This is a genomic window from Bradyrhizobium sp. JR4.1, from assembly GCF_040548605.1.
Taxonomy (GTDB): Bacteria; Pseudomonadota; Alphaproteobacteria; order Rhizobiales; family Xanthobacteraceae; genus Bradyrhizobium; species Bradyrhizobium canariense.
The window spans coordinates 1-57,671 of sequence record NZ_JBEPRY010000023.1; the positions used below are offsets into that span (position 1 = coordinate 1).

The following is a 57,671-nucleotide window of genomic DNA, read 5'->3' on the forward strand; positions in this document are numbered from 1 at the left end:
AACCGCCGCTGCCTGAACGGGTCAGATGCCGCCCTCGATACGAAGGCCATCCGTCAAAAACGCGGGTGTCACGTGCGGAGAAAATCGCGCTTACGATCTATCAGGCCTGGCGGGTGATCAGCCTCGCCCACCGGCCGCGTGTGCTCGAAATCGGTGCCGGCCTCGGGCGTACCGCATTCTACCTGTTCGGCGTGGCGGAATATGTCGCGATCGATATTCCGCTATCGAACGTGGCGCAAGCGCACTTTCTCAGTAGGACTATTGGCGAAGATGTGGTCCGCATCCTTCACCAACTCGTAGGCGACTTCGATGTCGCGCTGAATGTGGACGCGTTGACCGAGATGGCGCGGCCGACCGCGACCGAATACTTGCGTTTCGTCGAGGCCCGATACCGCATCTTTCTCTCGATCAATCATGAGGCCAACCTGTTCACGGGGCGCGATCTGTATGCCGATAACAAGTCGGTCACCGTCGAGCGCCATCCCTCTTGGATGCGGCGCGGCTACGTCGAAGAAGTAATCCGATTTCGTCCAGCCGAAGGAAGCTCGGGTGAAAAAAGGCCGGCGTAGCGGAAGCAATACGAATCCGCTGAGGTGCTGACTCACGACGGGCATTCCCAAATCAGAGGGCCGATTATGTACATGGCAACTGGAGTGAGTTGCCATGGTGCGGCGATGCAGCGAGGCCGAACTTTGGACCAGCCGGAACTAGAGTTTTGCGTCTCTGATCACGCTGGTGTGGGTGCGCCAACGTGGTTTTGCAGCAAAGTCGGCGGCCGATTGCCAATCGCCCCATGGGGGCGTTCTTCGTTTTAGTATCTGCGCCAATCCTCCACTTTGTGCTTGGCGTCCGCAAGGAACAGGAGCCAGTGGTCGTTGAGGCATTCGGCCCGGAAGCGGCCGTTGAAGGCTTGCATTGTCGGTGGCGTGCCCGGTCGGGAGAAGTCCAACGTGATGCCGCACTGGTAGGCCTCCAGGTCAAGATCTCGCGACACGAACTCGTTGCCTTGATCGACGAGGATCGTCGCCGGAAATCCACTTCCAGTACCTCCACGACGTTGGTGCCGCGCGAAGGTGAACCGTGGCTCCAGCGCGGGCAAGAAGCGGAGAAGATATCGACAATCGTGAGCGCGCGAAGCTTGTGTCCCCTCGCCAATTGATCGTGGACGAAGTCCATTGCCTAGGTCTCGTTGGATCGCGTGGCCGACGTCCGGTCGTCGCGCAACTTGGCCTTGACCCGGCGCTTGGGCGTTTTGTTGCGTAGTTGCAGGCCCAATTCGCGATAGATACGTCGTGTCTTCTTCTTCTGGTTGATTGCCCAGCCTTCACGACGCAGCAGGACGTGAACCCGGCGGTGCCCATGGCGGACGCGCGCATGGCAGATCTCACTGATCCGTTGTTCGAAGGCAGCCTGGCCGGAGCGACGAGACTTGTAGTGGTAGGTCGACCCGTCAAACTCGAGAGCCTCGCAGGCCCTGCGGATCGACACTAGCCACGCGCCACAGACCTCGTCGACGAGCTTGCGCTTCCGGCCACGCTTTCGGCGGGTCACGTCCTGCAGCATCTCCTGGTCGAGGGACAGGTCTGCGACCAGCTTCTTCAGCTTACCCTCCTCGTCCTCGAGTTGCTTCAGCCGCCGCATCTCGGGCGGCAGCAGCCCGTCGTACTTCTTCTTCCAGTTGAAATAGGTCGCCGGGTTGATCCCAGCCTTGCGGCAGATGTCCGCAACCGCAACCCGTCATTGCCCTGCTTCAGAATGACCGCCTTCTGCGCGTCCGAAATTGAGGCCTTCATCGTCTTCCGCTCCTCCAGCCGAGGCTCTCCGCCGCTGCCGGATTTGCTTCAATTACATGCGCTCCAAGATCCGTGAAACCATTAAATGGCTGAACAGGGACTATGAGTATCAATCAGAGATCTAAGGGCCGTGAGTCCATCCGTTATGGTTGATATACTGGCCTTGAGCGGCGTGTTTAGCGAGTCTAAGGTATATCCCGTCAGCGGCTTTGCGCCGAATGCGCCGATATCGAACCATCCAGGCACTGTATCAGGGCTGGCGTGTAAAGACTGAGCTGGACCGCCTGCGAGGGAGCAGCGTTGTCGAGATCGGAGCAGGATGAGGGCGCAGCATCTACGATGCGTATAGGTTGGACGTACGGGATTACACCGCTGTAGACGTTCCTTTCACCATGTCTTTCGCAAGCGCACTTTTTGGCGGCAACGATAGGCTCGGAACAGATAGCCCTGTTCAGTGAGGAGAATCAGAACAAGCCCCATCAAGATCATGCCGACTGCTGCATTCTTTGCGTCAAAGAGACGCTGCGATTTCGCGGTGAATTTCGACTCTCTCACTGAAATTCACCAGTCAATGGCGCAGCGATACGCTTGTGAGATAACAGAGTGGTGCCGGCTTTCCTGTCCGTCAATTATGATTATAATCACGTCCGAACGCAGGATCTTCTCCTAAAATTCGCAAATGACCTCGTCATTGTTGGAATGCGTATTGGATGCGGAAGGGCTATGTCGAGGAATTGTTCGCGCCCAACCCCGAAACTTTCGAGCGGGAACTGGACGCCTAGCATTATGTAGGGCGCTACCGCTCTGCTTCGCAGCATCATGTCGGTTCTCCGTCGATCATAAGGGGACGGTTACAGAAGATCATGTGCATCTGGCTCACGAACAGGGAACGCGAGGTTTGCCAACGCGTCCGCTGCTTGAGCGCCGTGACATTCGTCATGTGATGCTCCCAAGAAAAAAGCCACCGCAAAGTCGCAAAAGGAGGGTGATGGGCCCTTCAATACGCGTCACGCAAATGCTACGTGGTGAGGAGAACTTGCTTAAGGAAACATCCCAATGAAAGTTCTACGGCGCTGGACTCGTCAGGCTAGCCTTAATCCCATTGTGTCGAAGCCCGAACTCGGCTCGTTCGCTTGGCTGTTGCATAGCGCGCCGCCCGAACTTTCTCCGCAGCTTGTCCGGTCGCCGTCGACAGACCATGGGAACGACCTGCCGTTGGTCAATCGCGTGATGGCCGCCTATAAACGCTCGTTCGAACAGTACCGGCCGACTGGATCGTTTTGGGATGTCAGCCTCGCCGACCTTAAACGAGAAATCCACGATGGATTGATAGGGACCGATCAAGCAATAGCGGCCAAACTTCTGCGCAATCCGGGCGAGAACACGCTGTTCTGGGGTTTTGATGCCATCGCGAAAGCCCCGCCGGGCGCGATCGAGCCACACGAGTACGTAATCAAGAGCCTCAACCGCACTGAGGACTGGAGAACGCTTTACGCGCTCTGGCTCATGAACGGGCTGCGATCGGTTGCCGAAAGCCTCGGCGCGCGCCGTGTTCCGTATGTTGAGACCGTGCCGGATCAGGTCGGCATGCACGACGTCTCGGCCCAAACGACGGACCAAATTCTGGATCAGATCGACGGCGCCATTGGGCTGAAACTGCACTTCCCAAATCCCTTTCCGAATGAGCTCGGACTACCGTCCAGTCGCGGAATAGTCGGCTTTCGGTCGATCCACGCCATTTATCAGGCATGGCGTATCGCTCAGATCGCCAAGGGGCGACACGACTTCAAGGTCATGGAAATCGGCGCGGGCCTTGGCCGGACCGCCTATTTCGCGAACATCTTTGGCGTCAAAAACTATACGATCGTTGATATTCCACTCACGAATGCAGCGCAGGGATATTTTCTCGGGCGCGTCCTCGGTCCTGATGCCGTTCGCCTCAATGGCGAAGCTGGCTCAGGGCAGCTCAATATTATGTCCGCTTCGGATCTCGAGACGAACACCGAAAGATTTGACCTGATCGTCAATATCGATTCGTGGACTGAGATGTCACGAGGGACTGCCGAGTTTTACTGGCAGTTTGCGCGCCGATCCACAGATGCCGTTCTTTCTATTAACCACGAGCATAACGAGTTAACGGTCCGTGATTTGTATTCCGGGGACACTAATGTAACTGCCACACGCTATCCTTATTGGACCCGTCGCGGCTACGTCGAAGAGTTCATTACTTGGTGAGTCAAAAAGTCGTCCCGTTCGCGCGCATTTCGACCATGGATGCAGGTCGACGATGATAAGCTGCGGACGCGCGCTCGCCCACGGGCTCACTTTCTTGTTCGCCGGACCCTCGGATCTCGTGGCTTGAGGCATATCAGTCGTTGCAGCACTTGATATGGCGTGGGTCGGGCTGCCTCCCAGAGCTCCTTGGCGATCGGTAATGGTACGATCTGTGTGTTGAGCCCTCCATGTTTTTTTCGTCGCCGTGCCGATGCAGATCTTGGGGATGAGTACGGCAGAGTGGTGTCATGAACTCGTCGCTAGCCGTGCGCTCCAGGCCTCTCGGCTGGCGAGTTTCAGGTGATGCGGTCTGACGGAGTTGTTTACAAATCAGGCATGGCTGCCCTCGCACGAGCGAGAGGGGGCTTGCGGAGAGGCACCTTGGGATGGGAAAGGCAAGACCCCCGCTGCGGCCTTCTGGTGCGCTATTGACGGTTGCTTCCGCCTGTGAATTACCTTCGGTTATATTCGCTTCAGGAAGTGTGGCTAATTGGACCGATGCATGCGCGATCTCCATCGAAAGACCGTCAAAGCTGATGGCGCCTGCGAGCTCTTCGCTTTGATCGAACAATCCGCCGATGCTGTGGTTCGGCTCAAAATTGACACTCGATCCTAGCAAGAAGGAGATCGTTTGAGAGGGGCCGGCCAACGATCAAGCACAGCAAGCGATCGTGCATAATGATAGGACATGGAACGTCTCATCGGCGTATTTGGTCCAAGGGCAGGACTGGCCTCAAGAACCGCTCAAGGGTTCTTCCGAGAAGAGGTCGCCTCTTACACCGGCGGCGTGCGCAGCCTCTAAGTCTGTGTGCTTCTCCCCGACGGAAATGCTTCGACCAACGTCGGCTGGAAGGCGTTTCAGAAGGTCGTTGATCATACCGGCCTCCCGGTTTGCGCCGGTCGCTAAATCGACGGTACCGCTCGATCGGGGCTGTCATTCGGCTTGCAAAATTTGCAAACGATGACGTAATTGCGGTCGGCGCTCGTGGCAGACAACCTCCGTTATCGTTGAGCCCTCGCAATCAAATGATTCGAAGGAGCTCACCCATGAAGCAGTACGTCGGGCTGGACGTCTCACAGAGAGAAACCGCTGTGTGCGTTGTCAACGAGACTGGTCAAGTAATCTTCGAAGGGAAAGCCAAGTCTAATCCTGGTGCCTTGACTGACCTGCTTAACAAACATGCGCCTCATGCCGAGCGTATCGGCTTCGAGACCGGTGCGATGGCGAGTTGGCTATGGCATGAACTCCGCAGGGTTGAGCTTCCGGTGGTCTGCATCGACGCTCGGCATGCGCACGCAGCTTTGTCGGTCCGAATGAACAAGAGCGATCAGAATGATGCGCGAGGGCTTGCCGAACTGGTGCGGGTTGGATGGTATCGAGAGGTAAAAGTCAAAAGTGAGGAAAGCCAGAAGATCCGAGCGATCCTTGTCGCCAGATCTCGGCCAGTGTCCATGCGCCGAGACATCGAGAACCAGATTCGCAGTTTGATCAAGGAATGTGGATTGCTGTTCCCTCGCGCGATCGGCCAACAATTCCGCAACCAGGTCAGCGAACTCTTGGGCGTCGATCATTTGCTTCTCAGCGTGATATCGCCGCTGCTCTCGATCCATGAGAACGTTTGTCAACAACAAGGTAAGTTCGACAACGAGGTCCGCCGGTTGGCAAAGCTGGACGAGACGACGCGTCGCCTGATGACGGTCCCGGGGGTCGGTGTCGTGACGGCCCTAACGTTCCGCCACACGATCGATGACCCCTCGCGCTTCCGATCGGCTTCGACGGTCGGCGCCTACCTCGGCCTTACGCCGAGGCGCAGCCAATCCGGCGAAACCGACACCAACGGAAAGATATCTCGATGGGGCGACCGGCTTCTCCGAACTTACTTGTTCGAGGCCGCCACTGTCCTTCTTTATCGAACCAAAAAGTGGTGCTCCCTAAAGGCCTGGGGCATAAAGCTCGCTAAGCGGATCGGCATGAAGAAGGCAAAGGTCGCCATCGCCCGAAAGATCGCCGTGATTCTCCACTGCATCTGGGTCGATGGCACGTCGTTCGACTGGGGCCAGCCGAAGCCAATCTGATATTTGCTCGCAAGTTCCTGGTCCGGTCCGCCGGACTGGCGATGTCCCGCTGGGACGGTGGTCGTGGTGACCTCGGTCAATCGGCTGGTGGCGGTTCGCCCGCACTCCGCTGCAAACGGCGAGGCGCCCGATCCGGACATCATCATGAGGCGCTCGCGACCTCGGAAAGGACCATGACCCCAGCTACGACATCAACCCAACCCGACGAAGCCGCCAACGACGTCGATTGCCAAGCCCGCTAGGCAATCGTCTCGCCATCCGCGATCGCTCCGTCTCCGCAACCTGACCAGCTCCGACGGAGCAATCGCTACCGGCGTGTCACTGGAGAAAGGAAGAATGGTAGCTTGACAACAAACCGCAATTAAAGGGCCGATTGACACAATATTCGAACGCATCGATATACGCGCTGACCGCGGCGAGCTCCGCTGTCATCCAGCGGTGGAGGGCGTTGAACATCGCTCTCCTCATAGAAGCCGCGGGCGACGCCGGACTGGGTGGTGACGACGAAGGCAAAGTAGCCGGCCTCGTTTACGAGCCTGACCGCCTCGCGCGCGCCATCCATCCACTTGAACTTGGCGGCCTCGAAGAGATAGCTTGTGTCATGATTGAGGACTCCGTCGCGGTCGAAGAAGACGGCCAGGCGTGTAGGTGTCGTCGTCATAGGGTGCCGCAACAAGATGTTTGTGCCCTTGTTCACCGTACCGCCAGCGGCTTGTCAAGGATGTCGCAAACGCGCGGCCGGGACCGCACCTAGCGCTCGTCCGCGATCACCTTGCCGTCGTTCGGCAGTGCGCCCGGGCTGACTAGTTCGACATTGCCGCCGAGCTTCGTCACCGTGCGCAAGCTGGCCGCAATGTCCTCCCGTAGCACATTGCTTGCGACCGCCGTTTCCGCTCTCAGCGTCATCGCGTCGGCCTCGCGCTCGCGCGTGACGACCAGGCGCAATCGTCCGAGCGCGGGGTGGCGCTTGCCGATCTCGGCGATCTGCTCGGGGCGGACGAACATGCCCTTGACCTTGGTGGTCTGGTCGGCGCGGCCCATCCAACCCTTGATGCGCATGTTGGTGCGTCCGCAGGGGCTCGTGCCTGGCAGCGCAGCGGTGAGGTCGCCGAGAGCGAGCCGGATCCAGGGATGGTGCGGGTCGAGCGAGGTCACGACGATCTCGCCGACGTCGCCGGGCGCCACGGGATCGCGGGTCCCGGGCTTGACGATCTCTATGATGAGATCTTCGTTCACGACCATGCCGTCGCGCGCGCTGGTCTCGAAGGCGATGATGCCGAGATCGGCGGTGCCGAAGGCCTGGTAGGCGTCGATGCCGCGCGCCTTGATCTCGGCCTGCAGCGAGGGCGGGAAGGCCGCGCCCGAGACCAGCGCGCGCTTGATCGAGGAGAGGTCGCGGCCCGAGCTTGCGGCAGCATCGAGCAAGATCTTTAGGAAGTCCGGCGTGCCGCTGTAGCCGACGGGGCGGTAGGCCTCGATCAGCTCGAATTGATGATCGGTATTCCCTGGACCAGCCGGGATCACGGCGCAACCGAGCGCGCGGGCTGACGCATCGAAGATGAAGCCGCCGGGGGTGAGATGGTAGCTGAAGGTGTTGAGCACGATGTCATCGGGTCGGAACCCGGCCGCGAACAGCGCCCGTGCGCCGCGCCAGGGGTCAGCCTGCCGCCCCTCCGGCTCGAAAATCGGCCCTGGGGAGGTGAAGAGGCGGGCGAACGAGCCGGGCGCCGCCGCGACGAACCCTCCGAAAGGCGTGGAGGCCTTGTGCAGCGCCGGCAGTTCCGACTTGCGCAGCACCGGCAGGCCGGCCAGGGCCGCCCTGGAGGTCACGGCGGCCGGGTCGACGCCATTCAGCCGATCGGCATAGGCGGGCGCGGTCATCGCAGAGCGCAGCACGCCCGGCAGGCGGGAGAACAGATCGGCCTCGCGCGCGGCTTGTTCGCGCGTCTCGAGGGCGTCGTAATGGGCGGTCATGGCTCATCTTTCCGGGTTGGCATCCGTTGCGCGCCACGGCCGGCATGGGTATCAGACGGCCATTGGCGAGGTTTGAAGAGGACGCGATGGCTGACGAGGGAATCAGTGCCTCGGAGGAGGGGGCGGACGTCGTCGCGCGCCTGAAGCGCCGCATGATCGACGAGGCGCTGCCGCTGTGGTCGACGGTTGGCTGGGACCATGGCACGGGTGGTTTCATCGATCGGCTGCACCGCGACGGCACGGCGGACGTGACCGCGCCGCGCCGGGTGTTCGTGCAAGCCCGCCAGATCTGGTGCTACGCCAAGGCCGCGCAGATGGGCTGGTACCCTGAGGGGCGCGCCATCGCACTGAAGGGGCTCGAGCATCTGCTCGCCAAAGCAAAGGCGCCCGACGGCCGGCCCGGCTACGTGCACCGGCTGACGTCGGAGGGCGCGGTGCTGGACAGCCGGCGCGACGCCTACGACCACGCCTTCATCCTGTTTGCGCTCGCGGGCGCCTATGCGCTCGACCAGGACGCACAAATTCGCGCCGAGATCGATGCGCTGCTCGCCTTCCTCGATGGCCATCTGCGCTCGCCGCACGGCGGCGTCCACGAAGGCCTTCCGGTCTCGCTGCCGCGCCGGCAGAACCCGCATATGCATCTCTTCGAGGCGATGATCGCGTGCTTCGACGCGACCCACGATTTGTCGTTCCAGAACCGTGCCGGCGAGTTCTTCGCGCTGTTCCTCGCCAATCTCTACGACAAGCGGACGCGCGCGCTCGGCGAATATTTCGAAGAGGACTGGTCGAAGATCGCGCCGGTCAGCGTCGAGCCCGGCCACCAGGCGGAATGGGTCTGGTTGCTGAAGGGGTTCGAACGCATCACGGGCTGCCCGACCGGACAGCGGCGCGCGGAGCTGCTGGAAACCGCGCTGCGCTATCGCGACGAGGCCACCGGCTGCCTGATCGACGAGGGTGACGACGCCGGCAAGATTCGCCGCAACACGCGCCGGCTGTGGCCGCAGACCGAGATTGCGAAGGCGTGGATTGCGCAGGCCGAATCCGGCGAGGCGGGCGCGGCGGACGAGGCGCGCGTGGCGCTGGCGCGGCTCGAACGGCATTATCTCAGCCATCCCGTGCGGGGCGGCTGGTACGACCAGTTCGACCGCGACGGCAAATCGCTGATCGACACCATTCCTGCGTCGTCGTTCTATCATGTTCTCTGCGCAGTCACGGAAGCGGAACAGGTATTGGAAGGTTAAAGCCAGCGCTTGCGCCGCTTGAAGCTCTTGAGGTTCTTGAAGCTCTTGCGCTGGTCGCCGGCGCCGCCGAGGTAGAATTCCTTGACGTCCTCGTTGTCGCGCAATTCGTCCGCGGTGCCGTCGAGCACGACCTTGCCCTGCTCCATGATGTAGCCGTGGCTTGCCACCGACAGCGCAGCGCGGGCGTTCTGCTCGACCAGGAGAATGGTGACGCCGAGGTCACGGTTGATCTTCTGGATGATCGAGAACACCTCTTTGACCAGCAGCGGCGACAGACCCATCGAGGGTTCGTCCATCAGGATCATCTTCGGGCGCGCCATCAGCGCGCGGCCGATCGCGAGCATCTGCTGCTCGCCGCCGGAGAGATAACCGGCCAACCCGGTGCGCTCCTTCAGGCGCGGGAAATAGTTGAAGACCATATCGAGATCGGCGCCGACCTCGCGGTCCCTGCGAGTGAAGGCGCCGAGCTTGAGGTTTTCCAGCGAGGTCATGTCGGCCACGATGCGCCGGCCCTCCATTACCTGGAAGATGCCGCGGCGGACGATCTTGTCGGGATCGATGCCGTTGATGCGCTCGCCCTCGAACAGGATCTCGCCGCGCGTGACTTCGCCGTCCTCGGTCTTGAGCAGCCCCGAGATCGCCTTCAGCGTCGTCGACTTGCCGGCGCCGTTTGCGCCGAGCAGCGCCACGATCGCGCCCTTGGGCACGTCGAGGCTGAGACCGCGCAGCACCAGGATGACGTCGTCATAGACGACCTCAATGTTGCGCACGCCAAGGAGAGGCGGCGCGGGTACCACGGTTCGGGAGGGGCGAGCAGCTGCTTCGTGAATGTCGGTCATGCCTCATACTCCGCTGTCGTCGCCCGGCTTGACCGGGCGACCCAGTATTCCAGAGACGCCTGAGGACTCACGGAGAGGCTCCGGCGTACTGGATCCCCCGCCTTCGCGGGGGATGACATTTGTGTGTGAGGTGAGCGCTAGGCTCACCACCCAAGCAATTCCGGCTTGCGCGGCAGCTCGACGGTCTTGACCTTCTCGAGTTTGATCGCGCCCTTGGCCATGAGGTCGTTGAGGTCGCCGTCGGTCGCGCCCGCAATCTTGGTGCGGTAGAGGTCGACCTTCAGCGTGCCGCGGTGGTCCTTGTCGGTCCAGGTCGAGGGATTGCAGACGCCCTCCATGCCTGCCGGCACCCAGTCCTTCTTCTGGTAGAAGCCCTTGGCGACGTTCTCGCCGGTGGCGCCGCCGTTCTTGGCGGCCCAATCGATCGCCTCCTTCATGTAGAGCGCCGAGCAGACCGCCGCGATGTAGTGCACGGGCCGATAGACCTTACCGGTCGGGTCGGACATCTTCGAGATCTCCATCACGGTCTTCATGCCGGGCGCATCGCCGCCCCAGCTCACCGCGGTGCGCAGCGGGAAGATCACGCCGTCGGCGGCATCGCCCGCGGTCTTGGCGGCGTTCTCGTCCATGCCCCAGACATTGCCCATGAACTGGATGTCGACTCCGGCGGTCTTGCAGGCCTTCATCACCGAGATGTTGGACGCGGCGGTGTTGCCGAGATAGGCGTAGTTGGCGCCCGAGGATTTCAGGCTCAGGCACTGCGCGCTGTAGTCACCCGGCGCGAGCGCGAACACCAGCGGCGGCAGCACCTCGAAGCCGAGCTCCTGCGCCATGGCTTCGCCGGCGGCCTTCGGCGCGTTCGGGTACGGGTGGTTGGCCCCCATGTGGACGAATTTCGGCTTGCCGGACTTGCCCTTGGCCTTCCAGTCTTCGGCTGCCCACATCAGCATCGCGCGCAGCGAGTCCGAATAGCTCGGACCATAGAAGAAATTATAAGGCGCGGGCTTGGCCTTGCCGCTGACGCCTTCGGGATCGGTGAGGGCGGCGGCGTAGGAGCCGGAGAGATCGGGGATTTTATCTTGTGCGAGGAAGCCGGTCAGCGCTTCGGTGTCTGCCGTACCCCAGCCCATGATCGCCGCGACCTTGGAGTCCGGCGCCGACCACTTCTTGTAGAGCGCGATGGCGCGCGGCACCTGGTAGCCATAGTCGTTGGTGTCGACGTTAAGCTGCTTGCCGCCGACGCCACCGTTCTTGTTGACCCAGGCGAAGGTGTCGGCGACGGCCTGGCCGTAGGGCGTGCCGACGTCGGACGTGCCGCCGGAATAATCGGCGAGATGCCCGATTGCGATCTGCGCCTGCGCGCCTGACGAGAATGCGGCGATCGCCAGTGCAAGCGATGCGGTGCTCAAAAAGGATTTTGTCTTCATTGGTTGCCTCCTCCTGTTTATTTGTTGGTTAGAGAGTTGCCCGCGCTCAATGGGAGAACGGGTAGAGTTTCCAATACGCCTTGATCTGTCGCCAGCGATGGGCGAGCCCGTCGGGCTCGAACATCAGGAACGCGATGATGATCACCCCGATCGCGATCTCGCGCAGGAAGGTGATGTTGTTGTTGAGCGACAGCGCCTTGTCGATCGCGCCGCCCTTCAACGTCACGCTGAGGAACTCCATCGTCTCGGGCAGCAGCACCACGAACGCAGTGCCCATCAGCGTGCCCATGATCGAACCGGTGCCGCCGATGATGATCATGGCGAGGAACAGGATCGAACGTTCGATGCCGAAACCCTCTTGCGACACCACGAGCTGGTAGTGCGCATAGAGCGCGCCGGCGATGCCGGCGAAGAACGCCGCGAGCCCAAATGACAGCGTGCGGTACTTGGTGAGATTGATGCCCATGATCTCCGCGGAGAGATAATGGTCGCGGATCGCCACCAGCGCGCGGCCATCGCGCGTGCGCATCAGATTGGTGACGAGGACGTAGCTTGCAACTACGTAGGCGAGTACGACGTAGAAATATTGCCTGTCGCCGCGCAGCGTGTAGCCGAAGATCGAGAACGGATTGGCGCTGGCCGGCACCGAGCCGCCGGTGAACCACTCCGCGCGGGAGAAGAAGTCGAGCAGGATATATTGCGCGGCGAGCGTGGCGATCACGAGGTAGAGCCCCTTCAGCCGCGCCGCCGGGATGCCGAAGATCAGCCCGATCAGCGCAGTGACGACGCCCGCGAGGGGTATCGCGAAGAACACCGGGATCGATGTGCTGTTCGAGATGTAGGCAGACGTGAAGGCGCCGAGCAGGAAGAACGCGGCATGGCCAATCGAAATTTGGCCTGTGAAGCCGACCAGGATGTTGAGGCCAAGCGCGGCGATCGAGAAGATGCCGATCTGGATCAGGATGCTGAGCCAGTATCCACCAAGGAATTGCGGCACGAGGCAGAGCAGCACCACGCCGACGATCGCAAAGTTGCGGCTGGTCGCGGTCGGGAAGATCGTGGTGTCAGCCGCGTAAGAGGTGCGGAAATCACCAGCAGGGATGAGGGCGGGACCGGCCATGGATCAGATCCGTTCGATGTCGTGGGTGCCGAACAGGCCGTAGGGCTTGATCATCAGCACGATGATGAGGACGTAGAACGGCGCGATCTCGTAGAGATTGCCCCAGTGAAGGTATTCGCTGTCGACATATTGCGCGATGTTTTCGAGCAGGCCGATGATGATGCCGCCGAGCACGGCGCCCCCGACGGAATCGAGCCCGCCGAGGATCGCAGCCGGAAACACTTTGATCCCATAGGCGGCAAGGCCCGAGGATACGCCGTTCACGACCGCGACCACGACGCCTGCCACCGCCGACACCGTTGCGGAGATCGCCCAAGCCATCGCGAACACGCTTTTGACGGAAATGCCGAGCGATTGCGCGACCTGCTGGTTGAACGCGGTGGCGCGCATCGCAAGGCCGTACTTTGACGCGCGGAAGAACCAGGCCATGCCGATCATCATCGCGATCGAGACGACGAGGCTCATGATATAGACGGTTTGGATCTGGAGCCCGAACAGGCTGACGGACTGGCTCTCGAACACGCGCGGGAACGGCTGTGGATTGACGCCGAACATCCATTTCAGCGTTGCCTGCAGCACGGTGGACAGGCCGATCGTCACCATGATGACCGAGATGATGGGTTCGCCGATCATCGGCCGCAGGATCAGGACCTGCACCGCGATGCCGAACACGAACATGAACACCAGCGTCATCGGCATGCCGATCCAGAACGGCACCTGGTATTTCGCGAGCAAGGTCCAGCACACCCAGGCGCCGACAAGCAAGAGCTCGCCCTGCGCGAAATTGACGACCTGGCTAGCCTTGTAAATCAGCACAAAGGACATCGCGACCACGCCATAGAGCGTGCCGACCACGAGTCCGTTGACCAGGAGCTGGATGAGGAAGGCGGTGTTCATGCAGTGATGCTCGTTGATAAATTCGGCGCGCTCTTCCCCTCTCCCCTTGTGGGAGAGGGTGGCTTCGCGAAGCGAAGACGGGTGAGGGGTTGTCTCCGCAGTGAATGCGCGGAGAGAGGACCCCTCACCGAAGTGAGGGTGGAGCGGGCTGCGGGGATGCCCTCTCCCACAAGGGGAGAGGGCGCAGCAATACGCATTGCACCTGTGATTGCCACGAAGCTCACTCCGCGGCCTCCGCCAAATGCCCCGGTCCGCCCAAATCCACCACTCGCAGCGTCGTCCGCACCCTTTGCGTCGTGCCGTCCTGGAAGCGAATCACGGTGTCCACGGGGATGTCGGCCTGGCCGCGGTAGATCGCGTCGATGATGCCTTCGTATTTCTCGTTGATGACGCTGCGGCGCACTTTCCGCGTGCGGGTGAGCTCGCCGTCGTCGGCGTCGAGCTCCTTGTAGAGCAACAGGAAGCGCGAGATGCGCTGCGCCGGCGGCAGCGTGGCGTTGACGGTCTCAACCTCCTTGCGGAGTAGTGCGTAGACCTCGGGCCGCGAGGCCAGGTCGCTGTAGGTCGTAAACGAGAGCCGGTTCTTCTCCGCCCATTTGGAGATGATGGAGTAGCGAATGCAGATCATCGCCGCGAGCGCGTCGCGCCCCGAGCCCAGCACCACGGCTTCGGCGATATAGGGGGAGAACTTCAGCTTGTTCTCGATGAATTGCGGCGAGAAGCGCTCGCCGCGCGAGGTCTCGGCGAGGTCTTTGATGCGGTCGATCACCACGAGCTGCTTGTCGTCGTTGAAATAGCCGGCGTCGCCGGAAAGCATCCAGCCATCCTTGATGTCGGCGACGCTCGCCTCCGGGTTCTTGTAATAGCCGAGGAACATGTTGGGATGCCGCACCACGATCTCGCCGACGCCGTGGACGTCGGCATTGTCGATGCGGATCTCGACGCTGTCGGCCATCGGCACGCCGGTGGTGTCGGGATCGACCTTGCCCGCGGGATGCAGCGTGTAGGCCCCCAGCAGCTCGGTCTGGCCGTAGAGCGTGCGCAGCGGCACGCCCATCGCCTGGAAGAACTTGAATGTCTCGGGCCCGAGTGCCGCGCCGCCGGTTGCGGCTGAACGCAGCCGGGTGAAGCCGAGGCGGTCGCGCAATGCACGGAACAGGATCGCGTCGGCAAAGCCGGAACGCTCGCCCTGTTCGAGCGCGGCAAGCCCGCTCTTCATGCCGATGTCGAACAGGCGCTGCTTGAACGGCGTTGCGTCCATCACCCTGGCGCGGACGTCGGCGGCGATCGATTCCCAAACGCGCGGTGCAAACAGGACAAACGTCGGCGCGATCTCGCGCAGATCGTTCATCATGGTCTCGGGCTCTTCGACGAAGTTGATCTTCATCCGGCACAAGAGACCTTTGCCGAGTACATAGACCTGTTCCATGATCCAGGGCAGCGGCAGCACCGACACGTATTCGTCGTCCGGCCCTTTCGGGTCGAAAGCGAGATACGTCGCGCAATGGCCGAGCACGCGGCCGGCGGCGAGCATCGCAAGCTTTGGATGCGAGGTGGTGCCTGACGTCGTGCAGAGGATCGCGACGTCCTCGCCCTTGGTCGCGTCCACCAGCCGGTCGTAAAGTTCTGGTTCGCGCGTAGCCCGCGCCCGGCCGAGTTCGGCAAACGTCTCCGCCGACATCAAACGCGGATCGTCGTATTTCCGCATCCCGCGCGGATCGGAGTAGATGATGTGCTTCAGCTTTGGGACGCGGTCGGCGAGGGTGAGCAGCTTGTCGACCTGCTCCTCGTCCTCCGCGAAGACGAGTTGCGCCTCACCATAGGTGAGGAGATAGGCGGCTTCCTCGTCGAGCACGTCGCGATAGAGCCCGAGGCTCAATCCGCCGATCGCATGGGTCGCGATTTCCGCCGCGACCCAGTCCGGCCGGTTGTCGCCGATGATGCCTATAACGTCTTGGCGCCCAAGGCCCAGTTCGATGAGGCCGAGCGCGAAATCGCGCACCCGCGTCTGATAGGCGTTCCAGGTGAACGGGCGCCAGAGCCCGAGATCCTTCTCCCGGAGTGCGATCTCGTCGCCGTACTCCTTCGCATTGAGCCGGAGCATTTTCGGATAAGTGTCGGCCTGCGCGACGCGCCCTGCGTAATCCATCATGCCGCGCTCTCCTGCGCCGGCGGAGCATCGTCAGGATCGACCAGCACCTCGTCCTCTTCGCCGAGATAGGCGCGCCTGACGTGGGGATCGGCGAGCACGGCGGCCGGATCGCCCTCGGCGATCTTGCGGCCGAAATCCAGCACCATGACGCGGTGGGAGATGTCCATCACCACGCCCATGTCGTGCTCGATCATCACCACGGTCATGCCGAACTCCTCGTTGAGGTCGACGATGTAGCGGGCCATGTCCTCCTTCTCCTCAAAGTTCATGCCGGCCATCGGCTCGTCGAGGAGAATGAGGCGCGGCTCCAGTGCCATGGCGCGGGCGAGTTCGACGCGCTTGCGCAAGCCGTAGGAGAGGGTGCCGGCTTGCGCCTTTCGGACCGACTGGAGATCGAGGAAGTCGATGATTTCTTCCACCTTGCGGCGGTGTTCGAGCTCTTCCTTGCGCGCGCCGGTGAGCCAGTACAGCGAGCCCGTGAGAAAATTGTTCTTCAGGAGGTGGTGGCGTCCGACCATGACGTTGTCGAGTACGCTCATGTGGTGGAACAGCGCCAGGTTCTGGAAGGTCCGGCCGATGCCGAGCGAAGCGCGCGCGTTGGGCGTCAGGCCGGTGATGTCGCGGCCCTGGTAGAACAGCTGGCCTTCGGTCGGCTTGTAGCGGCCGGAAATACAGTTCACGATCGAGGTCTTGCCGGCGCCGTTGGGGCCGATGATCGAGAACAGCTCGCCTTCCCTGATGGCGAAGCCGACATCGGTCAGCGCACGAACGCCGCCGAATCGCAAGGACACGCCGCGCACTTCAAGACTGGTAGCCACCAAACAGATCCCTCCCGGTGATGGCGCATTCAGTGGCGCTCTTCGTCCGTTCTGTCGGGCGATCCTAGTACGGCCGTGCCGGTGAGGCCATGCAGCAGATGGTCTCGACCGGAGCCGCGCCGCTCTCGTTCCCGTTTGGGATCAAAAGCCGCATCGCCCGAAGTGGTCTTCAATAGGGGAAAGCGCTATTTTGAAATGTCTCCCGCCTGACAATTCTGCGACAAAGTTTTCGGGCGCTCGCAGCCGCCATCTTTCGTCTGATGGTAGTCGAGACGATCATGCTGCATTGCAGCAGAACAGGAGTTACGAACGGTGCGGCTGGCTTCGGGATCATGATTTCAGAGGATCAACTGAAGCGCGTCGCTGCCTGGTCGCGCGAGCTCACGCAAGCGGAGATCGAGGTCGCTCGTGCCGGGATCACGGAGCGGTCCTACGGCACGGGCGAGACCGTTTTCATGCGCGGCGACACGTTCGACTATTGGGCTGGCATGGTCTTTGGGCTTGCCCGGATGGGTGGGGTCTCGCGCGACGGCAAGGAGACGAGTCTTGCCGGGCTGACAGCGGGGGCCTGGTTCGGCGAGGGCAGCGTGCTCAAGAACGAGCCGCGCCGCTATGACGTGGTCGCGCTGCGCAACAGCCGCGTCGCGCTGATGGAACGCAGCGCCTTCATGTGGCTGTTCGAGAACAGCGTCGGCTTCAACCGCTTCCTGGTGCGCCAGCTCAACGAACGTCTCGGCCAGTTCATTGGCATGCTCGAGGTCAACCGCACGCTGGATGCCACTGCGCGGCTTGCCCGCAGCATCGCCTCGCTGTTCAATCCGATCCTCTATCCGGAATCCACCGCGCATCTGGAGATCACGCAGGAAGAGATCGGCGCGCTTTCCGGCATGTCGCGGCAGAATGCCAACCGAGCGCTGAACCGGCTGGAGAAAGAGGGGCTGCTGCGGCTGGAGTACGGCGGCGTGACTATTTTGGATATTGAGCGGCTAAGGGGATACGGGGAGGAGTGAAGCCGCGTTCGCGGCCGCTACCACCGCTTGCTCTTCCGGCACGACGAGCCCATCCTTGCCGGGATCCTGGGCCCATCTGACCGGGTCCAGCAGACTGCGCCATCGCGGCGCCCGCGGGGTCTCGACCCATGAACTGCTCCTGTTGCGGTTCCGAGGTTCAGAGCGGCTTTGCCTTCTGCCCGAAATGCGGCACGAAGCAGCCGAACGCCTGCCCCGGCTGCGGCTATGCGTGCGCACCGGATTTTGCGTACTGCCCGAAATGCGGCGCCCTCGTCAGTGAAGCCTCCAAGGCCGGCGGGCAGGCATCAATGCAGGCCAGCCGCGTGACAATCCCAACCAGGGCGTCCTCGCCACCGCTGGCGCCGACGGCCGACGCCCTATACGGGTTTCGATCGCAGCCGGACAAGATCGACAGCGAAGCCAACCGCCGCACCATTACCGTGCTGTTTGCCGACCTTAGCGGCTTCACCACGATGAGCGAGCGACTCGATCCTGAAGTCATGCAGGCGCTTCAGAACGAATTGTTCGAGGAGCTAACGGCGGCGGTGCAAAGCTTTGGCGGCTTCGTGGACAAATTCATCGGCGACGCGCTGCTTGCGCTATTCGGAGCGCCGGCCGCGCACGAAGACGACCCCGAGCGGGCCGTCCGCGCCGCGCTCGATATGATGGGCCGAACGGCGCAACTCAGCGAACGTGCAAAGGCGTATGCCGGGTCACCGCTCCTGCTTCATGTCGGCATCAACACCGGGCACGTGGTTGCTGGCGGACTGGGTGTTGGAGTTGCCAAATCCTACTCGGTCACGGGCGACACGGTGAATACGGCTCAACGATTGCAGTCGATGGCTTCCACGGGCGAGGTGCTGGTCGGGCCGCTGACCTACCGTCTTACGCGGCATGCATTCTCATATGAATCGCTTGGCGAGGTCTCGCTGAAGGGCAAGATGGGCAGCGTCCTGGTCCATCGCTTGAACGGACCGCTCGACACGCCCCGTGCGGCACGCGGCCTCGATACGCTGGGCCTCAGTGCGCCGGTGATTGGGCGCGACGCCGAGCTCGCCCGTCTAGTCGACAATCTTGATCTCGCGTGTGGCGGCGCGGCGCAGCTGGTGCGGCTGGTCGGTGAAGCCGGCATCGGCAAAACGCGTCTGGTGGACGAATTCGTTGCCCACACCCGCGATGAGGACCGTTTCGCCGGCGTGGCGATCCGGCGCGCTGTCTGCTCGCCGCTGGGCGAACAGTCCTATGGCACCCTTGCCGCTGTGCTGCGCAGCGCCTACGGCATCGCGCAGAAGGCGACCGTGGCGGAGGCCCAGGCCAAGCTGGCCACGGCACTGTCGGAGCTCGGCCTTGCGGTCGAAGAGGCCGATCGCCTGATGCCCCTTTATTTCCACGTTCTCGGCCTCGGCGATCCGGACGCCGCGCTGCAGCACGTCGAGCCCGAGCAGCTTCGGCGGCAGATATTCTTTGCGATTCGTACCGTGTTCGAACGGCGCCTGGTCCTGTCGCCGCTCCTGATCATTGTCGAGGATCTGCACTGGGCCGATGCTGTATCGCTTGAAGCGCTGCGATTCCTGATGGACCGGCTGGAGCGTACGCGGCTGATGCTGTTGTTTACGCATCGGCCCATGTTGGAACTGGATCAGTTCGGCTCGGGACGGATCAGCCATACAACCCTTCGATTGCTTCCGCTTGGTGATGCAGACGGACAAAAGCTGCTGGCGGCCTACTTCAGCCACGGCTGGAGTGAACCGCCGGGCAATCTGTTCAGCCGAATCCTCGAGCGCGCGGGCGGCAATCCACTCTTCTTTGAGGAAATCATCCGCGGTCTCATCGAAGCTGGCGCCTTGGAGCGTGACGGCTCACGGTGGCGGATCAAGTCAGATGAAGCCGCCGCCGGTATACCGGCAAGCATTCAGGCCCTGTTACTGGCGCGCCTGGACCGGCTGCCGCATGAGGTGCGCCGCTTGGCCCAGGAGGCCGCGGTGATCGGCCCCCGTTTTGACGCGGCTCTTCTCGGTGCGATGGCATCTGAGAGGACGAAGGTGGAAGCGGGGCTCGAACTTCTGTGCGATGCCGAGATTGTCGAGGAGGTCGCGGGCGCCAACTCGATCTCGCTGCGATCTTATCGCTTTACGCAAACCATGCTTCAGGACGTGATCTATCAAAACCTGCTCTTGCAGCGTCGGATCGAGCTCCATGGACGGATTGGTGCCGCGCTGGAGCGGCTCTATGGCAATGAGCCCGAGCGCCTCGAGGACCTCATACTGCTCGGACACCATTTCAGCCTGAGCGCGAGCAAGCCGAAAGGTGCGCGCTATCTGCGCGCGGCCGGCGATCGCGCCCGCGCGACCTACGCCAATGACGATGCCATTCGCTTCTACCAACAGGCTCTCGCCGTGTTGTTGGCCGGCGGGGAACGGGAGCCCGAACGCCTGATCCTCTGCGAGCGGATCGCGGAGCTGTGTGCCGCGGCCGGCCGGAGGATCACGGCTGAGGAGCACTACCAGAGTGCGCTGGAAGGTCATCGCAATGCGGAGGACCGCATCGGCGAAGCGCGAATTCTCCGCAAGCTTGGCCGATTGTTGTGGGACGCCGGCAAGCGGATCAAGGCAGAGGCGCATTATGCCGAGGCGGCCGAACGGCTGGGAGGGACCGACGCGCCCATCGAGTGGGCGCACCTCCTGCAAGAGCGCGGCCGTCTTTCGTTTCGCACGGGCGATCACGTGGCCGCCGCGAGATGGGCGGACGAGGCGCTTGGCTACGCCCGAAGCGTACCGGCGGACGCCGACAGGCAAGTCGGATTCGAGGCGGCGCGCGCCATTGCAGAGTCGCTCAACACCAAGGGGGTGGCACTGGCGCGGCTTGGCCGACACCAGGAGGCGGTCCGCGAGGTGGAGCAAAGTGTCGCAGCAGCCGAGGCCGCCGGTCTCCTCAACGTGGCCTGCCGCGGTTACACCAATCTCGGTGTGCTCTACACGATTGTCGACCCTGCGAAAGCCGTGGAGATTTGCCGGCGCGGACTCGATGTCGCGCGTCGGATCGGCGATCTCGGGTTCCAGGCGCGCCTTCTCGCCAATTTTGCCGTTGCCTGTTGCACCTTCACCGACAAATGTACTGAGGAGGGGGTGCCGGCCGCCGAAAAGGCGATCGAAATCGACCGCGCGCTTGATCAGCGCGAGCATCTCTCCGTGCCGTTGATCGTGCTCGGGCAAATCCATCAATGCCATTTCCGGCCCGATCTGGCTGCTCGTTGCTACAATGAGGCAATCGAGGTGGCGAGCGAAACCGGCGAGCCGCAGCAGCTGTTTCCATGCTATGATGGTCTTGCGACGCTGAACCTTGATCGAGGCGACATGCCCGAAGCCGAGCGATATTTCACGCTGGCACAGGACGTCTGCACGCGGCACGGGCTTGATCCCGCAGGGCTGATCGTACTGCCGTTTCTTGACTAGATCATGTGAAGGAGTGCCATCATGTCTGAACGTCACGTCGAGGGACCACTTCAACCGGGCGATCGTGCACCGAACGTCGTGCTGGACGCGATCACACGCGACGGAAAGATCGCGCTCGAAGACTTTCGCGGACAAAGCCCGATATTGGTGGGCCTGTATCGGGGGCTGCATTGCCCGTTCTGCCGCCGCCATATCGCGGCACAGGCGCAACTTGATGCCGCCTTGCACGAGAAAGGCGTCGAAAGTCTCACGGTGGTCAACACGCCGATCGAGCGCGCGCGACTCTATTTCCGTTACCATCCGTTACCCAACCTGCTCGCTGCGTCCGATCCCGAGCGGATCTCGCACCGCGCGTTCGGCCTGCCCAATCTCGAGTTCACGGAGAACGAGACCGAGTGGCCGCACAAGGTCGGCATGAACGTGGTCATGAGCATGCAAGTCGACATGCCCGGCGAATTGCCCGGCCCGATGAACCGGCCCGCGGCCGCGGAGTACCTCAATAACAAGGACGGCTATGAGATAACGGAAGCCGATCAGCGCATGGCGGCAACCGGCCAGGGCCAGCTCTTCGGGCAGTTTCTGCTCGACCGCGAGGGGGTTGTGCGCTGGAGCTTTACCGAGGTGCCCGAAGGCGGCCATCGCATGTTTGCCGCGCCGAGCCCGCAGGAGCTGATGTCGGCCGCCTCGCAGATGGCAAGCTAGGCACCGCGTCTGGCGATCATTCCGCCACCTTCGGCCGCTTGTCCGCCAATGCTGCGGCCATCGCCGAGATCAGCGGGCGCATGAAATAGTGGTCTTCCACCGGCGAGATGTCCGTGCGCAAGCCGAGCGCTACGAGCTCGCCGGAGACGGCCGGCCCCACTGACGCGATCAGCGTCCGCTCGAATCCTGCGCGCAGGCGCGCCTCGCTGCCATGCGCCCTCGCAGCTTCGAGGAGACGGCGCACCTGGCCGAGATTGGTCAGTGCGATGGCGTCGATCCGCCCTTCCGCCATGTCGTCGATTGCGGTGACGATGCTGGCGTCCGCAGCCTTTGGATCGTAGACGTAAGGCAACACGGTATCGACCTCGGCACCTTGCGCGGCGAGCGCGCCGGTCAGCGCGCTGTGGTCCTTGTCGGGATAGAGCTGGAGGCCGAGGCGACGTCCGTTCAGGTCGAGCTTGCCCAGCATCTCGATCACACCCTCGGTGGTCGGCTTCTCCGTCATCTGCTGCTGCTCGAGCCCGATCTCGCGTAGCGCCTTGCCGGGCTTCGGGCCGCGGGTGAATTTTCGCGATCGGGCGAGGGAAGCAACCAAGGCCTGGTCGAGACCACGGGTTCGCGCGAGCTTCATGATCCGCCGCAGCCCTTCGCCGGTCATCAGCACGAGATCGTCGAAGGGCCTGTCGACGGCGCGGCGGATCCAGGCCTCGACCGGGGCGGGGTCCGGCGCATCCTGGATCGTGAACATCGGGCATTGCACGACCTCGGCGCCTTGCTCGGCCAGCAGCTTCGAAAACTGCGCCTCCTCGCGCGTTTCCAGGATCAGGATGCGGGTGCCGTTCAAGCGGTCGGCCATGAGCCTACTCCGGTCAGTCAAAGCAATGGTGCGTTCATCCTGACTCCACGGTCGGGATTGGCGCAAGGTGGGGTCGGTGATAGAGCAGGGCGCAAATCGCGGGGCGTTCCGCAGCCGTTGCCCAAACCTTCATCAAGGCCCACTTTTTCAAAGACCATGCCCGATCATCAATATGTCCTGACCCTGTCCTGTCCGGATCGTCCCGGCATCGTCTCGGCGGTGTCGACCTTCCTGGCCCATAACGGACAGAACATCCTCGACGCCCAACAGTTCGACGACATCGAGACCAACAACTTCTTCATGCGGGTGGTGTTCACAGCCGCCGATCTCGCCGTGGAGCTGTCGGCGCTGCAGACCGGCTTTGCCGCGATCGCCGAGCGTTTCGGCATGGAATGGCAGATGCGAGATCGCGCCGCGCATCGCAAGGTGATGCTTTTGGTGTCGAAGTCCGACCACTGCCTGGTCGACATCCTCTATCGCTGGCGCACGGGCGAGCTGCCTATGACTTTGGCCGCCATCGTCTCCAACCATCCGCGCGAGGTCTATGACGGGCTCGATTTCGGCGGGGTTCCGTTCCACTATCTGCCTGTTACGAAAGAGACCAAGCGCGAGCAGGAGGCGCAGATCCTCGATCTCGTCGCCAAGACCGGGACCGATCTCGTCGTTCTCGCCCGCTATATGCAGATATTGTCCGACGATCTCTCGGCAAATCTGTCGGGACGCTGCATCAACATCCACCACTCGTTCCTGCCAGGTTTCAAGGGCGCAAAACCCTATCACCAGGCCCATGAGCGTGGCGTCAAGCTGATTGGCGCCACCGCGCACTACGTCACCCGCGACCTCGACGAGGGCCCGATCATTGATCAGGACGTCGAGCGCATCAGCCATCGCGACACGCCTGAGGATCTCGTCCGCAAGGGCCGCGACATCGAGCGCCGCGTGCTCGCGCGCGCGATCCGCTACCATCTCAACGACCGCGTCATTCTCAATGGCCGCAAGACCGTCGTGTTCGTGGATTGATTTGCGTCACCTCTCGCCGCAGGCGGCGAGGGGCACGACTTAACGCACCGCGGTGCCGGACGCTGAGCCCGTTGCGCCCTTCTGCGCCTGCTCTTCCTTTTCGCGATCCGCTGCCGGCATCAGCCGCTTGCGCTCGCGTTCCTTCATGTAGGCATCGTATTGCGGCGTCCCCGCCCGCGGCGGGGCGTCCGCCGGCAAGCCGCCGGCCCATTGCGGGACGTAGTCGCCCATGTCGGACGAGAGCTTTTCGTTGACGGTGCCGCAGCCGGACAGGCCCGCGGAGAGCGCGAGGAGGATCAGGAGGGAACGGAAGGGTCTGGGCATTGTACGGACGCGAGGTCAGTCGTGTTGGACGCCAGGTCAGGCTGTCGCCGGGAGAGTAGCCTTCAACAGGTAAAATAGACTTATTCGAGGTGGGTAATTTGATACCGGAGTGTGCCGACCCAGGCCCTGCCGATGTTCAAATTCTGCAAACAAAAGACGAAATCCTCCATCCACCCGGCTGACAGCGTTTCTAGACTGCGGCAAGAGCTCGCGACAAAGCGCCTTGATCGGGAGATAGGGCTTTTTCGTTGACAGGTCCATTTTGTTTGTACAATCGTACAAATGATAAGTGATTGCAATCGCGATGCCGGGTTTACTCGGACGTCACCCGATATCGCTTCTGCCGTCGGCAATCGGAACGCTCGGCTTGCGCGGAATGGTCGCCAAACGTCCGATTGACAATAAGGGCGCGAAAGACGCCATGTGGCGCGCGACATCACGCGTGCGTGAGCTAAACTTTAAGGCAAGGATCGGGCACTCGGTCCAGCGCACAAGAGATCAGGAATGAAGGGGAGGGACATCTGATGTTCGAACGCAAACAACTGTCTCGTAGGACTGTTTGGGCTGCAGCAGCTGCCGCCATCGCGGGCCTTGCGGCCATCGCACCGGCCAAGGCCGAGGATAGCGTCAAGGTCGGTCTGATCCTGCCGATGACCGGCGGCCAAGCCTCGACCGGCAAGCAGATCGAGAACGCGATCAAGCTCTACATGCAGCAGAAGGGCGACACCGTCGCCGGCAAGAAAATCGAGATCATCCTCAAGGACGATGCTGCGATTCCGGACAAGACCAAGACCGCCGCGCAGGAGCTGATCGTCAACGACAAGGTCAATTTCATCGCCGGCTTCGGCGTGACGCCGGCAGCCCTTGCCGCCGCGCCGCTGGCGACGCAAGCCAAGATCCCGGAAGTGGTGATGGCGGCCGGCACGTCGATCATCACCGAACGCTCGCCTTACATCGTGCGCACCAGCTTCACGCTGGCGCAGTCCTCGACCATCATCGCCGACTGGGCGGTGAAGAACGGCATCAAGAAGGTGGCGACGCTCACCTCCGACTACGCGCCGGGCAACGACGCGCTCAACTTCTTCAAGCAGAACTTCACCGCCGGTGGCGGCGAGGTGGTCGAAGAGGTGAAGACGCCGCTTGCCAATCCCGATTTCGCACCGTTCCTCCAGCGTATGAAGGATGCCAAGCCTGACGCGATCTTCGTGTTCGTGCCGGCCGGCCAGGGCGGTAACTTTATGAAGCAGTATGCCGAACGCGGGCTCGACAAGGCTGGCATCAAGGTGATCGGACCGGGCGACGTGACCGACGACGACCTCCTCAACAACATGGGCGACGCCGTGCTGGGCACGGTCACCGCGCACCTTTATTCGGCGGCGCATCCCTCGCAGATGAACAAGGATTTCGTCGCGGCCTACAAGAAGGCGTACGGAAACCGGCCGGGCTTCATGGCGGTGAGCGGCTATGACGGCATTCACCTGATCTACGAAGCGTTGAAGAAGACCAATGGCGACACCGACGGCACCAAGCTGGTCGAAGCCATGAAAGGCCAGAAGTGGGAGAGCCCGCGCGGCCCGATCTCGATTGACCCCGAGACCCGCGACATCGTGCAGAACATCTACATCCGGAAGGTCGAGAAGGTTGACGGCGAGCTCTACAACGTCGAGTTCGCGACCTTCGAGGCCGTCAAGGATCTCGGCAAGACCAAGAAGTGACGTGCGAAAGCGCGTCATTCCGGACCCTCACCTCTCCCGCTTGCGGGAGAGGTCGGCGCAAAGCGCCGGGTGAGGGTTCTCTCCTCTGGGGGAGTCTTCGTTGTTGAGGCACCCTCTCCCCAACCCTCCCCCGCAAGCGGGGGAGGGAGCGCCGCACGGCATTTGGCTACACTTGGGATGATTTTCGACCCGCGATGACCTCAATCCTCACCAACTTGTTCGATGGCGTTGCCTACGGCATGCTGCTGTTCGTGCTGGCTTGCGGGCTCGCGGTCACGCTCGGCTTGATGAACTTCGTCAACCTCGCCCATGGCGCCTTCGCCATGGCCGGCGGCTATGTCTGCATGGTGCTGGTCAACCGGATGGGCTGGCCATTCTTCGCGGCATTGCCGCTCGCCTTCGTCTCCTCCGCTGCGATCGGCATCGTGCTCGAGCGCACGCTGTACCGACACCTCTATGCGCGCAGCCATCTCGACCAGGTGCTGTTCACGATCGGCCTCACGTTCATGTCGGTCGCGGCCGTCGACTACATCCAGGGCTCGTCGCGGGTCTTCATCAACCTGCCGGCGGCGCTCCAGGGTCAGTTCGACGTGTTCGGCGTCGGCATTGGCCGCTACCGGCTGATGATCATCGTGATCTGCGGGCTGCTCACCATTGCGCTCCAGATGGTGCTGGCGAAGACGCGGTTCGGCAGCCGCCTGCGTGCCGCAGTCGATGACCCGCGCGCCGCGAGCGGCCTTGGCATCAACGTGCCGCAGGTGTTCGCCTTCACGTTTGCCTTCGGTTGCGGGCTTGCCGGTCTCGGTGGCGCGCTCAGCGCCGAGATCCTCGGCCTCGACCCGTATTTCCCACTGAAGTTCATGATCTACTTCCTGATCGTGGTCACCGTCGGCGGCTCGTCCTCGATCACCGGTCCCTTCCTGGCCTCGCTCCTGCTCGGCATCGGCGACGTCGCCGGCAAATATTACGTCCCGAAGATGGGACCTTTCGTGATCTACACCATGATGATCGTGATCCTGATCTGGCGCCCGAACGGTCTGTTCGGCCGCACGGCCGCGCGTTGAGTTCGCCGATGAGCGCCTCCTCCGACGTCGGCTATCACGCCCAGCGCCAGGCACGCTGGCACTATGGCGAGGCCGCTTTCTGGCTGATCGTGCTGGCCTGCGGCTTCGTATTTCCCACGCGCTACCTGATCATGACGGACATCCTGCGGCTCGCGCTGTTTGCGATGTCGCTCGATCTGATCCTCGGCTACGCCGGCATCGTCTCGCTCGGCCATGCCGCCTTCTTCGGCGTCGGCGCATACGCGGCGGGGCTTCTCGCGCTGCACGGGATCATCAACGAGCCCGTCCTTGCGCTTGTCGTCGCCGGCCTTGTCGCGATGGTATTCGGCTTCGCCACCAGCTTCCTGGTGATCCGCGGCGTCGACTTGACGCGGCTGATGGTGACACTCGGGATCGCGTTGTTGCTTGAGGCGCTGGCCGAACGCTTCTCCAACATCACCGGCGGCACCGACGGCCTGCAGGGTATCGAGATGCAGCCGATCTTCGGCGAGATCCCGTTCGACATGTTCGGCAAGACCGGCTTCTTCTATTCGCTCGCCGTTCTGTTCCTGTTGTTCCTGTTCGCTCGCCGGGTCGTGCACTCGCCGTTCGGTCTGTCATTGCGGGCGATCAAGAACAATCCGCTCCGCGCGGCCGCCATCGGAATCCCCGTCAACCGTCGGCTGATTGCGATCTACACGCTCGCGGCGTTCTATGCCGGCATCGCGGGCGCGCTGTTCACCCAGACCACCGCGATCGCCTCGCTGGACGTGTTCGCCTTCGAGCGCTCGGCGGACCTGATGCTGGTCCTCGTCATCGGCGGCACCGGCTATCTCTATGGGGGGCTGATCGGCGCAGTGCTGTTTCGCATGCTGCAGGAATTATTCTCGACCATCACTCCGCAATACTGGCAGTTCTGGATCGGCCTCGTGCTGGTCGTGATCGTCCTGGTCGGCCGGCCGCGACTGCATCGCTGGATGCTGTATGTGCCCAATCTGGTCATCAAGCAGATAGCCGGGCGCAAAGCCGTTGTCGCCGTGCCGGAGAGCGACGCATGACCATCGCGCTCGAAACCCAAAATCTCGAAAAGCAGTTCGGCGGTCTGCGCGTCACCCGCGATCTGTCCTTGAAAATCGAGCAGGGCGCCCGACACGCGCTGATAGGCCCGAACGGCGCCGGCAAGACCACGGTCATCAACCAGCTCACCGGCGTGCTCAAGCCGAACTCGGGCCGCATCCTGCTCGAAGGCCAGGACATCACGGATCTGCCCGTGCATAAGCGCGTGTTGCGCGGCTTGTCGCGTACCTTCCAGATCAACCAGCTCTATCCCGACCTGACCCCGCTCGAGACCATCGGTCTCGCTGTCTCCGAGCGCCTCGGCCATGGCGGCGACTGGTGGCGGCGGATGGGCACGCGCAGCGACGTCAACGGCGAGATCGCCGACCTCCTGACGCGCTTCCACCTGCTCGACGTCATGAACGAGCAGACCGTGACGCTGCCTTACGGCAAGCAGCGCCTGCTCGAGATCGCGGTCGCGATCGCCGCCAAGCCGCGCGTGCTGCTGCTGGACGAGCCTGCCGCCGGCGTGCCCGAGAGCGAGCGCCACGACATTCTCGCCGTCGTAGGCAGCCTGCCACGCGACGTCACCGTGCTGCTGATCGAGCACGACATGGACCTCGTGTTCTCCTTCGCCGACCGCATCTCTGTCCTGGTCTCCGGCGCGCTGCTCACCGAAGGCCCGCCCGAGCAGGTCGCGCGCGACCCGCAGGTCAAGGCGGTCTACCTCGGCGAGGAGGCGGTCAATGTCTGACCTGCTCGCGATCGACTCGCTTCGCGCGGGCTACGGCGAGGCCGTGGTGCTGCCGAACATGTCCCTGCGTCTCGCCGAAGGCCAGGTGCTGGCGCTGTTGGGGCGCAACGGCACCGGCAAGACCACGCTGATCAACTCGATCGTCGGCGTCACCCGCCGCTTCTCCGGCACTGTCGGGCTGGCTGGCGCCGACGTCACGACCTTGCGGCCCGATCAGCGGGCGCGCGCCGGCATCGGCTGGGTGCCGCAGGAGCGCAATATCTTCCGCTCGCTCACGGTAGAGGAGAACATGTCCGCAGTGGCCCAACCCGGTCCCTGGACCGTTGAGAGGGTCTACGAGATGTTCCCGCGGTTGAAGGAGCGGCGGAGCAATTTTGGCAACCAGCTCTCCGGCGGTGAGCAGCAGATGCTGGCAATCGGCCGCGCGCTGACCCTCAATCCGAAAGTGCTTCTCCTGGACGAGCCGACCGAGGGCCTTGCCCCCATCATCGTCGAGGAGCTCTTGAAAGCGATCGGGACCATCACCCGGGCGGGCGGCATCTGCTCGATCATCGTCGAGCAGAATGCCCAAAAGATTCTGGGGCTGGCCGACCGTGTTGTGATATTGGAGCGCGGAACGATCGTCCACGACGCCCCGAGCGCCGCGCTGAAGGCCGACCCGTCGGTCCTCGAGCGCCACCTCGGCGTCGCAGGGGCGGCGGCCCACTAAAAATAACTGGGAGTAAGAAATGCAGCGAACCAAAGCCCCCTTCCGCGCCGACGAGGTCGGCAGCCTCCTACGCCCCGCCAAGATCAAGGAAGCCCGCGCCAGGCTGGAGAAGGGCGAGATCTCGGCCGACGATCTGCGCAAGATCGAGGACATGGAGATCGAGAAGGTCGTGCACAAGCAGGCTTCGCTCGGCCTGAAGCTCGCAACCGACGGCGAATTCCGCCGCTCCTGGTGGCATTTCGATTTCCTGGCCAAGCTCACCGGCTGCGAAATGTTCCACCCCGACACAGGCATCCAGTTCGCGGGCGTCGAGACGCGGCATGACGCGGTGCGCGTGATCGGCAAGCTCGATTTTCCCGACGACCATCCGATGCTGGATCACTTCCGCTTCCTGAAGAAAGTCGCCGATCAGGCTCACGTCACCGCCAAGATGACGATCCCGTCGCCGGCGGTGCTGCACTTCCGCGGCGGCCGCAAGGCGATCTCCAAGGACGTCTATCCCGATCTCGACGCCTTCTACGAAGACCTCGGCAAGACCTACCGCAAGGCCGTGAAGGCGTTCTATGACGCCGGCTGCCGCTATCTCCAGTTCGACGACACCGTGTGGGCCTATCTCTGCTCGCCGGACGAATTGCAAAAGGCGCGCGAGCGCGGCGACAATCCGGAAGGCCTCCAGCAGATCTATGCGCGCGTCATCAACTACGCGCTGGCCGAGAAGCCCGCCGACATGGTGGTGACGACGCATGTCTGCCGCGGCAATTTCCGTTCGACCTGGATTTCGTCAGGCGGCTACGAGCCGGTTGCCGAGACCATGCTCGCCGGCACCAATTACGACGGCTATTTCCTCGAATACGACAGCGACCGTGCCGGTGGCTTCGAGCCGCTGCGCTTCCTGCCCAAGGGCAACAAGGTCGTTGTGGTCGGCGTCATCACCTCGAAGTTCGGTGAACTCGAGAACAAGGACGCGATCAAACGCCGTCTCGAGGAAGCCGCCAAGTTTGCCCCGCTGGAGCAACTTGCACTTTCTCCGCAGTGCGGTTTTGCCTCGACGGAAGAGGGCAACGTCCTCTCCGAAGAGGAGCAGTGGGCCAAGCTCAGCCTCGCGGTGGAGATCGCAAAGGAAGTGTGGGGCCAATAAGCCTCCTTGCTCCGCTGTCATTCCCCGCGCAGGCGGGGAATCCAGTACGCCGCAGCTTTTCCGCATCTCTCGCTATCTCGGATTACTTGATCGCCCGGTCAACCCGGGCGATGACACCGAACGCGTGGCGGGTGGCATCGCGCTCCTGACAAGCGGGGCGCAAACGCCCCTCTCACTTCTCCGCCAGATAAACCTCGCCCAGCAGCGACGAGTTCGACCACGGGACCTGCTTGTTCTTCGTGGTCGACACCACCTCGGCCCGCACCCGCGTCAGCATCTGCTGCACTTCCAGGCCAGGCGTGCCGAGATGGCGGGAGAGCGCGGCGGAGAACGGCGAGTTGGCGCCTTCACCGTCGAGCGCGACCTGGCCCGGCGCAGTGGCGAAAGCGATCAGCGTGCCGGCGCCGAGCGTCGCGCCGGCGCCCAGGCTCGTTGGCGCTGCGAGGCCCGAGGCAGCTTCGATGGCGCGGCTGGTGCCGGCCGATGCGACCTGCTGTGCCATCGGATTGTTGCGGCAGGCATCGAAGATCAAAATGTTGGTGCGGACCTGGTCGTCGAGGCCGGCCATGATCGTGTCCATGTCGATCATCACGTCCGTCATGCTCGCGCCCGGCTTGAGTTCGACGTCGACGGGAATGAGATAATTGCGGCCGTCGACCTGCACGCCGTGGCCCGCATAGTAGACCACCACGACCTGCGCCCGCGCCGCCTCCCGCAAGAAGTCACGCGTCATCTTCTGCATCGCCGCGCGGTCGAGATCGACGCCTTCTGATACAGTGAAGCCGATATCGCGCAGGCTCTTCGCAACGGCGCGCGCGTCATTGGGCGGATTGGGCAGCGCCTTGACGTGCGCATAGGCGCCGTTGCCGATGATCAGCGCCATGCGCGTGCCGCGCGCGGCCGGAGCAGGCGAGGGGGGCGCCGCGGCACCCGTCTGCTGGGGAGCCGGTGCCTTTGCCGGCTCGGTCGTCGGTGACGGCGCATCGCGCGGGATCGGTGCGCTTGCGTCGGTGATCAGCGAGAGCCGCACCTTTGCGGTGGCTTGATTGGCCTTGCTGCCGGCATCGGACGCCGCGATCGCCAGCGTGGCCTTGTAGTCGTCGCTCGCGTGCGCGTAGTCGCCTTTCGCCTCGTAGGCCAACGCGCGATGGGTGTAGCCCGAGATCAGCACGCTGTTCGGCGGCGTCATGATGTTGACGGGCGGCTTCTCCTTCGCAAGCCGAATCGCTTCGCTGCCGTCGGCAATCGCGCGATCGTAATCGCCTCTGACACGCCAGATCGCGGTCCGGTTGATCAGCGGCTGCGGCAGTGTCGGGTCGAGCCGGATCGCCTGGTTGATGTCGGCCAGCGCGCCGTCGAGGTCGCCGAGCGCCTCCTTGGAGATGCCGCGGTTCTGGAACGAGAACGCCGATCTGGGATCGGCCTTGATCGACATATCGTAATCGGCAATGGCTTTGGCGTAGTCGCCCTTGCCGCGCCATGCATTGCCGCGATTATGGAAGATGGTACCATCAGGCGGGCCCAGCTTCAGCGCATCGTCGAAATCGGTGATCGCGATCTCGTACTCGCCTCTGTCGTAGTAGGCCGATCCCCTGAGATTATAGACTGCCTGGCTCGGCTGGAGCCGGATCGCTTCCGTGGCGTCGGTGATGACCTTTGGGTATTCGCCCTTCTTATTCCAGCCTACCGCGCGCCAGAAGTAGACCGTTGCGAGCTGCTCGCCCTTGAACACCTTCAGCGCAATGATCTTGCTGCAGGCATCGATCATCTGGTCCGCCGGCGTGGTGTCGGTGGTGCAGAGCGGCCCAAGCTGGCTGCGCGCCTGCGCAAAGGCGGGCGCCGACCACAGGGTTGCGGCGAGCAGGCAGAGCGCGACGAGCAGGCGACGCATTGGCGGTGGTCCCGTTGAGGAGAGGCGTCTGTTTGTTGCCCGGCAGGGGCAGGTGGTTCACGGCCTCGCTGTTGTGCACATGGCACACGGGCGGCGGCTCCATCCCTATTCCCTCGGTGGGCAGACTTTGCTAGGAGGCGTTACCCAATCCCTCTGCCCACCGCGTCCCACTCCATGAAGAATGACGAAATCCTGAGCCAAATCACCGAGTTCTGCCGTAAGGCGGACATGGCGGAGTCGACGTTCGGACGGCGCGCGGTGAACGATGGGAAGCTCGTGCACCGCCTGCGCGAGGGCAAGCGCATCACGATCGACACCCTGGACCGGATCCAAGCCTACATGGCCGCATCGATGGCCGGCGGCGTGCCGCCGCCGCGGGGGCTTCAGGTGCCCCCGGAAAAGCGCGATCCGCGCGGCAATTTCCGCTTTTTCGAGAACCGCCAGAAATACCTGCTGTTTGTCCACACTTGCAGTGAGAAGCGGGTGGTCGCCGAGCGCGTGGCGCTGGAGCTTGCCAGCATCCATCCCCGGCCTCCGGCGCTGCGCGTGTTCGATGCCGGCGTTGGCGACGGCACGGTCTTGGCGCGTGTGCTGCGCTCGATGCATCAGCGCTTTCCGCACATGCCCTTCTATGTCGCAGGCAAGGAGCTCAGTCTCGAGGACCTCCGCCTGACGCTGGACAAGGTGCCGGATCGCATTTTCGAGCATCCGGCCTCGGTGTTCGTTTTTACCAACATGCTCTACGCGGAGGCGCCCTGGCTCACGCCGTCATCGCCCGCGGCGGCAGCCGCGACAGTCTGGCATGAAGTTCCCCTGCGGGGTGCTTCCTCGGGCGAGTTCGAGACGCAAATCGCGGAGTTGAAGCCGTTTTTGGAACAGAACTGGCGCGCGGCGGTCAGCCCGCGCACGGGAATGCCGCTCTATGAGCGGCCTGTCGTGCTGGTGCTCTACCGTGAAGACCAGCGGTTTCTGCTCGATTCGACCATTCCGCGGCCGGGCCAGGCCGAGGCCAATTTCGATCTCGTTATTGCATCCCAGCCATACCGCGCGCTGTCCTCGGTCAATTTTCGGGCAAAACGGATCATTGCGCCCCTGGCCCGGGCCTTGCGGGCGGGCGGCCGCCTGATCGGAATTCACTCCCATGGCCAGGATCCGGGCATGGAGATGATCCAGGCGATCTGGCCCGGAGAAAACCCTTTCTCGGTGAGCCGTCATGAGCTATTGCGCGCGGTGAAGTATGAGCTCGGCTCGGTGGGCCGCGACTTAAATTTTAATGCTTACGCAGATAACCGCTCGATCTTCAGGTATGATATGGAAGCGCTGCCCAACGAGGTGACGGGCACTATCGGAACCTCGACGGCCTTTGCAGCCTGGAATGCGGCGGTGTATGTCGCTCAGATTGAGGACGACCGGTTGACGGAAATGACTCAAAACGGCCGCACTCTGGATGCCGCCAGGGACGTGCTGCGAAAGTACAATGGGCTCTGGTTTCTCGACGAATCCTACGTCATCTCGCGCCGGCGTGATTGACATCATTGAAAGCTAAACATCGCAAACGCCCGCCAGCTAGCGGCGGAACAAGGGGTTACTGATGCGCGCGTCCTATCTCTTCACCAGCGAGTCCGTGTCCGAAGGCCATCCGGACAAGGTGTGCGACCGGATCTCCGACGAGATCGTCGATCTGTTCTACCGCGAAGGACCGAAAGCCGGCATCGATCCCTGGCAAATTCGTGCCGCCTGCGAAACGCTCGCGACCACCAACAAGGTCGTGATCGCCGGTGAGACCCGCGGTCCCGCATCCGTCACCAACGAGCAGATCGAAGGCGTCGTGCGCGCCGCGATCAAGGACATCGGCTACGAGCAGGAAGGTTTCCACTGGCAGAAGGCGGACATCGAGATCCTGCTGCATCCGCAGTCCGCCGACATCGCGCAGGGCGTCGATGCGCTGCAGCCGGGCGAAGTCAAGGAAGAGGGCGCGGGCGACCAGGGCATCATGTTCGGCTACGCCACCAACGAGACGCCGGATCTGATGCCGGCACCGATCTTCTACGCCCACAAGATCCTGCGCCTCATCTCGGAAGCGCGCCACTCCGGCCGCGAGAAGGTGCTGGGCCCGGACTCGAAGAGCCAGGTCACCGTGCAGTACGAGAACGGCAAGCCGGTCGGCGTGCGCGAGATCGTGGTCTCGCATCAGCATCTGGTCGAGGACATCTCGTCCAAGCAAATTCGCGACATCGTCGAGCCCTACGTGCGCGAGGCGCTGCCGAAGGAATGGATCACTGCGAAGACCATCTGGCACATCAACCCGACCGGCAAGTTCTACATCGGCGGTCCCGACGGCGATTCCGGCCTGACCGGCCGCAAGATCATCGTCGACACCTATGGTGGCGCGGCCCCGCACGGCGGCGGCGCGTTCTCCGGCAAGGATCCGACCAAGGTCGACCGCTCCGCGGCTTACGCTGCCCGCTACGTCGCCAAGAACATCGTCGCGGCCGGTCTTGCGGATCGCTGCACGCTGCAGCTCGCCTACGCCATCGGCGTGGCGCGTCCGCTGTCGATCTACATCGACACCCACGGCACCGGTAAAGTGTCGGAGGAACAGCTCGAGAAGGCCGCCGCCAAGGCGATGGATCTCACCCCACGTGGCATCCGCAGCCATCTCGATCTCAACCGCCCGATCTACGCGCGCACCTCCGCCTACGGCCATTTCGGCCGTACCCCCGACAACGAGGGCGGCTTCTCCTGGGAGAAGACCGATCTCGTCGAAGCGCTCAAACGCGCCGTCTAAACGCTCTTACCTCGCCCCGCTTGCGGGGGAGAGGTCGCCGCGAAGCGGCGGGTGAGGGGGACTCTCCACTGGCTCAGTGCGCGAGCCCCTCACCCCAGCCCTCTCCCCGTAAGAACGGGGAGAGGGAGAAGACTGTGCCGCAAGGCGCTTCGTTTGCTTCGTTACTGACACGCCAGACCCACCACTAGGAAACAGACATGAACGCGAAGCCCGGCTTCACCGATTACATCGTCAAGGACATTTCACTCGCCGATTTCGGCCGCAAGGAGCTCTCGCTCGCCGAGACCGAGATGCCCGGCCTGATGGCCACCCGCGAAGAGTATGGCCCGAAGCAGCCGCTGAAGGGCGCGCGCATCGCCGGCTCGCTGCACATGACGATCCAGACCGGCGTGCTGATCGAGACGCTGGCCGCGCTCGGCGCCGACATCCGCTGGGTCTCCTGCAATATCTATTCGACGCAGGACCACGCCGCGGCGGCGATCGCAGCCGCCGGCATTCCGGTGTTCGCCGTCAAGGGTGAGAGCCTGACCGAGTACTGGGACTACACCGCCAAGCTGTTCGACTGGCACGGCGGCGGTCATCCGAACATGATCCTCGACGACGGCGGCGACGCCACCATGTACGTCCATCTCGGCCTGCGCGCCGAGAACGGCGACACCAAGTTTCTAGACAAGCCGGGTTCGGAAGAAGAGGAAGTCTTCTTTGCGCTTCTGAAGAAGCAGCTCAAGGAGAAGCCGAAGGGCTACTTCGCCGAGATCGCCAAGAGCATCAAGGGCGTTTCCGAAGAGACCACCACGGGCGTGCATCGTCTCTATGACATGCAGAAGGCCGGCACGCTGCTATGGCCGGCCATCAACGTCAACGACAGCGTCACCAAGTCGAAGTTCGACAACCTCTACGGCTGCCGTGAATCGCTGGTTGACGGCATCCGCCGCGGCACCGACGTGATGATGTCGGGCAAGGTCGCGATGGTCGCGGGCTTCGGCGACGTCGGCAAGGGTTCGGCCGCCTCGCTGCGCCAGGCCGGCTGCCGCGTCATGGTCTCCGAAGTCGATCCGATCTGCGCGCTGCAGGCGGCGATGGAAGGCTATGAAGTCGTGACCATGGAAGACGCTGCGCCCCGCGCCGACATCTTCGTCACCGCGACCGGCAACAAGGACATCATCACGATCGAGCACATGCGCGCGATGAAGGATCGCGCCATCGTCTGCAACATCGGTCACTTCGACAACGAGATCCAGATCGCGGGTCTGCGTAACCTGAAGTGGACCAACATCAAGCCGCAGGTGGACGAGATCGAATTCCCCGACAAGCATCGCATCATCATGCTGTCGGAAGGTCGCCTCGTGAACCTCGGCAATGCGATGGGCCATCCGTCCTTCGTGATGTCGGCCTCCTTCACCAACCAGACGCTGGCGCAGATCGAGCTTTACGCCAACAACAAGAACGGCAAGTACAAGAAGGAAGTCTACGTGCTGCCGAAGTCGCTGGACGAGAAGGTGGCCCGGCTGCATCTCGCCAAGATCGGCGTCAAGCTCACCGAGCTGCGCAAGGACCAGGCCGACTACATCGGTGTCAAGCAGGAAGGTCCGTACAAGTCGGACCATTACCGGTACTGATCGGCTGATCGCATCTATTATCGACGCAAAGCCCCGGAGCGATCCGGGGCTTTGTTGTTTTGAGCGCGACGCACTGTTTCCTCGCGGTTGTGTCAGGGGCCGATTGCCAGTTGACGAGGGATCGTCCCGGTCAGACAATCGTTGACGGGGGAGGAAACAAATGTCGCAAGAACATTTCGACGTGCTGATCGTCGGTGCTGGCCTGTCCGGCATCGGCGCGGGCTTCCACTTGCAGACCAAATGCCCGGGCAAGAGCTACGTCATCCTCGAAGGCCGCGACTGCATCGGCGGCACGTGGGATCTGTTTCGCTATCCCGGCGTCCGCTCCGACAGCGACATGTTCACGCTCGGCTATTCCTTCAAGCCCTGGACCGATCCGAAGGCGATCGCCGACGGCGCGCAGATTCTCAATTATGTGCGCGAAACCGCTGCCGAGAACGGCATTGAGAAGCACATCCGCTTCCGCCATCGCGTCAAGCGGGCCGCGTGGTCGACGCCGGACGCACGTTGGACCATCGAGGCCGAGCGCATTACCGGCGAGGGCATGGCAGAAACCGTGCGCTTCACCTGCAATTTCCTGTTCATGTGCTCGGGCTATTACAAATACGAGGCAGGCTACACGCCGGAGTTTCCGGGCGTCGCGGATTTCGCCGGCCGCATCGTGCATCCGCAGAAATGGACCGACGATATCGACTGCGCCGGCAAGCGCGTCGTCGTGATCGGCTCGGGCGCGACTGCGGTGACGCTGGTGCCGGAGCTCGCCAAGACGGCCGCGCAGGTCACCATGCTGCAGCGCTCGCCGACCTATGTGGTGTCGCGCCCGGCGCAGGATCCCGTCGCCAACAAATTGCGGCGCAATCTGCCGACGCGGCTTGCCTATCAACTGATCCGATGGCGCAACGTGATGTGGGGAATGTTCTTCTTCCAGCTCAGTCGGCGCCGCCCTGCGAAGGTGAAGGAGCTGGTTCTCAAGGGCGTGCAGATGGCGCTCGGCCCCGACTACGACGTCGCGACCCATTTCACGCCGCGCTACAATCCCTGGGACCAGCGGCTCTGCCTCGTGCCGGATGGCGATCTGTTCAAGGCGATCCGCGAGCAGCGCGCCTCGGTGGTCACCAAAGAGATCGACACGTTTACGCACGACGGTATCCGCCTGAAGGACGGCAGCGAGCTTGCGGCGGACATCGTCGTGACTGCGACGGGGCTGGTGCTCCAGGTGGTCGGCGGGTTGGAGGTTAGCGTCGACGGCCGCGCCGTCGATTTTGCCAGCACGCTGACCTACAAGGGCATGATGTATGCCGACGTGCCCAACATGGCTTCCGCGTTTGGCTACACAAACGCATCATGGACGCTGAAATGCGACCTCACCTGCGAGTATATCTGTCGGCTCATCAACTACATGGACCGGCACAATTTCCGGCAGTGCATGCCGCATAATGACGATCCCACGATTACCGCGCAGCCATCGCTCGATTTCACCTCTGGCTATGTCCAGCGCTCGGTCGCAAAGATGCCGAAGCAAGGCTCGAAGCAGCCGTGGCGGCTCTACCAGAACTACGCGCTCGACATCGTCTCCTTGCGGTTCGGCCGGATCGACGATGGCGTGATGCAATATTCCTGATCGCAACGACCTCCGTGTTCTATGCCTTGCGCGTGGTAAGCGGCAGACGATCAATCGCGAGCGCGAGCACGACGGCTCCTGTGAACAAGTGGCTCCGATATCGAACCCGACCGCTGACGCGGTCGGGGGTGGACTTGCTGCTTGGCATCTGCGTCTGTCACGTCCTCCTCGTGCGCGCGAAGGCACGGATGCGTTCAGTGGCCGGCGCTCTGGCCGCCGTCGACATGCAGGATTTCGCCGGTGACGAAGGAGGCACCTTCGAGATAGAGCACAGCATCGACGATGTCGGACATCTCGCCCATATGGCCGACAGGATGCAGCGCATCGAGCTGGGCGTGCGTCGCAACGGGATGCATCGGCGACTTGATGATGCCGGGCGACACCGCGTTCACGCGGATACCGCGCTTGGCATATTCGATCGCGAGCGATCTGGTCGCGGCGCTCAACCCGCCCTTGCTCAGCGAGGCCAGCACCGAGGGCACGTTCGAATTGGCCTGGTCGACCAGCGTGGTCGTGATCTGGACGACATGGCCCGACCCCTGCTTCTCCATCTCGGCGATTGCGAGCTGCGTGACGTGGAAGAAGCCTGCGACGTTGGTGCCCATCACCGCCGCATAGTCCTCCGCCGTGTACTGCGTGAACGGCTTTGCGACGAAAATGCCGGCGTTGTTGACCAGCGTGTCGACACGGCCGAAGCGGGAGATGGCTTGGGAGACCACGCGCTCGGCCGTAGCCCTCTCGGAGATGTCGCCGGGAACGGCGAGGACATCCTCACCGCCCGACGGCTTGATGGAGCGTGCCGTCGCGACGACACGATAGTTGCGATCGCGAAAACCCTGGACTAGGGCGGCACCGATGCCCTGCGAAGCACCGGTGATGATGGCGACCTTCTGTTCGATACCCATGACGGGCTCCTGTTGTTGGCGTTCATAATCTGGGCCAGCGGCGGCTGGCTTGGCGGATGACGTACGCCGCAGCGGGCCGGCTGCGAATATGCGCTGTCCGGCAGACACTCTTTCGTGGCGCGAACGAATGCTGGCCGTCGCCCGGCGGTGGTTGTCGCAGCGGGAGCGAACGCCTAGCTTGGAGTCGGAGCTCGATGGGCTGGCGGGAAACGTATGGATCGTCTGGATGCGATGAAGGTGTTCGTCCTTGCGGTGGACGAGGGCAGCCTCGCGGCTGCGGGCCGCAAGCTCGGCCGTTCGCCGGCGGCGGTGAGCCGCGCCATTGCGTTCCTGGAGCAGCGGGCCGGCGCTGAGCTGCTGCATCGGACCACACGTTCGATCAAGCTGAGCGAGGAGGGCGAGCGCTATGTCGCGGTCTGTCGCCGCGTGCTCACCGAGTTGGAGGAGGCCGATGACATTGCGGCCGGGCCCCGCACAGCGCCCCGCGGCTTGCTCACAATCACTGCGCCCGTGGTGTCGGGTGAGATGGTGCTGCGGCCGATCCTCGATGCATTTCTCGATGCCTTTCCGACCGTGTCGGCAAAACTCCTGCTGTTCGATCGTGCGGTCAATCTGATCGAGGAGGGGGTCGACGTCGCGCTCCGCATCGGCCATCTCGCGGATTCGGCGATGGTCGCGATGCGGGTCGGCGAGATCAGCCGCGTCGTGGTGGCATCCCCACACTATCTGAAGCAGCACCCGCGCATCACCGAGCCCGGCGACCTCGCCAAGCACCAGATCGTCGCGATGGCGCACCTTCCCAATTCCTGGACCTTTGCACCGCAGGCCGGGTCATCGGCAGCCCGCACGGTACAGTTCACGCCGCGGCTCGTCGTCAACAGCACCTACGCGGCAGTGGCCTCGGCCGTCGCCGGCCGCGGTGTGGCGCGAATGTATTCGTACCAGGTGGGCGAGCAGGTCGCGCGCGGCGAGCTCGAGATCGTGCTGGCCGGCGAGGAGGATCCCGAGATGCCCGCGCATTTGATCTGTCCGCAGGGCCGGCTCTCGGTGCCGAAGGTGCGGACCTTCACGGACTTTGCGGTGCCACGGCTGAAGAAGCAGTTTGCTCAGCTCAAGAACAGCATCACCGCGCGGTGAGCCGCTGCGTGCACGGGCAATGCGTTGTTTTGCGTATACGGCCGCTCGGGTGAATCGGCCATGTTGCCCGAACGGTTAACGCCGGATTAACCGCGGAGTCCTAGCCTGTCTCGGCCGGGGTTACTTGCAAGGCCGAGGTGAGCCCAATGGAAGCCCAGAGAATCGCGGTCGACGCCGTCGTCGCGTTGACCGATTGCGACCGCGACGCCGTGATCACGTTCATCCGCCGCCTGTATCTCGCCGGCGTCACCGACCCGAAGCGCCTGACCTTCAAGGGTCTCCAGGCCCTGTCACGGGCGTGACCAGGGCCCCGTACAATCTGTTTACTGGACGGTCGGATCGCTGATCCGGATTGACGTGACGCGGTCCGCCTGCACTTCGAATGAGAAGGGCCATGGGTGATAGGTCCAGAGCTCGGTCTTCTCCAGCCCGCTCGGCCCGACATGGAAGGGGCCGCCGAACTGCGCCATCAGTTTCTCGGTGCTGTCGCCGAGGTTGATGTGGTTGAAGCTGTAGCCGGGGGCAGGTGCCGGCCCGCTGACCTGAAGCGCGATCACGCGGTTCGCCTTCACGGTTGCGGCGAGATAAGGAGACTGATCGGCCTTGCCGAGGAAGTACACATAGTTCGTTGCGTTGTTCGCCGGCGGCAGCTTGCGGTGCGGTTCGCCGAGCGCGGCCTTCAGTGACGCCTCCGAGATGCCGACGCCGAGCGCGCCCATGCGCTGGCAGGCGAAGCTGAGTAAATCAGGATCCGGCGGGACGGCGCCCTTCTTGGTTTCGACGCGGCAGGCGAATGTCTGCCCTTGCCGCAGCCATTGGCCGCGCAGCTCCGGATCTGGCGTCTTGCCCTGCTGCGGCCGCGGCTGAACGCCTTGGCCATTCGCGGGTACGGATATTCCAAGCAGAGACAGCGCGAGGGCGAAGCCCGCCAACGACCGCCATATCCCCAAGACGCAACTCCAGATTCCCAACCTGTGGAACCCAAGATACCACGCGGCCGAAAGCGGCTGCAACGCCGGTATTGAGGTGGGCGCGGCTTCGATTTGTCCTTGTGCGCCGCCCCGCCCAGGGCCGTGCCAATCACAACCTGCGGAGCAGCCTCAGGATGCATGTCGATATCTTGCCACTCGGGCCGCGTCGGGATAGATCACGTCCCCGGTTAAATCACCTGGAACTGGGGAGATGTTAAAACTGCTTTTTGCGCCGCAACTCGACATTCTCTATGTGCTGGCGGCATCGACCATCTACGTTCATTTCCGCGGCAAGCAGCGGCTGCGCTTCGCGCGCCAGCTTGGCGACCACTCCACCTATCTCGCGCCCTACAATGTGCTGATGTATGCGGGCTCGGCGGTGCCGAACAAGCCGGTGATCCCGGTCGATCAGTTTCCCGAGCTGAAAGCCCTCAGCGAAAATTGGGAGACCATTCGCGATGAGGCCGTTCGCCTGTTCGACGAAGGCTTCATTCGCGCGGCGGCGAAGAACAACGATTGGGGTTTCTACTCGTTCTTCAAGAGCGGCTGGAAGCGCTTTTATCTGAAATGGTACGACGACTTCCTGCCTTCGGCGCGCACGCTGTGCCCGAAGACGGTGGAGTTGCTCAACTCCATTCCGAGCGTGCATGGTGCGATGTTTGCGATGCTGCCGCCGGGCGGCAAGCTCGGCGCCCACCGCGATCCCTTTGCCGGTTCGCTGCGCTACCACCTCGGCCTCGTCACGCCGAACTCGAACAGGTGCCGCATCCTGGTCGATGGCGTCGAATGCGTCTGGCGCGACGGCGAGGCCTTCATGTTCGACGAGACCTTCATTCACAGCGCCGAGAATGCCACCGACGTCAACCGCATCATCCTGTTCTGCGACGTCGAGCGTCCGATGAAATACGGCTTCATGACCGCGATCAACCGCTGGGTCAGCCACCACATCGTCAAGGCCTCTGCAACCCAGAACGTGGACGGCGAGAGCGTCGGCGTGCTCAACAAGGTGTTCGGCAAGCTCTACGAGATCCATCTTGCGAGCCGCAAGGTCAAGCAATGGAATCGCAACGTCTACTACACGCTCAAATATTCGCTGACGGCGCTGATCCTCGGCCTCATCGTGCTGTCGGCATTGCGGTGATCGCGTTTAGTGACGGTGCTTGTGTTCTTCAGAGCCATCAGGGCGTTGGTAACCGCGCAGCTCCGCGTATCGCTGCATTTGGCTCCGGTCGAGCAAGGCAGTTGTCGATAGATGGTATTTGAGGTGGCTTTCGCGGAGCAGTGCCTGGGTTTCCGAAATGGCAATGAGGGCCGCCTTGAGTGACTCCGATGTCACGACGCGGGCGGAGAAGAGGCGGTCCAACTCCGCTTCCTGCTCGACCAGCTTGTTACCCAGCGGGACCGCCTCTTGCTTCATGGCATCGAAGAGGCGCTGAACCCGGATGCGCTGATCCTCGGTCAAATCAAGCCGATCACCGAACTCGAGAACATGGCTCGGACCGGGATATCCATTGAGTTCGGCGGCAAGCGCCAGGCCCATGCCACGTCCGGCTCGAAGATCGTCGATCTGCTGCTGCGACAGCGCCTTGATGGGGCGATGCTCGAGGCCGGCATAGGGCTGAACGGACTGCGCGCTGGCTGCATTGCACGAGACGATAAGCGTGGCCGCAAGCAGGAGAAGGCGTCTCATGAGTCCGGCTCCATGAAATCGGCCCGGTTCGTCGATCGATCTCCACCGGTGCTCTCCACATATCTTGCTGGACGGTTCGCCTCATGGCAACAAGATTGCCGCGATTGAGTTGCCGAACATGGAGCAGGCGATGGCCTCCTTGCCGACCGCGAATACCGAGATCACGCAGTTCTTTCGCCACTGGCTGGAGACCTTCGCGGGCTATGTCCGCGAGGTCGACTATGCCTCGGCGCGGCCGCTCTTCCATCCGGATGTGCTGGCGTTCGGCACGCACAACGACGTCATCCCGGGTCTCGAGCAATGGGTCTCGACGCAATGGGACAACGTCTGGCCGAAGACGGCCGACTTCCGTTTCGTCATCGACCAAGCCTCGATCCTGGCATCGTCCGATGGCACGATGGCGACCGTGATCGTGCCGTGGACGAGCACGGGCTATCATCCCGACGGCAGCGCGTTTCCGCGCCCCGGCCGGGCCACGATGGTGTTTTCAAGACATGGCGATAGCTGGCTCTGCGTGCATTCGCACATGTCGCTCAATCGGGGTGTGCCGCAGACAAGCCACGCCGATCGGGCGGTGAAGGCCTGGTAGTGCCCCCTCCCGGGGCTTATCGATCGACTAAAGTTTTAGCATCCCATTTCACGTCGGTTGGAACCCTTGGAACCCAACGTCGTTTTTTCCGCAACAATAACAGGTGAAAACACGCAAGCGGGGGCCTATCTGAGGATGCGCTCCCATGGCAACCCTTGATCTCGACGCCACCCGACTTACTGCCCCCGAGCATCAGCGCCAGCTTCGCCGCGCCGTGATCGCCTCCACAATCGGGACCGCGATCGAGTGGTATGACTTCTTTCTTTACAGCACCGTCACGGGTCTGGTTTTCGCAAAGCTCTTCTTTCCTCACTCCGATCCCTGGGTCGGCACGCTGGAGGCGTTTGCGATCTACGCGGTCGGATTCGCCGCGAGGCCCGTCGGCGCGGCAATCTTTGGCCATTATGGCGACCGCATTGGACGTAAATCCACGCTGATCGCGACGCTGCTCTTGATGGGACTGGCGACCGCTGCGGTGGCCGTGGTGCCGACCTATGCCAGCATCGGTATTTGGGGCGCCGTGATCCTGACCGTGCTGCGGTTCATTCAGGGCGTCGGAGTCGGCGGTGAGTGGGGCGGTTCGGTACTGATGTCGATGGAATGGGCGCGCAACGACCGATCCCGTGGATTGATCGCATCATGGCCGCAGTTCGGTGTGCCCTGCGGGCTTTTCCTCGCCAATCTTGCCGTGCTGGTGTTCAGCCAGATGGCGGGTGATCAGTTCCTGGCATGGGGCTGGCGTATTCCCTTCGCGCTCAGCATCATCCTGGTCGGCGTGGGCCTCTATATTAGGCTCGGCATTCTCGAAACCCCGGTGTTCTCCAAGCTCGTGGCCGAACGCCAGGTCGATCGCACGCCGATGCTCACGGTGATCCGGGAATACCCGAAGGAGATTCTACTGTCTGCGTTTGCGCGCATGTCGGAGCAGGCGCCGTTCTACATCTTCACGGCCTTCGTGTTCTCCTATGGCATCGGCACCCTGCACGTATCGCGCGACTTCCTGCTGACCGCGGTGCTCTCGGCCTCGGTGCTGTCGTTCGTGTCGATCCCGCTGTGCGGACATATCTCCGATCAGATCGGCCGCAAGAACATGTATATGCTCGGCGCTGCTGTGACGGGCATCTTCGGCTTCGTCTATTTCGCCATGCTCAATACGGGGTCGCTGACCATCATCTTCCTCGCGATCATCCTGTCGCTGATTCCGCACGACATGCAGTATGGACCGCAAGCCGCCTTGATCGCCGAGAGCTTCACCGGACGCCTGCGCTACAGCGGCTCCTCGCTCGGCTATCAGCTCGCATCCGTGATCGCCGGCGGCCCCGCACCGCTGATCGCCACCTGGCTGTACGGCACGTTCCACTCGGCGACCGCGATCGCGGTCTACATCGCGATTTGCGCGGTCGTGACGCTGGTCGCGACCGCGATGATGACCGATTACACCGGAAAGGACATCAACGCGGCGGGGGCGTACGAGTGACGAACTTGAATCCGTAAAAAAGCCCCGGACGCGATGCCCGGGGCTTTGCTGTCCCGTGATCTCGAGCTCAGCCTTATTCCGGCTGACCGATGCTCACCTTCAGCGTACCGACGCCGTCGACGCCGCATTCGAGCTTGTCGCCGGGCTGGAGCTGCGACACGCCGGCCGGCGTGCCCGTCATGATGATGTCGCCGGCGGCGAGCTTCACCTGCTGCGAGAGCTGCCAGATGATCTCGGGCACGTTCCAGATCAGCTCGGTGAGGTCGCCCTTCTGCGCCTCTTTGCTGTTGACCGTGAGCCAGATCTTGCCCTTGGCGGGATGGCCGATCTTCGATGCCGGCTGCACCGCGGAGCAAGGCGCCGAATAGTCGAACGACTTGCCGACCTCCCACGGACGCTCCTTCTTGCGCGAGGCGATCTGGAGGTCGCGTCGGGTCAAATCGATGCCGACGGCATAGCCGTAGACATGGTCGAGCGCCTTGTCAGCGGGAATGTTGAGGCCGCCGCTCTTCATTGCGACGATCAGTTCGACCTCGTGATGGAGATCCTTTGTCAGCGGCGGATAGGGAATGGTGGCGCCGTCCGGCACCAGCATGTCGGCGTGCTTGGCGAAGAAGAACGGCGGGGCGCGCTCGTCATTGCCCATCTCGCGGATGTGCTCGAGATAGTTGCGGCCAACGCACCAGATGCGGCGCACGGGATAACGGCCGCTTTCCCCGACGACGGGAAGCGAAGCCTGGGTCGGAAGCGGGACGACGTAGGAGGCGGCGTTCATGGTGCGATCTCGCTGCTCTTGGGGTGAAGGGAACTCTATGCGGTTGCGCTGATCGGCGCCAGAGCGCCGGCGTCGTGATGTTGCAGGCGGAAGAACGAGGCGTAGCGCCCGCCGCGGCGGAGCAGCTCGTCATGCCGGCCCTGCTCGACGATCTCGCCGCCCTCGACCACCAGGATCGCATCGGCGTGCATGATGGTGTGCAGGCGATGCGCGATCACGATGGTGGTGCGGTTCTGGCAGAGATGCTCGATCGCCTCCTGCACCTGCCGCTCGGACTCGGAATCGAGCGCGGCGGTGGCTTCGTCGAGCAGGATGATCGGCGCGTTCTTGATCAGCGCGCGCGCGACCGCGATGCGCTGGCGCTGGCCGCCGGACAGCTGCGTGCCGTGCTCGCCGACGGGCGTGTCGTAGCCGAGCGGGAAGCCCATGATGAAATCATGCGCGCAGGCCGCTTTCGCAGCATCGATGATTTGTTCTTCGGTCGCGCCCGCGCGGCCGAAGGCGATGTTGTTGCGGATGGTGTCGCGGAACAGATAGACGTCCTGGCCGACATAGGCGGTCTGGGCCCGCAGCGATTTTCGCGAGACGGCGCCGATCGACTGGCCGTCGATCACGATGTCGCCTTGCGTCACCTCGTAAAAGCGCAGCAGCAACCCCAGCACCGTCGATTTGCCTCCGCCGGAGGGGCCAACCAATGCGGTGACCTTGCCGGGCTCGGCAACGAAACTCATGCGGTTGAGGACGGTCTCACCATTGCGGTAGGAGAAGCTGACGTCACGCAGCTCGATGCGTGCAGTCGACAGTTTCAGCGCCGGCTTGTCGTCGTCAGAATGCTCGCTCGCGGGGCTGTCGACGACTTCGAGCAGCATGCGGGCGCCGACGAGCTGGCTGTTGAGGTCGATGTTGAGCCGCGCCAGCCGCTTGGCCGGCTCGGTCGCCATCAGGAACGCGGTCATGAAGGAAAAGAATGCGCCCGGCGTGGCGTTGAGCGCGACCACGCTGTAGCCGCCATAAAGCAGGCAACCGGCGACCGCGAAGCCGCCGAGCATCTCCATCAGCGGATTGGAGCGGTTGGCGACGCGGGCCATCTTGTTGGCGTTGTGCTCGACGATCGCGATATTCTCGTCGATGCGGTTCTGCATGGTGTCTTCGAGCGTGAACGCTTTCACCGTGCGGATGCCCTGCAGCGATTCCTGCATCGTCTCCAGGATGTCGGCGGTGCCGGTGAACTGGTTATAGGCGAGGCCCTTGATGCGCTTGACCAGCTTGCGCAGCACCAGCATCGCCGGTGGCACGGCGACGAGGCCGATGAACGACATCACCGGGTCCTGCCACACCATCACGCCGATCATGGCGAGCAGCATCATGAGGTCGCGCCCGACCGCATTGACCAGCATGTTGAGGACATCGGTGATGGATTTAGCGCCGGCGGTCAGCCGCGCCAGGAATTCCGACGAATGCCGCTCGGAGAAGAATCCGACGCTCTCGCGCATCAGCTTGGCGAACAGCTGGCGCTGGTTGGTGGCGAGGATGGCGTTGGAGATCTTGGTCAGGATCACCATGTGGCCGTAGGTCGCCACGCCTTTGATGAAGAGCAGGATCACCGTGATGCCCGAGAACATCGCGATGCCCGGGATGTTCTTGTCGACATAGGCCTGGTTGATGACCTGGCCGAGCACGTAGGTCGCGCCCGCGGTCGATCCGGCGGCAAGCGCCATCAGCGCGAAGGCGACGAGATAGCGCCGCCAGTAGATGATCCCCTGTTCCGTGACCAGGCGGCGAATCAGCACCGCTGCCGCATAGGGATCGTCGGTGATTTTCTTTGGAAACTGAGCCATCCGCTGTCCATTGACGGCGCAAGGAAAGCCTGCCCGCGCGTCAGGGATCGAACGGCCTCTGTGCCCGCTAAGCCAGCGCTTTTCAAGCCCAATTAAGGGCTTGCGCTGGAATGGAATCTAGGCCGAGGCGGCGTGGCGGAGCTCGCCGTGACGCTCGCGGAACAGCTTGTCCTCCCAGGCCAGCGCGTGCGCCGCGATGGTCTCGAGATCGTCGTATTGCGGCTTCCAGTCGAGCAGGCCGCGGATGCGGCTGGTGTCGGCGACCATGGTCATGATGTCGCCGGGCCTGCGCGGGGCGTATTGCACGGCGAAGCTGCGGCCCGAGACACGGCGCACGGCGTCGATGGTCTCCAGCACCGAGTAGCCGCGGCCATAGCCGCAATTGAGCGTCGTCGAGGCGCCGCCGTTGCGCAGATAGGCGAGCGCCGAGCGATGCGCCTGCGACAGGTCCGTGACATGGATGAAGTCGCGAATGCAGCTGCCGTCCGGGGTCGGATAGTCGGTGCCGAACACGTCGATCTTGGCGCGCTGGCCGGTCGCGGCTTCCACCGCGATCTTGAGCAGGTGCGTGGCGCCGACGGTGGCAAGGCCGATGCGGGCCTGCGGATCGGCACCCGCAACGTTGAAATAGCGCAGGGTCACGTATTGCATGCCGTAGGCGGCGGCGACGTCGTGCAGCATGATCTCGGTCATCAGCTTCGACGAGCCGTAGGGCGACAGCGGCCGTGTCGGCGCATGCTCGGGCACCGGCACCAGGTCCGGATCGCCGTACACCGCCGCGGTCGAGGAGAAGATGAAGCGGTCGATGCCGCGCTTAACCGCGACATTGAGCAGGTTGCGCGCCGTCGTGAAATTGTTGCGATAATAGCCGAGCGGATCGCGCATCGAATCCGGCACGACCACCGAGCCCGCGAAATGGATGATGCTCTCGATGTTGTGCTGGGCGATCACGCCTTCGAGCAGGTTCTCGTCGCCTGCATCGCCGATGAACAGCGGCACGCCTTCGGGCAGATAGGCCGAGAACCCAGTGGAGAGATCGTCGATCACGACGACGTCCTCGCCGGCTTCCGCCAGCGCCAGAACCGTGTGGCTTCCGATATAGCCGGCACCGCCGGTGACAAGCACAGTCATGATCTCACCCGTCTTCGATCAATGCTCCAAGCTAACGTTTACGTGGTGAAGAGTGGGTATCGGCGCGGCTGAACTGGTCACTATGCTTAATGTTGCGTATAGGGACTTTCGAAACGGAGCGTGACGTGGCGAATTCCCCGAGCGATCTCGAAGTGATCGTGCCAAATCTGCACAGGCGCTATTCCGGGGTCACCGCGACCAACCGGATGGTGGCGCCGCGGCTGGCAAAGCTGTTTCGCGCCGCGTGGTTCGGCTCCGACGCGCCGGAGGGGATCGCGCGCCTGAATGGTGGCGATCTCCTGAAGTTATGGCGCCGCAAGGCCCCGGTGATCTGGCACGCGCGCCGCAACAACGAGATGATCGCGGGCGTGCTGTTGCGCGCGCTCGGTTGGCCGCTCAAGCTCGTCTTCACCTCGGCGGCACAGCGCCATCATAGCTGGATCACGCGCTGGCTGATCCGGCGCATGGACGCGATCATCGCGACATCGGATCTTTCGGCCTCGTTCCTGAAAGTGAAGGCGACGGTGATTCCGCATGGCGTAGACACCGAAATCTATGCGCCGCCGCTCGACCGCACGGCTACTTTCGCGGAAGCCGCGCTGTCGGGCCGCTACGCGATCGGCTGTTTCGGCCGCGTGCGCGCGCAGAAGGGCACCGATGTGTTCGTCGATGCGATGTGCCGCCTGCTGCCGCGCTATCCGGATTTCACCGCAATCATCGTCGGTCAGGTCACAGCCGAGCAAACCGCTTTTGCAAACGACCTGAAGAAGCGGATCGAGGCCGCCGGTCTGCAATCGCGCATCGTCATCACCGGCGAACTCCCGATCGAAGACGTGCAGCGCTGGTATCAGCGGCTGACGATCTACGCTTTCACCTCGCGCAACGAAGGTTTTGGCCTGACGCTGATCGAGGCGATGGCGGCCGGCAGCGCGCTGGTCGCCGCGCGCGCGGGCGCGGCCGAACTCGTGGTCGAGGATGGCGTGACAGGCGTGCTGATCCCCACCGGTGATGTGGATGCGTTGGCCGCAGCGCTGGAGCCGCTGATGCGCGATGTGGCTGCCGCAACCGCGATGGGCGAACGCGGGCGGGCACGGGTGCTCGAACGGTTCAGCCTCGATGCCGAGGCGGCCCGGATCGGTGAGGTCTATCGGCCATTGCTCTGAGCGAGCGGAGAAAACATTTCCCGGCACAGTAGCTGGGGCAGCGGAATCAATGGCTTCGCGGCCCATACAATGCAAATGCGAATTTTACGAGCTTGTTTGAGCCGTCGGACGAGACACCTAAGGTCAGTAGGGGACATTGCAGGTTGTGCGCGGCCTCCGGGGATGCGCTCCGGCACGGGACCCGTTGACGTTCTTTCTCCACTCATTGTCCCGCCGGATCGCCGCAATCTAAGGTCGCTTGGTCCGGGCGAGCACCTCGGTCACGAACGCGTCGAGATCACCGCCTGGAAAGAGAAAGCTCGGCAGTCCGAGCGCCTTGCCGGCCTCGACGTCCCGGGCCTGATCTCCGATTACGAAGCTGCCGTCGAGTTGCACCGGCCAGTGCTGGACGAGATCGCGCAACATACCAGGTGCCGGCTTGCGCCAATCATGCTCTCCGATGTAGCCGGCGACCGTTCCTTGCGGATGGTATGGACAGAAGCGGATGTCGTCGATCCGTGCGCTGTCACGGGCGAGTTCGTCACGCATCCAGCCGTGCAGCCGGTTCACATCGACTTCGGTGAAGAGGCCGCGCGCGACGCCGGACTGGTTGGTGAAGACGAACACCCAATAGCCGGCCTCGTTGAGGCGGCGAATGGCCCCGGCAACGTTGGGCATCCAGCGGATGCGGTCTTGCGTCCCGATATAGCCATCGTCATGGTTGATGACGCCGTCGCGATCGAGGAATGCGGCGGGCTTCGCCGCGCGGCCGTCAAACATTTCCAAGTCCCTGCGTCCTCACAAGCACGTCTCTCGCGATCTCGACCACCTCCTGCGCCGCGATATCTCGCATGCAGCGGTGGTCGTTCATCTTGCAGATCGTGCTCTGGCATGGCTGGCAGGAGAGCACGCTCTTGCCCTGGACCACTGTCGCGGCCAGGCCGTTGAGGGGGGCCCAGAGATAGGGGCTGGTCGGGCCGAAGATGCCCATTGTCGGCGTGCCGAGGGCGGCTGCGATGTGCATCAGGCCGGAATCGTTGGAGATCGCGACGCCGGCCGCGGCCATGGCCAGCGCGCCGTTGCGCAGATCATTGCCGGTAAGGTCCCGCACCCCGGCGCCGCCAGCCGCGACGATCTCCTGCGCCAGGCCCTTTTCCCCGGGGCCGCCGACAACCCAGACCTCAAGGCCGCGCTCGGCGAGCAAGCGGGCGGCCTCGGGATAATAGGTCCAGCGTTTTGACACCCCGACCGAGCCGGGGGCGAGCGCTACGGCAGCGCCGGCGCTGAGGCCATTGGCCTGCCGCCAGCGAACGACGTCCTCGGCCGGGACCCGCAATTGCGGCACCGGCCATTCCGCCGGCAGCGGGGCGCCATCGGGCTGGGCGAGGGCGGCGTTCTTGTCGATGAAGCGGGGCAGCTTCTTTTCGCCCCAGCGCCAGCGATTGAGCAGGCCGAATCGGAACTCGCCGACGAAGCCGACCCTTTCCGGAATCCCGGCCAAAGCGGGCGCAATTGCGGCCTTCCAGGTCCGGGGTAGCACCAGGGCGGTGCCGTAGTTCCGCTCGCGCAGGAGCTTCGCCAGGCCGAGCTGGCGGCCCACGGCGAGCCGGCCGCGCGGCAGGTCCCAGACGATCGCTTCGCGCACGCCCGGCATGTAATCGACCAAGGGCGCGCATAGAGAGGTCGTGAGCAGATCGACCGGCCGGTTCGGCCAGCGCTCGTTCAGAACCCGCACGACGGTGTGATTCCGGACGAAATCGCCGATCCACATGTAGGGGACGATCAGGATCGGGCGCGTGTCGCTCCGATCTACATGTCCACTAAGCTGCGAATCTTGGTTCATTAGTTATAGGGCCGTAGGTGCGCTGATGTGGCGGTTTCGGTTAGCCGCTCCGGACCGGCAGGTAAAGCCGGCCGAGCGGCAATCCCAAAACCGCTTACACTTTGGCGGATCATGCGCTAGGGCAGAACCGGGCCGCAAAACTTCGGGCAGGCAAAATCTGGCAGGGAAGTTGGAATGTTGCTGGTGACCGGCGGGGCCGGTTTTATCGGATCGAATGTCGTCGCCGCGCTGAACGAGGCCGGCCGCAGCGACGTCGTGGTCTGCGATCTCCTTGGCAACGAGGGCAAATGGCGCAACCTCGCCAAGCGGCAGCTTGTGGACATCGTGCCGCCGGCTGAGCTGCCGGACTGGCTGAAGGGCCGCAAGCTCGATGCGGTGATCCATCTCGGGGCGATTTCCGCGACCACTGCGACCGACGGCGACCTGGTGTTCGAGACCAACTTCCGCCTATCGATGCGCCTCCTGGACTGGTGCACGGCGAATGCCGTGCCGTTGATCTACGCCTCCTCGGCGGCGACCTATGGCGACGGCGAGGCAGGATTTGACGACGACAGCTCCGTGCCTGCGCTAAAAAAACTGCGGCCGATGAATCTCTACGGCTGGAGCAAGCACCTGTTCGATCTCGCCGTCGCCGAGCGCGCAGCGAACGGCGAGAAGCTGCCGCCGCAATGGGCCGGGCTGAAATTCTTCAACGTGTTCGGCCCCAACGAATACCACAAGGGCTCGATGATGAGCGTGCTGGCGCGCCGCTTCGACGACGTCAAAGCCGGCCGCGTCGTGCAATTGTTCAAGTCGCATCGCGAGGGCATTGCCGATGGCGACCAGCGCCGCGATTTCATCTATGTCGACGACGTCGTGCGCGTGATCATGTGGCTGCTAGCGACGCCCTCGGTGTCCGGCATCTTCAATGTCGGCACCGGCAAAGCGCGCAGCTTCAAGGATTTGATGCTGGCGGCTTATACCGCGCTCGGCGCCAGCCCCAACATCGAATACATCGACATGCCCGAGCAGATCCGCGGCAGCTACCAGTACTTCACCCAGAGCGAGGTCGATCGCCTCCACCGCGCCGGCTATAATGGCGGTTTCACGACGCTCGAGGACGCGGTGAAGGCCTATGTCGGGGATTATCTCGACCGGCCCGACCGCTTCCGCTGAGGCCCATCACCATGCCGACGCCCATTCTCGATTTCGATGCCCTCGCACAAGCCATCTCGGGCCGCAGGGTGCTGTGCATCGGCGACATCATGCTGGACGAGTTCGTCTATGGCGAGGTATCGCGGATCTCGCCGGAAGCGCCGGCGCCTGTCATCGCGGCACAGCGCAGCGAGATCCATATCGGCGGCGCCGGCAATGTCGCGCGCAACGTCGCCGCGCTCGGCGCGCGCTGCATCTTCGTCGGCCTCGTCGGTGACGACGAGGCGGGCAGGCAGCTCGCCTCGACGCTTGCGGAGCAGGGCGCGATCGAAAGCGTGCTGGTGTGCGATCCCTCGCGTCCGACCACGCGAAAAGTCCGTTTCGTCTCTGAGCATTTTTCCACGCACATGCTGCGTGCGGATTGGGAGCAGGCACAGCCTGCTTCCGATCCGATCGAGACCAAGCTGATCGAGGCGATCCTGCCGCAGATCACGCGCGCCGACATCGTGCTGCTATCCGATTACGCCAAGGGCGTGCTGACTGCCCGCGTCATCCGCCACACCATCGATGCCGCGCGAAAACTCGGCAAGCCCGTAATCGTCGATCCCAAAAGCCTGAACTGGGCGATCTATCGCGGCGCGACGTTGCTCACGCCCAATCGCAAGGAATTTTCGGAAGCGACCCGAAGCCGCGCCGACACCCCGCAGAGCATCGTCGATGCCAGCGAGGACGTGATGCGGCTCGCCGATTGCGAAGCGATCCTGGTCACCCAAGGCGAGCACGGCATGACGTTGGTGCCGCGCAACGGCGAGGCCGTTCACGTTCCGGCATTTCCGGTCAAGGTGCGCGACGTCTCCGGCGCCGGCGACACCGTTGCCGCCGCGCTCGCGGTGTCGCTCGCCGCCGGCGCAGACTGGGACACGGCGCTTCGCATGGCCAGTGCCGCGGCCGCCGTCGCCGTCGGCAAGCAGGGCACCGCCAGCGTGAGTGTGGCCGAGCTGAAGCGAAAGATATTGCCGCATGCCTATCTCGCGGCCGAAGAGAAGATCGTGCTCGAGCCCGGTGCGCTCGACGCGCAGCTCGCGGAATGGAAGAAGCAAGGCCAGCGCGTCGGCTTCACCAATGGCTGCTTCGACATCCTGCATCCCGGCCACGTCAAGGTGCTGACAGCGGCGCGCTCCGCCTGCGACCGCCTGATCGTGGGCCTCAACAGCGACGCCTCGGTGCGGCGGCTGAAGGGCGCCGACCGCCCTGTTCAGGACGAGCGAGCGCGTGCGGAAGTGCTGGCGGCGCTCGAAGCGGTCGATCTCGTCGTTATTTTCGATGAGGATACGCCGATCGACCTGATCACCCGCATCAAGCCGAGCGCGCTGATCAAAGGGGGCGATTACACCCGCGAGCAGGTGGTCGGCCATGAGGTCGTCGAGGCCGCGGGCGGAACGGTCGTGCTGGTCGACATCCTCCAGGGCTTCAGTACGACCGCGTTGGTGCATCGCGCCCGGGGAGGGGACAAGTGACAGCGCTCGCACGCGAGACGATGGGCGAGATGGTGCTTCGCCGGCTGCGCAGCCCCATGGCCTGGCGCGAGACCGTTGATATATTTGCGGTCCTGACCGCGGCTTCCCTGCCCTGGTCGACCTCGCTTGCGGGGATCTTCAACGCGCTGATGCTGCTGTGCATGGTGCCGTTCCTCGACGTCCGCGCGTTCCTCCAATCGCTGAAGCGGCCGATCTGCATCGCGCCGATCGCGCTGGTGCTGCTCGCGCTGGTGGGGACACTCTGGTCGGATGCGACCTGGGGCGCGCGATTCTATGCGGTCAATCCGACCATCAAGCTGCTGGTGCTACCCGTCCTGCTCTACCATTTCGAGCGCTCGCCACGCGGGCACTGGATTTTCATCGCCTTTTTGGCATCCTGCGCCTTGTTGTCGATGATGTCCTGGCTGGTGGCCTTCTACCCGGACCTCGCGCTCAAGACCGATGCGCCCGAACGCGGCATCTTCGTTAAGAACTACATCGACCAGAGCCAGGAATTCACCCTCTGCGCGGTCGCGCTCGCCTATCCGATCGTGACGCTGCTGCGCGAAAAGCGATACTGGTTAGCCGGGGTGCTCACGGCGGTTGCGCTGAGCTTCTTCGTCAATATGATCTTCGTGGTGGTGTCGCGCACCGCACTCGTCACCATTCCGATCATGTTCGGCGTGTTTGCGCTGGTTCATCTCAAATGGCGCAACATTGCGATCGTCGCCGCTGCGCTGCTCGCCGGCGCTTTTTTGGCCTGGCAGGCTTCGCCGCATTTGCGCCAGACGGCTGAGAGGTTTACCGACGATTACACGCGCTATGTGGAAAGGGGCGAGCCCACCTCGCTGGGCCTACGGCTCGAATTCTGGCGGAAGTCGCTCGGCTTCTTCGCGGAGGCGCCCATCAAAGGACACGGCACGGGCTCGACGCGCGGATTGTTCGAGCGGGTCGCAACGCCCAAAGGCCAGTACTTGGCATCCGCCGAGGTGATCGGCAATCCGCATAATCAGACGCTGAACGTTGCCGTGCAATGGGGCGTCATCGGGATCGTCGTCCTCTACGCTATCTGGATGCTGCATCTGCGGCTGTTTCGCGGCAGCGGACTTGCCAACTGTATCGGATTGCTAGTCGTAGTGCAGAACGTCTTCACCTCGTTGTTCAACTCCCACCTGTTCGACTTCCACGAGGGCTGGATGTACGTCATTGGCGTCGGCGTAGCCGGCGGAATGGTGATTCGGGCACATCAGGTCGAGGCCAAGATGAGGGAAGCCAGTTCCTGAGCGTCGCGCGGCTGGCAAGTCTGGTTCAGATGGGCTATCAGCGCGTCAGATTGCAATCTAACTGGGTTTCATTGGTCGGCGGATGACGCATCTTTCGCATCTCACCTCGCGCAATTTCCTGATCGCGCTCCACGACTTGCTAGCGACCGCGGCGGCGCTCTTTGCCGCCTTCTATTTGCGCTTTGAAGGTGGCGACGGCTTCTTCGAACGCTTGCCGCTATTGTTGCAGATGCTGCCCTACTTCCTCGCCTTCAGCGTGGTTGTGTTCTTCACCTTAAACCTGACTACGACGAAATGGCGCTTCATCTCGCTGCCGGATGCGCTGAACATCATCCGCGCCGCGACCGTGCTGACGGTGGCCCTGCTCGTGCTGGACTACATCTTCGTTGCACCAAACGTCCGTGGCAGCTTCTTTGTCGGCAAGGTGACCATCGTCCTCTACTGGTTCCTGGAGATCGCATTCCTCAGCGCGCTGCGGATGACCTACCGCTACTTCCGATACGCGCGGGTGCGGCGACATGCCCGCATCAATGACACCGCGCCGACGCTGCTGATCGGGCGGACTGCGGATGCCGAGGTTTTGCTCCGCGGCATCGAGAGCGGAGCGATCAAGCGGATCTGGCCGGTCGGCATATTGTCGCCGTCGCGTGCCGATCTGGGCCAGCTCATCCGCAATGTGCCGGTGCTGGGCAGCATCGATGACGTCGAAGACGTCATTAGTGATTTTGCCAAGCGCAATAAGGCGATCGCCCGTGTCGTGATGACGCCTTCGGCCTTCGAACCGGAAGCCCATCCGGAATCGATCCTGATGCGGGCACGCAAGCTAGGCGTGATCGTGAGCCGCATGCCATCGCTCGAAGGCGGCGAGGCGCCGCGGCTCACCGCGGTCGCGGTCGAAGACCTCCTGCTGCGGCCGAGCGAGACGATCGACTATGCACGCCTTGAAGCACTGATCAACGGAAAGGCAGTGATCGTCACCGGGGGCGGCGGCTCGATTGGTTCAGAGATCTGCGAGCGCGTCGTCGCGTTTGGCGCCGCGCGGCTCCTAATCGTGGAAAACTCCGAGCCGGCGCTGTACGCGATCACGGAAGCGCTTGCTGCGCATCGTGCGGCAGCTGAGATCGAAGGCCGGATCGCCGACATTCGCGACCGCGAGCGCATCATGCGCCTCATGACGGAGTTCAAGCCGGACATCGTGTTCCACGCCGCGGCGCTCAAGCACGTTCCCATTCTCGAGCGCGACTGGAGTGAAGGCGTGAAGACCAACATCTTCGGCACGATCAACGTTGCGGATGCCGCCGTGGCGGCCGGTGCTGAGGAGATGGTGATGATCTCGACCGACAAGGCGATCGAACCGGTGTCAATGCTCGGCCTGACCAAACGTTTTGCGGAAATGTACTGCCAGGCGCTCGATCACGACCTTGCCGCAGGCAGCGGCAGCGCCAAGCCGCCAATGCGGCTGATCTCGGTCCGGTTCGGCAACGTTCTGGCCTCGAACGGTTCGGTGGTTCCGAAGTTCAAGGCCCAGATTGAGGCAGGCGGCCCGGTGACGGTCACGCATCCCGACATGGTTCGCTACTTCATGACCATCCGCGAGGCCTGCGATCTCGTCATCACGGCGGCAACGCATGCGCTCGGAACGCGGCGTTCGGACGTGTCGGTCTACGTGCTCAACATGGGCCAGCCGGTGAAGATCGTCGATCTCGCCGAGCGCATGATCCGTCTCTCGGGCCTGCAACCTGGTTACGACATCGAAATCGTGTTCACGGGCATGCGACCGGGCGAGCGCCTGCACGAAATCCTGTTCGCCTCCGCGGAGCCGACTCGCGAGATCGGAGTTGCTGGGATCATGGCGGCGCAGCCGAACGAGCCGCCGATGCAGACGCTGCGCAAATGGATTGCGACGCTTGAGCAAGCGATCGTGCGCGAC

Annotated in this window: 47 protein-coding genes and 1 pseudogene (1 of these 48 running past the window's edge); 28 read left to right on the top strand and 20 right to left on the bottom strand. The window is 63.1% G+C overall.

The features are described from left to right. Positions 1-569: class I SAM-dependent methyltransferase (locus ABIB90_RS32165; RefSeq protein ID WP_502918250.1), on the top strand; the 569-nt coding region annotated here is incomplete at its 5' end. A gap of 158 nt (positions 570-727) precedes the next feature. On the opposite strand, the pseudogene ABIB90_RS32170 reads toward ABIB90_RS32165, so the two are convergent. Then, positions 728-1,793 (bottom strand): annotated as a pseudogene (locus ABIB90_RS32170) (IS3 family transposase). Between the two features lie 1,056 nt (positions 1,794-2,849). Here ABIB90_RS32170 and ABIB90_RS32175 point away from each other — a divergent pair. Continuing rightward, complete coding sequence (locus tag ABIB90_RS32175) at positions 2,850-4,028, top strand: putative sugar O-methyltransferase (protein WP_354202090.1); 1,179 nt, start codon at positions 2,850-2,852, stop codon at positions 4,026-4,028. Between the two features lie 1,086 nt (positions 4,029-5,114). Then, the gene (locus tag ABIB90_RS32180; protein WP_354202091.1) at positions 5,115-6,143 is read left to right on the top strand and encodes an IS110 family RNA-guided transposase; all 1,029 of its coding nucleotides are present in this window, start codon (positions 5,115-5,117) and stop codon (positions 6,141-6,143) included. A gap of 361 nt (positions 6,144-6,504) precedes the next feature. On the opposite strand, the gene ABIB90_RS32185 is transcribed toward ABIB90_RS32180, so the two are convergent. Both ABIB90_RS32185 and ABIB90_RS32190 read right to left on the bottom strand, forming a co-directional pair. After that, on the bottom strand, positions 6,505-6,840 hold the full coding sequence (locus ABIB90_RS32185; protein ID WP_354202092.1) for a hypothetical protein: 336 nt from the start codon (positions 6,838-6,840) through the stop codon (positions 6,505-6,507). Between the two features lie 53 nt (positions 6,841-6,893). Beyond that, positions 6,894-8,117, bottom strand: coding sequence for a phenylacetate--CoA ligase family protein (locus ABIB90_RS32190; protein WP_354202093.1), 1,224 nt, complete (start codon positions 8,115-8,117; stop codon positions 6,894-6,896). A gap of 86 nt (positions 8,118-8,203) precedes the next feature. On the opposite strand from ABIB90_RS32190, the gene ABIB90_RS32195 reads away from it, so the two are divergent. Further along, on the top strand, positions 8,204-9,358 hold the full coding sequence (locus tag ABIB90_RS32195) for an AGE family epimerase/isomerase (protein WP_354202094.1): 1,155 nt from the start codon (positions 8,204-8,206) through the stop codon (positions 9,356-9,358). On the opposite strand, the gene ABIB90_RS32200 is transcribed toward ABIB90_RS32195, so the two are convergent. The 6 genes from ABIB90_RS32200 to ABIB90_RS32225 all read right to left on the bottom strand — a co-directional run bounded on the left by ABIB90_RS32200 (position 9,355) and on the right by ABIB90_RS32225 (position 16,611). Further along, a complete protein-coding gene (locus ABIB90_RS32200; RefSeq protein ID WP_354202095.1) occupies positions 9,355-10,197 on the bottom strand; it encodes an ABC transporter ATP-binding protein in 843 nt (280 codons plus the stop codon). The genes ABIB90_RS32195 and ABIB90_RS32200 overlap by 4 nt on opposite strands. Before the next feature lie 143 nt (positions 10,198-10,340). Next, entirely contained in the window at positions 10,341-11,624 is a 1,284-nt protein-coding gene (locus ABIB90_RS32205; protein ID WP_007601959.1) for an ABC transporter substrate-binding protein, read from the bottom strand. A 46-nt stretch (positions 11,625-11,670) separates the two neighbouring features. After that, positions 11,671-12,744 (bottom strand): branched-chain amino acid ABC transporter permease, encoded by a 1,074-nt coding sequence (locus tag ABIB90_RS32210; protein ID WP_354202096.1) that lies wholly within the window; start codon positions 12,742-12,744, stop codon positions 11,671-11,673. Positions 12,745-12,747: 3 nt separating this feature from the next. Continuing rightward, positions 12,748-13,641, bottom strand: coding sequence for a branched-chain amino acid ABC transporter permease (locus tag ABIB90_RS32215; protein ID WP_354202097.1), 894 nt, complete (start codon positions 13,639-13,641; stop codon positions 12,748-12,750). Between the two features lie 220 nt (positions 13,642-13,861). Further along, entirely contained in the window at positions 13,862-15,793 is a 1,932-nt protein-coding gene (locus ABIB90_RS32220; RefSeq protein WP_354202098.1) for a long-chain fatty acid--CoA ligase, read from the bottom strand. Then, on the bottom strand, positions 15,790-16,611 hold the full coding sequence (locus tag ABIB90_RS32225; protein ID WP_354202099.1) for an ABC transporter ATP-binding protein: 822 nt from the start codon (positions 16,609-16,611) through the stop codon (positions 15,790-15,792). Before ABIB90_RS32225 ends, ABIB90_RS32220 begins: the two co-directional genes overlap by 4 nt. A gap of 332 nt (positions 16,612-16,943) precedes the next feature. On the opposite strand from ABIB90_RS32225, the gene ABIB90_RS32230 reads away from it, so the two are divergent. The 3 genes from ABIB90_RS32230 to ABIB90_RS32240 all read left to right on the top strand — a co-directional run bounded on the left by ABIB90_RS32230 (position 16,944) and on the right by ABIB90_RS32240 (position 21,775). Then, positions 16,944-17,621, top strand: coding sequence for a Crp/Fnr family transcriptional regulator (locus tag ABIB90_RS32230; RefSeq protein WP_247297077.1), 678 nt, complete (start codon positions 16,944-16,946; stop codon positions 17,619-17,621). Between the two features lie 128 nt (positions 17,622-17,749). Continuing rightward, positions 17,750-21,073, top strand: coding sequence for an adenylate/guanylate cyclase domain-containing protein (locus ABIB90_RS32235; protein ID WP_354202100.1), 3,324 nt, complete (start codon positions 17,750-17,752; stop codon positions 21,071-21,073). 21 nt (positions 21,074-21,094) lie between these two features. Next, positions 21,095-21,775, top strand: a complete 681-nt coding sequence (locus ABIB90_RS32240) for a redoxin domain-containing protein (RefSeq protein ID WP_007601966.1) — start codon at positions 21,095-21,097, stop codon at positions 21,773-21,775. 16 nt (positions 21,776-21,791) lie between these two features. On the opposite strand, the gene ABIB90_RS32245 is transcribed toward ABIB90_RS32240, so the two are convergent. After that, on the bottom strand, positions 21,792-22,631 hold the full coding sequence (locus tag ABIB90_RS32245; RefSeq protein WP_007601967.1) for a uroporphyrinogen-III synthase: 840 nt from the start codon (positions 22,629-22,631) through the stop codon (positions 21,792-21,794). 156 nt (positions 22,632-22,787) lie between these two features. Here ABIB90_RS32245 and purU point away from each other — a divergent pair, with 156 nt between their 5' ends. Next, a complete protein-coding gene (gene purU, locus ABIB90_RS32250; protein WP_354202101.1) occupies positions 22,788-23,651 on the top strand; it encodes a formyltetrahydrofolate deformylase in 864 nt (287 codons plus the stop codon). Positions 23,652-23,690: 39 nt separating this feature from the next. Here purU and ABIB90_RS32255 read toward each other — a convergent pair whose 3' ends face one another. Then, positions 23,691-23,975, bottom strand: a complete 285-nt coding sequence (locus ABIB90_RS32255) for a hypothetical protein (RefSeq protein WP_354202102.1) — start codon at positions 23,973-23,975, stop codon at positions 23,691-23,693. A 524-nt stretch (positions 23,976-24,499) separates the two neighbouring features. On the opposite strand from ABIB90_RS32255, the gene ABIB90_RS32260 reads away from it, so the two are divergent. The 6 genes from ABIB90_RS32260 (at position 24,500) to ABIB90_RS32285 (ending at position 30,390) form a co-directional block, all read left to right on the top strand. Beyond that, positions 24,500-25,690 (top strand): ABC transporter substrate-binding protein, encoded by a 1,191-nt coding sequence (locus ABIB90_RS32260; RefSeq protein ID WP_354129509.1) that lies wholly within the window; start codon positions 24,500-24,502, stop codon positions 25,688-25,690. Positions 25,691-25,884: 194 nt separating this feature from the next. Further along, the gene (locus ABIB90_RS32265; protein WP_283017111.1) at positions 25,885-26,754 is read left to right on the top strand and encodes a branched-chain amino acid ABC transporter permease; all 870 of its coding nucleotides are present in this window, start codon (positions 25,885-25,887) and stop codon (positions 26,752-26,754) included. Positions 26,755-26,762: 8 nt separating this feature from the next. Next, the gene (locus ABIB90_RS32270; protein ID WP_354202103.1) at positions 26,763-27,791 is read left to right on the top strand and encodes a branched-chain amino acid ABC transporter permease; all 1,029 of its coding nucleotides are present in this window, start codon (positions 26,763-26,765) and stop codon (positions 27,789-27,791) included. Next, positions 27,788-28,543 (top strand): ABC transporter ATP-binding protein, encoded by a 756-nt coding sequence (locus ABIB90_RS32275; protein ID WP_007612502.1) that lies wholly within the window; start codon positions 27,788-27,790, stop codon positions 28,541-28,543. Before ABIB90_RS32270 ends, ABIB90_RS32275 begins: the two co-directional genes overlap by 4 nt. Then, positions 28,536-29,252: an ABC transporter ATP-binding protein gene (locus ABIB90_RS32280; protein ID WP_354129512.1), complete on the top strand. Its 717-nt coding sequence runs from the start codon at positions 28,536-28,538 to the stop codon at positions 29,250-29,252. The genes ABIB90_RS32275 and ABIB90_RS32280 overlap by 8 nt, the downstream gene beginning before the upstream one ends. A gap of 19 nt (positions 29,253-29,271) precedes the next feature. Next, positions 29,272-30,390, top strand: coding sequence for a cobalamin-independent methionine synthase II family protein (locus tag ABIB90_RS32285; RefSeq protein ID WP_354202104.1), 1,119 nt, complete (start codon positions 29,272-29,274; stop codon positions 30,388-30,390). Between the two features lie 172 nt (positions 30,391-30,562). Here ABIB90_RS32285 and ABIB90_RS32290 read toward each other — a convergent pair whose 3' ends face one another. Further along, the gene (locus ABIB90_RS32290) at positions 30,563-32,281 is read right to left on the bottom strand and encodes a caspase family protein (protein ID WP_354202105.1); all 1,719 of its coding nucleotides are present in this window, start codon (positions 32,279-32,281) and stop codon (positions 30,563-30,565) included. Between the two features lie 174 nt (positions 32,282-32,455). On the opposite strand from ABIB90_RS32290, the gene ABIB90_RS32295 reads away from it, so the two are divergent. The 4 genes from ABIB90_RS32295 to ABIB90_RS32310 all read left to right on the top strand — a co-directional run bounded on the left by ABIB90_RS32295 (position 32,456) and on the right by ABIB90_RS32310 (position 38,309). Then, on the top strand, positions 32,456-33,811 hold the full coding sequence (locus ABIB90_RS32295) for a hypothetical protein (RefSeq protein ID WP_007601977.1): 1,356 nt from the start codon (positions 32,456-32,458) through the stop codon (positions 33,809-33,811). 61 nt (positions 33,812-33,872) lie between these two features. Next, entirely contained in the window at positions 33,873-35,069 is a 1,197-nt protein-coding gene (gene metK / locus ABIB90_RS32300; RefSeq protein WP_007601978.1) for a methionine adenosyltransferase, read from the top strand. Positions 35,070-35,266: 197 nt separating this feature from the next. Beyond that, entirely contained in the window at positions 35,267-36,688 is a 1,422-nt protein-coding gene (gene ahcY / locus ABIB90_RS32305; protein WP_354202106.1) for an adenosylhomocysteinase, read from the top strand. Between the two features lie 160 nt (positions 36,689-36,848). Further along, the gene (locus ABIB90_RS32310; protein ID WP_354202107.1) at positions 36,849-38,309 is read left to right on the top strand and encodes a flavin-containing monooxygenase; all 1,461 of its coding nucleotides are present in this window, start codon (positions 36,849-36,851) and stop codon (positions 38,307-38,309) included. A gap of 194 nt (positions 38,310-38,503) precedes the next feature. On the opposite strand, the gene ABIB90_RS32315 is transcribed toward ABIB90_RS32310, so the two are convergent. Next, positions 38,504-39,214, bottom strand: a complete 711-nt coding sequence (locus tag ABIB90_RS32315; RefSeq protein ID WP_354202108.1) for an SDR family NAD(P)-dependent oxidoreductase — start codon at positions 39,212-39,214, stop codon at positions 38,504-38,506. A gap of 213 nt (positions 39,215-39,427) precedes the next feature. Between ABIB90_RS32315 and ABIB90_RS32320 the strand changes: the two genes are divergently transcribed. Together ABIB90_RS32320 and ABIB90_RS32325 are read left to right on the top strand one after the other, a co-directional pair. Continuing rightward, positions 39,428-40,351: a LysR family transcriptional regulator gene (locus ABIB90_RS32320; RefSeq protein WP_354202110.1), complete on the top strand. Its 924-nt coding sequence runs from the start codon at positions 39,428-39,430 to the stop codon at positions 40,349-40,351. Positions 40,352-40,497: 146 nt separating this feature from the next. Next, positions 40,498-40,653, top strand: a complete 156-nt coding sequence (locus tag ABIB90_RS32325; protein ID WP_007601983.1) for a hypothetical protein — start codon at positions 40,498-40,500, stop codon at positions 40,651-40,653. A gap of 21 nt (positions 40,654-40,674) precedes the next feature. On the opposite strand, the gene ABIB90_RS32330 is transcribed toward ABIB90_RS32325, so the two are convergent. After that, positions 40,675-41,283 (bottom strand): hypothetical protein, encoded by a 609-nt coding sequence (locus ABIB90_RS32330; RefSeq protein ID WP_354202111.1) that lies wholly within the window; start codon positions 41,281-41,283, stop codon positions 40,675-40,677. Between the two features lie 250 nt (positions 41,284-41,533). On the opposite strand from ABIB90_RS32330, the gene ABIB90_RS32335 reads away from it, so the two are divergent. Continuing rightward, complete coding sequence (locus ABIB90_RS32335; RefSeq protein WP_354202112.1) at positions 41,534-42,463, top strand: aspartyl/asparaginyl beta-hydroxylase domain-containing protein; 930 nt, start codon at positions 41,534-41,536, stop codon at positions 42,461-42,463. Between the two features lie 6 nt (positions 42,464-42,469). Here the strand turns inward: ABIB90_RS32335 and ABIB90_RS32340 are convergent, their stop codons facing one another. Then, on the bottom strand, positions 42,470-43,012 hold the full coding sequence (locus ABIB90_RS32340; protein WP_354202113.1) for a hypothetical protein: 543 nt from the start codon (positions 43,010-43,012) through the stop codon (positions 42,470-42,472). A 130-nt stretch (positions 43,013-43,142) separates the two neighbouring features. Between ABIB90_RS32340 and ABIB90_RS32345 the strand changes: the two genes are divergently transcribed. Then, positions 43,143-43,601 carry a YybH family protein gene (locus tag ABIB90_RS32345; protein ID WP_354202114.1) on the top strand — a complete coding sequence of 153 codons (459 nt, stop codon included), beginning with the start codon at positions 43,143-43,145 and terminating at the stop codon, positions 43,599-43,601. A 145-nt stretch (positions 43,602-43,746) separates the two neighbouring features. Beyond that, complete coding sequence (locus ABIB90_RS32350) at positions 43,747-45,078, top strand: MFS transporter (RefSeq protein WP_354202115.1); 1,332 nt, start codon at positions 43,747-43,749, stop codon at positions 45,076-45,078. 73 nt (positions 45,079-45,151) lie between these two features. Here ABIB90_RS32350 and ABIB90_RS32355 read toward each other — a convergent pair whose 3' ends face one another. The 3 genes from ABIB90_RS32355 to galE all read right to left on the bottom strand — a co-directional run bounded on the left by ABIB90_RS32355 (position 45,152) and on the right by galE (position 48,822). Next, the gene (locus ABIB90_RS32355; protein ID WP_354202116.1) at positions 45,152-45,853 is read right to left on the bottom strand and encodes a fumarylacetoacetate hydrolase family protein; all 702 of its coding nucleotides are present in this window, start codon (positions 45,851-45,853) and stop codon (positions 45,152-45,154) included. 35 nt (positions 45,854-45,888) lie between these two features. Continuing rightward, entirely contained in the window at positions 45,889-47,691 is a 1,803-nt protein-coding gene (locus tag ABIB90_RS32360; protein WP_354202117.1) for an ABC transporter ATP-binding protein, read from the bottom strand. A gap of 117 nt (positions 47,692-47,808) precedes the next feature. Further along, positions 47,809-48,822, bottom strand: coding sequence for a UDP-glucose 4-epimerase GalE (galE, locus tag ABIB90_RS32365; RefSeq protein WP_354202118.1), 1,014 nt, complete (start codon positions 48,820-48,822; stop codon positions 47,809-47,811). A 125-nt stretch (positions 48,823-48,947) separates the two neighbouring features. On the opposite strand from galE, the gene ABIB90_RS32370 reads away from it, so the two are divergent. After that, entirely contained in the window at positions 48,948-49,985 is a 1,038-nt protein-coding gene (locus tag ABIB90_RS32370; RefSeq protein ID WP_354202119.1) for a glycosyltransferase family 4 protein, read from the top strand. 228 nt (positions 49,986-50,213) lie between these two features. On the opposite strand, the gene ABIB90_RS32375 is transcribed toward ABIB90_RS32370, so the two are convergent. Both ABIB90_RS32375 and waaF read right to left on the bottom strand, forming a co-directional pair. Further along, positions 50,214-50,744: a D-glycero-alpha-D-manno-heptose-1,7-bisphosphate 7-phosphatase gene (locus ABIB90_RS32375; protein WP_354202120.1), complete on the bottom strand. Its 531-nt coding sequence runs from the start codon at positions 50,742-50,744 to the stop codon at positions 50,214-50,216. Then, positions 50,737-51,807, bottom strand: coding sequence for a lipopolysaccharide heptosyltransferase II (gene waaF / locus ABIB90_RS32380; protein ID WP_354202121.1), 1,071 nt, complete (start codon positions 51,805-51,807; stop codon positions 50,737-50,739). The genes ABIB90_RS32375 and waaF overlap by 8 nt, the downstream gene beginning before the upstream one ends. A 174-nt stretch (positions 51,808-51,981) precedes the next feature. On the opposite strand from waaF, the gene rfaD reads away from it, so the two are divergent. The 4 genes from rfaD to ABIB90_RS32400 all read left to right on the top strand — a co-directional run. Further along, complete coding sequence (gene rfaD, locus ABIB90_RS32385; RefSeq protein ID WP_007601996.1) at positions 51,982-52,962, top strand: ADP-glyceromanno-heptose 6-epimerase; 981 nt, start codon at positions 51,982-51,984, stop codon at positions 52,960-52,962. 11 nt (positions 52,963-52,973) lie between these two features. Then, positions 52,974-54,458 (top strand): D-glycero-beta-D-manno-heptose-7-phosphate kinase, encoded by a 1,485-nt coding sequence (gene rfaE1, locus ABIB90_RS32390; RefSeq protein ID WP_354202122.1) that lies wholly within the window; start codon positions 52,974-52,976, stop codon positions 54,456-54,458. Continuing rightward, positions 54,455-55,741 carry an O-antigen ligase family protein gene (locus ABIB90_RS32395; protein WP_354202123.1) on the top strand — a complete coding sequence of 429 codons (1,287 nt, stop codon included), beginning with the start codon at positions 54,455-54,457 and terminating at the stop codon, positions 55,739-55,741. Before rfaE1 ends, ABIB90_RS32395 begins: the two co-directional genes overlap by 4 nt. Before the next feature lie 82 nt (positions 55,742-55,823). Next, positions 55,824-57,671 carry the 5' portion of an SDR family NAD(P)-dependent oxidoreductase gene (locus ABIB90_RS32400; protein ID WP_007602002.1) on the top strand. 66 nt of this gene lie beyond the right edge of the window, so 1,848 of the gene's 1,914 nt are visible here — the first part of the coding sequence; it begins with the start codon at positions 55,824-55,826; its stop codon lies beyond the right edge, outside the window.

What these genes read in the sequence shown, in the direction of transcription:
- ABIB90_RS32245 (WP_007601967.1), bottom strand. Translation starts at nt 22,631, where the DNA reads ATGGCCGACCGCTTGAACGGCACCCGCATCCTGATCCTGGAAACGCGC.
- ABIB90_RS32325 (WP_007601983.1), top strand. Translation starts at nt 40,498, where the DNA reads ATGGAAGCCCAGAGAATCGCGGTCGACGCCGTCGTCGCGTTGACCGAT.
- ABIB90_RS32280 (WP_354129512.1), top strand. Translation starts at nt 28,536, where the DNA reads ATGTCTGACCTGCTCGCGATCGACTCGCTTCGCGCGGGCTACGGCGAG.
- ABIB90_RS32180 (WP_354202091.1), top strand. Translation starts at nt 5,115, where the DNA reads ATGAAGCAGTACGTCGGGCTGGACGTCTCACAGAGAGAAACCGCTGTG.
- rfaD (WP_007601996.1), top strand. Translation starts at nt 51,982, where the DNA reads ATGTTGCTGGTGACCGGCGGGGCCGGTTTTATCGGATCGAATGTCGTC.
- ABIB90_RS32335 (WP_354202112.1), top strand. Translation starts at nt 41,534, where the DNA reads ATGTTAAAACTGCTTTTTGCGCCGCAACTCGACATTCTCTATGTGCTG.
- ABIB90_RS32270 (WP_354202103.1), top strand. Translation starts at nt 26,763, where the DNA reads ATGAGCGCCTCCTCCGACGTCGGCTATCACGCCCAGCGCCAGGCACGC.
- ABIB90_RS32210 (WP_354202096.1), bottom strand. Translation starts at nt 12,744, where the DNA reads ATGGCCGGTCCCGCCCTCATCCCTGCTGGTGATTTCCGCACCTCTTAC.
- ABIB90_RS32240 (WP_007601966.1), top strand. Translation starts at nt 21,095, where the DNA reads ATGTCTGAACGTCACGTCGAGGGACCACTTCAACCGGGCGATCGTGCA.
- ABIB90_RS32295 (WP_007601977.1), top strand. Translation starts at nt 32,456, where the DNA reads ATGAAGAATGACGAAATCCTGAGCCAAATCACCGAGTTCTGCCGTAAG.
- ABIB90_RS32345 (WP_354202114.1), top strand. Translation starts at nt 43,143, where the DNA reads ATGGCCTCCTTGCCGACCGCGAATACCGAGATCACGCAGTTCTTTCGC.
- ABIB90_RS32315 (WP_354202108.1), bottom strand. Translation starts at nt 39,214, where the DNA reads ATGGGTATCGAACAGAAGGTCGCCATCATCACCGGTGCTTCGCAGGGC.
- ABIB90_RS32320 (WP_354202110.1), top strand. Translation starts at nt 39,428, where the DNA reads ATGGATCGTCTGGATGCGATGAAGGTGTTCGTCCTTGCGGTGGACGAG.
- ABIB90_RS32290 (WP_354202105.1), bottom strand. Translation starts at nt 32,281, where the DNA reads ATGCGTCGCCTGCTCGTCGCGCTCTGCCTGCTCGCCGCAACCCTGTGG.
- ABIB90_RS32190 (WP_354202093.1), bottom strand. Translation starts at nt 8,117, where the DNA reads ATGACCGCCCATTACGACGCCCTCGAGACGCGCGAACAAGCCGCGCGC.
- ABIB90_RS32230 (WP_247297077.1), top strand. Translation starts at nt 16,944, where the DNA reads ATGATTTCAGAGGATCAACTGAAGCGCGTCGCTGCCTGGTCGCGCGAG.
- ABIB90_RS32375 (WP_354202120.1), bottom strand. Translation starts at nt 50,744, where the DNA reads ATGTTTGACGGCCGCGCGGCGAAGCCCGCCGCATTCCTCGATCGCGAC.
- ABIB90_RS32205 (WP_007601959.1), bottom strand. Translation starts at nt 11,624, where the DNA reads ATGAAGACAAAATCCTTTTTGAGCACCGCATCGCTTGCACTGGCGATC.
- ABIB90_RS32350 (WP_354202115.1), top strand. Translation starts at nt 43,747, where the DNA reads ATGGCAACCCTTGATCTCGACGCCACCCGACTTACTGCCCCCGAGCAT.
- ABIB90_RS32220 (WP_354202098.1), bottom strand. Translation starts at nt 15,793, where the DNA reads ATGATGGATTACGCAGGGCGCGTCGCGCAGGCCGACACTTATCCGAAA.
- ABIB90_RS32255 (WP_354202102.1), bottom strand. Translation starts at nt 23,975, where the DNA reads ATGCCCAGACCCTTCCGTTCCCTCCTGATCCTCCTCGCGCTCTCCGCG.
- metK (WP_007601978.1), top strand. Translation starts at nt 33,873, where the DNA reads ATGCGCGCGTCCTATCTCTTCACCAGCGAGTCCGTGTCCGAAGGCCAT.
- waaF (WP_354202121.1), bottom strand. Translation starts at nt 51,807, where the DNA reads ATGAACCAAGATTCGCAGCTTAGTGGACATGTAGATCGGAGCGACACG.
- galE (WP_354202118.1), bottom strand. Translation starts at nt 48,822, where the DNA reads ATGACTGTGCTTGTCACCGGCGGTGCCGGCTATATCGGAAGCCACACG.
- ABIB90_RS32215 (WP_354202097.1), bottom strand. Translation starts at nt 13,641, where the DNA reads ATGAACACCGCCTTCCTCATCCAGCTCCTGGTCAACGGACTCGTGGTC.
- ABIB90_RS32275 (WP_007612502.1), top strand. Translation starts at nt 27,788, where the DNA reads ATGACCATCGCGCTCGAAACCCAAAATCTCGAAAAGCAGTTCGGCGGT.
- rfaE1 (WP_354202122.1), top strand. Translation starts at nt 52,974, where the DNA reads ATGCCGACGCCCATTCTCGATTTCGATGCCCTCGCACAAGCCATCTCG.
- ABIB90_RS32235 (WP_354202100.1), top strand. Translation starts at nt 17,750, where the DNA reads ATGAACTGCTCCTGTTGCGGTTCCGAGGTTCAGAGCGGCTTTGCCTTC.
- ABIB90_RS32260 (WP_354129509.1), top strand. Translation starts at nt 24,500, where the DNA reads ATGTTCGAACGCAAACAACTGTCTCGTAGGACTGTTTGGGCTGCAGCA.
- ABIB90_RS32200 (WP_354202095.1), bottom strand. Translation starts at nt 10,197, where the DNA reads ATGACCGACATTCACGAAGCAGCTGCTCGCCCCTCCCGAACCGTGGTA.
- ABIB90_RS32355 (WP_354202116.1), bottom strand. Translation starts at nt 45,853, where the DNA reads ATGAACGCCGCCTCCTACGTCGTCCCGCTTCCGACCCAGGCTTCGCTT.
- ahcY (WP_354202106.1), top strand. Translation starts at nt 35,267, where the DNA reads ATGAACGCGAAGCCCGGCTTCACCGATTACATCGTCAAGGACATTTCA.
- ABIB90_RS32340 (WP_354202113.1), bottom strand. Translation starts at nt 43,012, where the DNA reads ATGAGACGCCTTCTCCTGCTTGCGGCCACGCTTATCGTCTCGTGCAAT.
- ABIB90_RS32360 (WP_354202117.1), bottom strand. Translation starts at nt 47,691, where the DNA reads ATGGCTCAGTTTCCAAAGAAAATCACCGACGATCCCTATGCGGCAGCG.
- ABIB90_RS32195 (WP_354202094.1), top strand. Translation starts at nt 8,204, where the DNA reads ATGGCTGACGAGGGAATCAGTGCCTCGGAGGAGGGGGCGGACGTCGTC.
- ABIB90_RS32310 (WP_354202107.1), top strand. Translation starts at nt 36,849, where the DNA reads ATGTCGCAAGAACATTTCGACGTGCTGATCGTCGGTGCTGGCCTGTCC.
- ABIB90_RS32175 (WP_354202090.1), top strand. Translation starts at nt 2,850, where the DNA reads ATGAAAGTTCTACGGCGCTGGACTCGTCAGGCTAGCCTTAATCCCATT.
- ABIB90_RS32285 (WP_354202104.1), top strand. Translation starts at nt 29,272, where the DNA reads ATGCAGCGAACCAAAGCCCCCTTCCGCGCCGACGAGGTCGGCAGCCTC.
- purU (WP_354202101.1), top strand. Translation starts at nt 22,788, where the DNA reads ATGCCCGATCATCAATATGTCCTGACCCTGTCCTGTCCGGATCGTCCC.
- ABIB90_RS32265 (WP_283017111.1), top strand. Translation starts at nt 25,885, where the DNA reads ATGACCTCAATCCTCACCAACTTGTTCGATGGCGTTGCCTACGGCATG.